At 70.3% G+C, this 55,991-nt stretch carries 50 protein-coding genes, 1 tRNA gene and 1 pseudogene (1 of these 52 running past the window's edge); 16 read left to right on the plus strand and 36 right to left on the minus strand.

Annotated features, from left to right (window positions below):
- On the plus strand, positions 1–278 hold a 278-nt coding region (locus AAHG09_RS24370; RefSeq protein WP_342110100.1), incomplete at its 5' end, for a transposase.
- Here AAHG09_RS24370 and AAHG09_RS24375 read toward each other — a convergent pair.
- From AAHG09_RS24375 to AAHG09_RS24390, 4 genes are all read right to left on the minus strand, one after another.
- Positions 238–1,854 (minus strand): hypothetical protein, encoded by a 1,617-nt coding sequence (locus AAHG09_RS24375; RefSeq protein WP_342110101.1) that lies wholly within the window; start codon positions 1,852–1,854, stop codon positions 238–240. The genes AAHG09_RS24370 and AAHG09_RS24375 overlap by 41 nt on opposite strands.
- 321 nt (positions 1,855–2,175) lie before the next feature.
- A tRNA-Gln gene (locus AAHG09_RS24380) sits at positions 2,176–2,250 on the minus strand.
- Positions 2,251–2,308: 58 nt separating this feature from the next.
- Positions 2,309–3,886, minus strand: coding sequence for an aldehyde dehydrogenase (NADP(+)) (locus AAHG09_RS24385; protein WP_342110191.1), 1,578 nt, complete (start codon positions 3,884–3,886; stop codon positions 2,309–2,311).
- Positions 3,887–3,935: 49 nt separating this feature from the next.
- Positions 3,936–5,606: a thiamine pyrophosphate-binding protein gene (locus AAHG09_RS24390; RefSeq protein WP_342110102.1), complete on the minus strand. Its 1,671-nt coding sequence runs from the start codon at positions 5,604–5,606 to the stop codon at positions 3,936–3,938.
- A 421-nt stretch (positions 5,607–6,027) separates the two neighbouring features.
- Between AAHG09_RS24390 and AAHG09_RS24395 the strand changes: the two genes are divergently transcribed.
- The 5 genes from AAHG09_RS24395 to AAHG09_RS24415 all read left to right on the plus strand — a co-directional run bounded on the left by AAHG09_RS24395 (position 6,028) and on the right by AAHG09_RS24415 (position 10,767).
- Positions 6,028–6,747 (plus strand): ribonuclease activity regulator RraA, encoded by a 720-nt coding sequence (locus AAHG09_RS24395; RefSeq protein ID WP_342110104.1) that lies wholly within the window; start codon positions 6,028–6,030, stop codon positions 6,745–6,747.
- Between the two features lie 85 nt (positions 6,748–6,832).
- Positions 6,833–8,563 carry an L-arabinonate dehydratase gene (gene araD / locus AAHG09_RS24400; protein ID WP_342110105.1) on the plus strand — a complete coding sequence of 577 codons (1,731 nt, stop codon included), beginning with the start codon at positions 6,833–6,835 and terminating at the stop codon, positions 8,561–8,563.
- 289 nt (positions 8,564–8,852) lie between these two features.
- Complete coding sequence (locus AAHG09_RS24405; RefSeq protein WP_342110106.1) at positions 8,853–9,857, plus strand: SMP-30/gluconolactonase/LRE family protein; 1,005 nt, start codon at positions 8,853–8,855, stop codon at positions 9,855–9,857.
- Positions 9,858–10,138: 281 nt separating this feature from the next.
- Positions 10,139–10,426 carry a toxin-antitoxin system TumE family protein gene (locus tag AAHG09_RS24410; RefSeq protein WP_342110107.1) on the plus strand — a complete coding sequence of 96 codons (288 nt, stop codon included), beginning with the start codon at positions 10,139–10,141 and terminating at the stop codon, positions 10,424–10,426.
- A complete protein-coding gene (locus AAHG09_RS24415) occupies positions 10,423–10,767 on the plus strand; it encodes an HVO_A0114 family putative DNA-binding protein (protein WP_342110108.1) in 345 nt (114 codons plus the stop codon). The genes AAHG09_RS24410 and AAHG09_RS24415 overlap by 4 nt, the downstream gene beginning before the upstream one ends.
- 83 nt (positions 10,768–10,850) lie before the next feature.
- Here the strand turns inward: AAHG09_RS24415 and metH are convergent, their stop codons facing one another.
- The 8 genes from metH to AAHG09_RS24455 all read right to left on the minus strand — a co-directional run bounded on the left by metH (position 10,851) and on the right by AAHG09_RS24455 (position 22,554).
- The gene (gene metH, locus AAHG09_RS24420) at positions 10,851–14,603 is read right to left on the minus strand and encodes a methionine synthase (RefSeq protein ID WP_342110109.1); all 3,753 of its coding nucleotides are present in this window, start codon (positions 14,601–14,603) and stop codon (positions 10,851–10,853) included.
- Between the two features lie 171 nt (positions 14,604–14,774).
- Positions 14,775–15,026: a hypothetical protein gene (locus AAHG09_RS24425; RefSeq protein ID WP_342110110.1), complete on the minus strand. Its 252-nt coding sequence runs from the start codon at positions 15,024–15,026 to the stop codon at positions 14,775–14,777.
- A 43-nt stretch (positions 15,027–15,069) separates the two neighbouring features.
- Entirely contained in the window at positions 15,070–15,990 is a 921-nt protein-coding gene (gene metF, locus AAHG09_RS24430; protein WP_342110111.1) for a methylenetetrahydrofolate reductase [NAD(P)H], read from the minus strand.
- 48 nt (positions 15,991–16,038) lie between these two features.
- Positions 16,039–17,049, minus strand: coding sequence for an ArsR/SmtB family transcription factor (locus tag AAHG09_RS24435; RefSeq protein ID WP_342110112.1), 1,011 nt, complete (start codon positions 17,047–17,049; stop codon positions 16,039–16,041).
- A gap of 178 nt (positions 17,050–17,227) precedes the next feature.
- Positions 17,228–18,124, minus strand: coding sequence for a bestrophin family protein (locus AAHG09_RS24440; RefSeq protein ID WP_342110113.1), 897 nt, complete (start codon positions 18,122–18,124; stop codon positions 17,228–17,230).
- A gap of 98 nt (positions 18,125–18,222) precedes the next feature.
- The gene (locus AAHG09_RS24445) at positions 18,223–19,980 is read right to left on the minus strand and encodes a hydrogenase maturation protein (protein WP_342110114.1); all 1,758 of its coding nucleotides are present in this window, start codon (positions 19,978–19,980) and stop codon (positions 18,223–18,225) included.
- A 274-nt stretch (positions 19,981–20,254) separates the two neighbouring features.
- Entirely contained in the window at positions 20,255–21,181 is a 927-nt protein-coding gene (locus AAHG09_RS24450; RefSeq protein ID WP_342110115.1) for an ROK family protein, read from the minus strand.
- Complete coding sequence (locus tag AAHG09_RS24455; protein ID WP_342110116.1) at positions 21,181–22,554, minus strand: dicarboxylate/amino acid:cation symporter; 1,374 nt, start codon at positions 22,552–22,554, stop codon at positions 21,181–21,183. Before AAHG09_RS24455 ends, AAHG09_RS24450 begins: the two co-directional genes overlap by 1 nt.
- Positions 22,555–22,801: 247 nt before the next feature.
- Between AAHG09_RS24455 and AAHG09_RS24460 the strand changes: the two genes are divergently transcribed.
- On the plus strand, positions 22,802–23,230 hold the full coding sequence (locus AAHG09_RS24460) for a L,D-transpeptidase (protein WP_342110117.1): 429 nt from the start codon (positions 22,802–22,804) through the stop codon (positions 23,228–23,230).
- Positions 23,231–23,337: 107 nt separating this feature from the next.
- Here AAHG09_RS24460 and AAHG09_RS24465 read toward each other — a convergent pair whose 3' ends face one another.
- The 3 genes from AAHG09_RS24465 to AAHG09_RS24475 all read right to left on the minus strand — a co-directional run bounded on the left by AAHG09_RS24465 (position 23,338) and on the right by AAHG09_RS24475 (position 26,346).
- Positions 23,338–24,354, minus strand: a complete 1,017-nt coding sequence (locus AAHG09_RS24465) for a CYTH domain-containing protein (RefSeq protein ID WP_342110118.1) — start codon at positions 24,352–24,354, stop codon at positions 23,338–23,340.
- A 319-nt stretch (positions 24,355–24,673) separates the two neighbouring features.
- Entirely contained in the window at positions 24,674–25,084 is a 411-nt protein-coding gene (gene msrB, locus AAHG09_RS24470; protein WP_342110119.1) for a peptide-methionine (R)-S-oxide reductase MsrB, read from the minus strand.
- Between the two features lie 68 nt (positions 25,085–25,152).
- On the minus strand, positions 25,153–26,346 hold the full coding sequence (locus AAHG09_RS24475) for a YihY/virulence factor BrkB family protein (RefSeq protein WP_412760086.1): 1,194 nt from the start codon (positions 26,344–26,346) through the stop codon (positions 25,153–25,155).
- Between the two features lie 127 nt (positions 26,347–26,473).
- On the opposite strand from AAHG09_RS24475, the gene AAHG09_RS24480 reads away from it, so the two are divergent.
- From AAHG09_RS24480 to AAHG09_RS24490, 3 genes are all read left to right on the plus strand, one after another.
- The gene (locus AAHG09_RS24480; RefSeq protein ID WP_342110121.1) at positions 26,474–27,547 is read left to right on the plus strand and encodes a UV damage endonuclease UvsE; all 1,074 of its coding nucleotides are present in this window, start codon (positions 26,474–26,476) and stop codon (positions 27,545–27,547) included.
- Positions 27,548–27,592: 45 nt separating this feature from the next.
- Positions 27,593–28,144 carry an RBBP9/YdeN family alpha/beta hydrolase gene (locus AAHG09_RS24485; protein ID WP_342110122.1) on the plus strand — a complete coding sequence of 184 codons (552 nt, stop codon included), beginning with the start codon at positions 27,593–27,595 and terminating at the stop codon, positions 28,142–28,144.
- Positions 28,145–28,253: 109 nt separating this feature from the next.
- Positions 28,254–28,478: a hypothetical protein gene (locus tag AAHG09_RS24490; protein WP_342110123.1), complete on the plus strand. Its 225-nt coding sequence runs from the start codon at positions 28,254–28,256 to the stop codon at positions 28,476–28,478.
- A 3-nt stretch (positions 28,479–28,481) separates the two neighbouring features.
- Here AAHG09_RS24490 and AAHG09_RS24495 read toward each other — a convergent pair whose 3' ends face one another.
- From AAHG09_RS24495 to AAHG09_RS24530, 8 genes are all read right to left on the minus strand, one after another.
- Positions 28,482–29,507, minus strand: coding sequence for a YcjF family protein (locus tag AAHG09_RS24495; RefSeq protein ID WP_342110124.1), 1,026 nt, complete (start codon positions 29,505–29,507; stop codon positions 28,482–28,484).
- A 31-nt stretch (positions 29,508–29,538) separates the two neighbouring features.
- Positions 29,539–30,984 (minus strand): YcjX family GTP-binding protein, encoded by a 1,446-nt coding sequence (locus AAHG09_RS24500; RefSeq protein WP_342110125.1) that lies wholly within the window; start codon positions 30,982–30,984, stop codon positions 29,539–29,541.
- An 86-nt stretch (positions 30,985–31,070) separates the two neighbouring features.
- Complete coding sequence (locus tag AAHG09_RS24505) at positions 31,071–32,186, minus strand: hypothetical protein (RefSeq protein WP_342110126.1); 1,116 nt, start codon at positions 32,184–32,186, stop codon at positions 31,071–31,073.
- 307 nt (positions 32,187–32,493) lie between these two features.
- Positions 32,494–33,282, minus strand: coding sequence for a histidinol-phosphatase (gene hisN, locus AAHG09_RS24510; RefSeq protein WP_342110127.1), 789 nt, complete (start codon positions 33,280–33,282; stop codon positions 32,494–32,496).
- A gap of 107 nt (positions 33,283–33,389) precedes the next feature.
- Positions 33,390–35,456 carry an AI-2E family transporter gene (locus AAHG09_RS24515; RefSeq protein WP_342110128.1) on the minus strand — a complete coding sequence of 689 codons (2,067 nt, stop codon included), beginning with the start codon at positions 35,454–35,456 and terminating at the stop codon, positions 33,390–33,392.
- A 111-nt stretch (positions 35,457–35,567) separates the two neighbouring features.
- Positions 35,568–37,022: an MmgE/PrpD family protein gene (locus AAHG09_RS24520; RefSeq protein WP_342110129.1), complete on the minus strand. Its 1,455-nt coding sequence runs from the start codon at positions 37,020–37,022 to the stop codon at positions 35,568–35,570.
- 115 nt (positions 37,023–37,137) lie between these two features.
- The gene (pncB, locus tag AAHG09_RS24525; protein ID WP_342110130.1) at positions 37,138–38,430 is read right to left on the minus strand and encodes a nicotinate phosphoribosyltransferase; all 1,293 of its coding nucleotides are present in this window, start codon (positions 38,428–38,430) and stop codon (positions 37,138–37,140) included.
- A 122-nt stretch (positions 38,431–38,552) separates the two neighbouring features.
- A complete protein-coding gene (locus tag AAHG09_RS24530) occupies positions 38,553–39,056 on the minus strand; it encodes a pyridoxamine 5'-phosphate oxidase family protein (protein ID WP_342110131.1) in 504 nt (167 codons plus the stop codon).
- Between the two features lie 177 nt (positions 39,057–39,233).
- On the opposite strand from AAHG09_RS24530, the gene AAHG09_RS24535 reads away from it, so the two are divergent.
- On the plus strand, positions 39,234–39,494 hold the full coding sequence (locus AAHG09_RS24535) for a hypothetical protein (protein WP_342110132.1): 261 nt from the start codon (positions 39,234–39,236) through the stop codon (positions 39,492–39,494).
- Positions 39,495–39,505: 11 nt separating this feature from the next.
- On the opposite strand, the gene AAHG09_RS24540 is transcribed toward AAHG09_RS24535, so the two are convergent.
- Together AAHG09_RS24540 and AAHG09_RS24545 are read right to left on the minus strand one after the other, a co-directional pair.
- Positions 39,506–40,030, minus strand: a complete 525-nt coding sequence (locus AAHG09_RS24540; RefSeq protein ID WP_342110133.1) for a GNAT family N-acetyltransferase — start codon at positions 40,028–40,030, stop codon at positions 39,506–39,508.
- Complete coding sequence (locus tag AAHG09_RS24545) at positions 40,027–40,344, minus strand: type II toxin-antitoxin system TacA family antitoxin (protein WP_342110134.1); 318 nt, start codon at positions 40,342–40,344, stop codon at positions 40,027–40,029. Before AAHG09_RS24545 ends, AAHG09_RS24540 begins: the two co-directional genes overlap by 4 nt.
- A gap of 168 nt (positions 40,345–40,512) precedes the next feature.
- Here AAHG09_RS24545 and apbC point away from each other — a divergent pair, with 168 nt between their 5' ends.
- Together apbC and mobA are read left to right on the plus strand one after the other, a co-directional pair.
- On the plus strand, positions 40,513–41,661 hold the full coding sequence (gene apbC, locus AAHG09_RS24550; protein WP_342110135.1) for an iron-sulfur cluster carrier protein ApbC: 1,149 nt from the start codon (positions 40,513–40,515) through the stop codon (positions 41,659–41,661).
- Complete coding sequence (gene mobA / locus AAHG09_RS24555) at positions 41,658–42,272, plus strand: molybdenum cofactor guanylyltransferase MobA (protein WP_342110136.1); 615 nt, start codon at positions 41,658–41,660, stop codon at positions 42,270–42,272. Before apbC ends, mobA begins: the two co-directional genes overlap by 4 nt.
- Here mobA and AAHG09_RS24560 read toward each other — a convergent pair.
- The 7 genes and pseudogenes from AAHG09_RS24560 to AAHG09_RS24590 all read right to left on the minus strand — a co-directional run bounded on the left by AAHG09_RS24560 (position 42,257) and on the right by AAHG09_RS24590 (position 48,265).
- Positions 42,257–42,580 (minus strand): annotated as a pseudogene (locus tag AAHG09_RS24560) (helix-turn-helix domain-containing protein). The gene mobA and the pseudogene AAHG09_RS24560 overlap by 16 nt on opposite strands.
- A gap of 61 nt (positions 42,581–42,641) precedes the next feature.
- Positions 42,642–43,100 (minus strand): peptidylprolyl isomerase, encoded by a 459-nt coding sequence (locus AAHG09_RS24565; RefSeq protein ID WP_010686120.1) that lies wholly within the window; start codon positions 43,098–43,100, stop codon positions 42,642–42,644.
- Positions 43,101–43,178: 78 nt separating this feature from the next.
- Positions 43,179–43,676, minus strand: a complete 498-nt coding sequence (locus AAHG09_RS24570) for a hypothetical protein (RefSeq protein ID WP_342110137.1) — start codon at positions 43,674–43,676, stop codon at positions 43,179–43,181.
- Positions 43,677–43,683: 7 nt separating this feature from the next.
- The gene (locus AAHG09_RS24575; protein ID WP_342110138.1) at positions 43,684–44,232 is read right to left on the minus strand and encodes a peptidylprolyl isomerase; all 549 of its coding nucleotides are present in this window, start codon (positions 44,230–44,232) and stop codon (positions 43,684–43,686) included.
- A gap of 17 nt (positions 44,233–44,249) precedes the next feature.
- Entirely contained in the window at positions 44,250–44,753 is a 504-nt protein-coding gene (gene coaD / locus AAHG09_RS24580; protein WP_342110139.1) for a pantetheine-phosphate adenylyltransferase, read from the minus strand.
- A 238-nt stretch (positions 44,754–44,991) separates the two neighbouring features.
- Complete coding sequence (gyrA, locus tag AAHG09_RS24585) at positions 44,992–47,739, minus strand: DNA gyrase subunit A (RefSeq protein ID WP_342110140.1); 2,748 nt, start codon at positions 47,737–47,739, stop codon at positions 44,992–44,994.
- Between the two features lie 190 nt (positions 47,740–47,929).
- On the minus strand, positions 47,930–48,265 hold the full coding sequence (locus AAHG09_RS24590) for a hypothetical protein (protein WP_342110141.1): 336 nt from the start codon (positions 48,263–48,265) through the stop codon (positions 47,930–47,932).
- 214 nt (positions 48,266–48,479) lie between these two features.
- Between AAHG09_RS24590 and AAHG09_RS24595 the strand changes: the two genes are divergently transcribed.
- The gene (locus AAHG09_RS24595; RefSeq protein ID WP_342110142.1) at positions 48,480–49,349 is read left to right on the plus strand and encodes a S49 family peptidase; all 870 of its coding nucleotides are present in this window, start codon (positions 48,480–48,482) and stop codon (positions 49,347–49,349) included.
- 175 nt (positions 49,350–49,524) lie between these two features.
- On the opposite strand, the gene AAHG09_RS24600 is transcribed toward AAHG09_RS24595, so the two are convergent.
- Together AAHG09_RS24600 and AAHG09_RS24605 are read right to left on the minus strand one after the other, a co-directional pair.
- The gene (locus AAHG09_RS24600) at positions 49,525–51,243 is read right to left on the minus strand and encodes a methyl-accepting chemotaxis protein (protein ID WP_342110143.1); all 1,719 of its coding nucleotides are present in this window, start codon (positions 51,241–51,243) and stop codon (positions 49,525–49,527) included.
- Positions 51,244–51,339: 96 nt separating this feature from the next.
- Entirely contained in the window at positions 51,340–52,209 is an 870-nt protein-coding gene (locus AAHG09_RS24605) for an NAD(P)-dependent oxidoreductase (protein WP_342110144.1), read from the minus strand.
- Between the two features lie 110 nt (positions 52,210–52,319).
- On the opposite strand from AAHG09_RS24605, the gene AAHG09_RS24610 reads away from it, so the two are divergent.
- Together AAHG09_RS24610 and AAHG09_RS24615 are read left to right on the plus strand one after the other, a co-directional pair.
- A complete protein-coding gene (locus AAHG09_RS24610; protein ID WP_342110145.1) occupies positions 52,320–53,342 on the plus strand; it encodes a P1 family peptidase in 1,023 nt (340 codons plus the stop codon).
- Positions 53,343–53,467: 125 nt separating this feature from the next.
- On the plus strand, positions 53,468–53,734 hold the full coding sequence (locus tag AAHG09_RS24615) for a GCG_CRPN prefix-to-repeats domain-containing protein (protein WP_342110146.1): 267 nt from the start codon (positions 53,468–53,470) through the stop codon (positions 53,732–53,734).
- 127 nt (positions 53,735–53,861) lie between these two features.
- Here AAHG09_RS24615 and AAHG09_RS24620 read toward each other — a convergent pair whose 3' ends face one another.
- Together AAHG09_RS24620 and AAHG09_RS24625 are read right to left on the minus strand one after the other, a co-directional pair.
- Positions 53,862–54,143 (minus strand): hypothetical protein, encoded by a 282-nt coding sequence (locus tag AAHG09_RS24620; protein ID WP_342110147.1) that lies wholly within the window; start codon positions 54,141–54,143, stop codon positions 53,862–53,864.
- On the minus strand, positions 54,140–55,991 hold the 3' portion of the coding sequence (locus tag AAHG09_RS24625; protein WP_342110148.1) for a response regulator. 527 nt of this gene lie beyond the right edge of the window; the window shows 1,852 of its 2,379 coding nt (coding positions 528–2,379); the start codon falls outside the window, past its right edge — the gene reads right to left on this strand; it ends in the stop codon at positions 54,140–54,142. The genes AAHG09_RS24620 and AAHG09_RS24625 overlap by 4 nt, the downstream gene beginning before the upstream one ends.

Here is a 55,991-nt window from a genome sequence, read left to right on the forward strand (position 1 = left end):
CGGGGCAGATCCTGCTGGGGGATCGAGCCTACGACAGCGACGCGCTTCGCACCCGGATGGCGGAGCAGGGGGCGTGGGCGAACGTGAAGCCGATGCCCAACCGCAAGCAGGTACTGGCCTTCAGCCCATTCTTGTACAAGTACCGCAACCTGATTGAGCGCTTCTTCAGCAAGATCAAGCACTTCCGCGCCGTCGCCACCCGCTACGACAAGGATCCCGATAACTTCCTGGCCAGCGTTAAGCTCGCAGCCCTGCGTGTCTGGTTGCGAGCTTTATGAGTCCACGACCTAGGTCGATGTCACCGAGCTCGAGGTAGACCAACTCGGACAGGCGCGCGCAGGTGTAGTAGCCCAGGAGCGGCAGCCAGTAGACGGCTGCGAAGATCTGCTGCCCCCGTGCGACCCGCAGCATCTCCGCTTCCGAGGCCGTCGAGGTCCAGACGGAGTGCGCGAATAGAGCCTTCACCTCGTCGACCTCGAAGGCCGGTCGCTTCTCGCCGTCCCGCTCCGGGTCGATCAGGCGGAAGTCGCCCAGGAGCTCGACCTGCCCAATCGGACGCTGCTTGGCCCGGCAGTACTTCGCAATCGTCGAGAGCTGCGTGATATGTCGGTTCACGGTCGCCGGGCTGAGCCCGACTTTCTCTGCCTGTCCCGCGGCCCGCATCGTTCGGCCGCGCTCGGCAAGGTCCGCGATCGACAGTGCCGCATCACGTGAACTCTTGCCGTAGGACTTCGGCAGGTTCGAGAGGTTCTGGATATAGGCAGCGAGATGGGCATTCCGGATCTGCCGCAGGTCATCGGTGCCGGCGATGTCGCCCAGCATTACCGCGACCGCCCGATGCTGCCGTTGGGTCTTCTCGTCCCAGGTGGCGCCCTTGTGCGTGATGAGCTCTTCGACCATCTCGGTCAGCGAGTTCGTGACCGGACCAGAACCGGCTTCGCTGCCCTCATGCGCATCGTCGAGGCCTCGTTGGTCGAGGGCTGGAGCGCAATCGATGACGGTTGGACCGCGATCCGCTCCGTCAAGCTCCGCAGATCCAGACGATGGCCTTGACGCCTCTTCCGGCGCGGCGGCCTCCGTTTTTGGAGGGTACGACGCAGGAGCTGGCGCCGCAGGTGGATGGTTTCGGTCGGCTATGGGGCCTTGTTCGGGTGCCGGCTGGCCGACGGGCTCGGATTTGAGAGTGGCCGGATCTGTATAACTGGTTTCTGACAGCGGCGGTGTTGTGGAGACCTGGACCTCGAAGTCGCCCCACTCGAAGCTGTCAGCACCGTCGAAGTGGGATGTGGCCCAGCCCAGAGTGTCACGCGGCATCTCACCCCTGGCACGCATCGCCGAGAGGTTGGCCCAGGCCTCCCGTGGATCCGCACGCGCCTCGGCATAGGTTGAGGCGAACTCGCGTGAAACATGGCTGGAGAGCGCTGCGAGGCCACGGAGGCAGCGATTGAGGCCAGCCTCCGTCACAGGCTCGTTCATGCTGGTCAGCATCGTCTGTAGATAAGCGCGCGGTGGCGTGAGCCGACCGGTCTCGTCCGGGCGACCGAGATCGCGCAGGTAACCGTTCTCGATGCGCCGTCGGATGGCTCCACGCTCCGTCAGGCTAAAGCCTTCCCGCTTCAGGTGCGCATCGAGTTCACTGTCGTACCCTGCGTCGAAGCCTTCCTCCGCCGCCAGCGCCTGCAGGCGTCCGAAGATTCGATACTCCCGCTCCCGTTTTTCCATGAGCGAGGACCAGTCGCCGATGAGGGGGGCGCGCGGTGGATTGAGGTCGCGCTGCAAGCGCGCGATCCGCGCGCTTCGCTCCCGATCGACGAACGCGCGGAGGTGGTCGCGAATTTGAGACGCTGTTTGCATGGCGGGGTCATCCCGGACGCGGAGGCTTTCCGCGTTGAGCCCCCAGCCGAGTGTGCGCGGACTTGCTGGGTCGGAGGTGCCCAGGCTCAGAGCGACCGTGATGGACTTCCCCTTAACTGGAGCACCAGAGGGTCGCGTCCGCTCATCGCAACGGAATCGCCTTCGCCACCAGTATACCGCCCCGCGGCGGAACACGTTAGAACAAATCGTCAACGGCCTGCCCCTGTGGACAAGCGCGTGCAACAGCTCTGCGTACAATCGGCATGGCCGCCGAAGCAGCTGAAAGCCGAATGCAATCAGATCAATGACTTAGCGAAGGCTTGGCTGGGGCGCCAGGATTCGAACCTGGGAATGGCGGTACCAAAAACCGCTGCCTTACCACTTGGCGACGCCCCAAGGCAGGCGGTCGCTGTCTAGACGGCGCGGCCCCGCCTGGCAAGCGGCTCGCGGCGCGTCAGCGGCGTTCGGGAACGCCATCGATCCGGCGGGGCAGACCCAGCGGGTTCGCGGCCTGAAGTGCGGGGGGCAGCAGGGCGTCCGGGACGTCCTGATAGCTCACCGGGCGCAGGAACCGGTCGATCGCGAGGCTGCCCACCGAGGTCGTGCGCCCGTCCGAGGTCGCCGGATAGGGGCCGCCATGCACCATCGCGTGCGCGACCTCGACGCCCGTCCCGAACCCGTCCACCAGGATGCGGCCGACCCGCCGTTCGAGGAGCGGCAGCAGGCTATGCGCGTCGGCATGATCCGCCGGGGCGAGGTGGAGCGAGGCGGTGAGCTGGCCCTCCAGATGCGCCAGCACCGCGCGCATCGCCGCCAGATCCGGACACCGCACGACCAGCGCCGCAGCGCCGAACATCTCCTCCTGCAGGGTCGGGTCCGCCAGGAAGGCTGCGGCATCGGTGACGAACAGGGCGGCGCGCCCCTGCGTGGCCGTGCCCTCCGGGCCTTCCGCCAGCAGGGTGACGGCCTCGTGCCCCGCCACCCGTGCGACGCCGTTGCGGTAGGCCCGCTGGATGCCCGGGGTCAGCATGGTGGCGGCCGGGCTCGCCTTCAGGGCCGCGGCGGCGGCCTCCAGGAAGGCGTCGAGGCCGGGTCCGGGCTGGGCCAGGATCAGGCCGGGATTGGTGCAGAACTGGCCCGCGCCGAGCGTCAGCGAGGCCGCGAAGGCCTTGCCGATCGCCGCGCCGCGCTCCGCCAGGGCGCCGGGGAACAGCAGCACCGGATTGATGCTGCTCATCTCGGCATAGACGGGGATCGGGTGCGGGCGCCCGGCCGCGATCGCCATCAGGGCCGTGCCGCCCCGGCGCGAGCCGGTGAAGCCCACCGCGGCGATCCGGGGATCGGCCACCAGCGCCTGCCCGATCGACTGGCCGGCATCGAACAGCAGGGAGAAGACCCCCTCCGGCAGGCCGCTGGACGCCACCGCCTTCCGAACCGCGCGCCCGACCAGCTCCGAGGTGCCGGGATGGGCCGGATGCGCCTTGACGATCACCGGGCAGCCCGCCGCCAGCGCCGAGGCGGTGTCGCCGCCTGCCACCGAGAAGGCCAGTGGGAAGTTCGAGGCCCCGAATACCGCCACCGGCCCGACCGCGATGCGCCGCAGGCGCAGGTCCGGGCGCGGCAGGGGCTTGCGGTCCGGCAGAGCCGGATCGATTCGGGCCTCCACGGCGCTGCCCTCGCGCACCACGCCGGCGAACAGCCGGAGCTGCCCGGCGGTGCGGGCGCGCTCGCCCTCGATCCGCGGACGCGGCAGCCCGGTCTCCGCCATGCAGCGGGTGACGAGTTCGTCGCCGATCTCGAGGATGTTGGCCGCGATGGTCTCGAGGAACCCGGCCCGGGTCTCCGGATCGGTCTCGCGGTAGGCGTCGAAGGCCGCCTCCGCCAGGGCGCAGGCCCGGTCGAGGTCGGCGTGGCTGGCGCCGGGGTATTCGGGTTCCAGAGCCGCGCCGGTGGCCGCCTCCACGGCCCGGAACGAGGCCTCGGTGCCGCGCCGGGCCTCGGCGCCGATCAGGTTCTCGCCGCGCAGGGTCATCGCGTGGTCCATCGGCTGGTCCTCTTCGTCTCGCTGCGGGGCCGGCGGATCAGCGCCGCTGGGCCGTCAGGGCCTTCTCGCGGATCGCCGCCAGGGTCATGGTCGGGGTGAGCGCTTCCGCGTCGACGCGGCAGTGAATCAGCGCCGGCAGGTTTGAGCCGAGGCTGCGCTCGAAGGCGGGGGCGAAGTCCTCGGTGCGTTCGACGGTCTCGCCGTGGCCGCCGCAGGCCCGCGCAAGCGCCGCGAAATCGGGATTGCGCAAGTCGGTGGCCGAGACCCGGCCGGGATACTCGCGCTCCTGGTGCATGCGGATCGTGCCGTACATGCCGTTGTCGAGGACGACGACCACGATGGGCACGTCGTACTGCACCGCCGTGGCGAATTCCTGCACCGTCATCATCACGTCGCCGTCGCCCGCGAGCGCCACGACGATCCGGTCGGGGTGGCTGCGCTTGGCCATCACGGCGGCCGGCAGGCCGTAGCCCATGGAGCCCGAGGTCGGCGCGAGCTGCGTGCCGAAGGCGCGGAACCGGTAGTAGCGGTGGATCCAGGTGGCGAAGTTGCCGGCGCCGTTGCAGATCACCGCGTCCGGCGGCAGCCGCTCCCGCAGCCACGTGATCGCTTCGCCGTACTGGAACGCCCCCGGCTTCGGCTCCGGTGTCTCCGACCACGCGCGGTAGGCGGCGTGGGCCTCGGTGGCGCGGCCCGTCCCGGTCGGCTGGAAGTCCGGCAGGACCGCGCAGAACGCCGCCGGGCTCGCCTGGATCGCCAGGGCGGGCTGGTAGACCCGGCCGAGTTCCGCCGGGTCGGGGTGGACATGGACCAGCGGCAGGCCGGGATCCGGGATGCCGAGCAGGCCGTAGGATTGCGCCGGCATCTCGGACAGGCGCCCGCCCACCATGAGCAGCAGGTCCGAGTCCTTGATGCGAGCGAGGAGGGCCGGGTTCGGGCCGATCCCCAACTCGCCCGCGAAGTTCGGGTGGTCGGCGGGGAAGAGTTGCGCCCGGCGAAACGAGACCGCCACCGGCACGTCGTGGCGCGCTGCCCAGGCGGCGAAACCCGCGCAGGTCTCGGCGCTCCAGCGCGACCCGCCGAGCAGCGCCACCGGGCGCCGGGCCTCCGCCAGCATCGCCCGCAGGCGCTCCGCGTCGGCCTGGGACGGGGCGGGCTCGGCCGGGGCCACGCGGGCGGCGTCGCCGACCGCCGCGACGTCGTCGAGCATGTCCTCCGGCAGGGCGATCACCACCGGGCCCGGCCGGCCCTGCATGGCGACCCGGAAGGCCCGGGCGAGGATCTCCGGGATGCGGGCCGCGTCGTCGATCTCCACCGCCCACTTGGCGACGCCGCCGAACATCTGGCGGTAATCGATCTCCTGGAACGCCTCGCGGTCGCGCATGCCCCGGGCGATCTGCCCGACGAACAGGATCATCGGCGTCGAATCCTGCCGGGCGATGTGGACGCCCGCCGAGGCGTTGGTGGCGCCGGGGCCGCGGGTGACCATGCAGATGCCGGGGCGCCCGGTGAGCTTCCCCGCCGCCTCCGCCATGATGGCGGCGCCCCCCTCCTGGCGGCAGACCAGGACGTCGATGCCGCTGTCGCGCAGGGCGTCGAGCACCGCGAGGTAGCTCTCGCCCGGGACGCAGGTGACGCGCGCGACCCCCTGAGCGAGCAGCTGGTCGACGAGAATCCGCGCGCCGGTGCGTCGGGGCAATTCGCTCAAGCCGTCCTCCCTGGCGATCCCGCCGCACTCGAAGCGCGCGGCGCCCGATCGAGCCCTGTCACCGATGCGGTCTGCGATGCCGGCGGGACCCGAGCCGCGGGCCATGGGCCGCCGATCATCGCCAATCTGTCAGACGGGCGGACGGTGGTCGAGGGCCCCGCGCATCATCCGGGTTGCGTATGCACGCGATCGACACCGGCAGACGCCCCCAGCGGGCACGGACGCTCGGCCGCCGCGTAACGTCCCCGCGTTGCGTGGCCGCCGCCGCACCGCCATCGGATCCCGGTTGCCCCGAGACCCCGCCGCGGAGTTGACAGGACCCGGAACGGCGCCCAACCCGAACCTCAAGATAACAGTCGGCGCTCACGGCGAAGTCTCGGGACCGGACGGGAGCGACACGACCATCGGGGAGGATGAGCGGATGTCCGGGCTGTCGCAGGAGACGCGTGCCAAGCTGAAGACCGTCAGCACGGCGACCCTGATGACCGCGCTCTACAAGCGCGGCTTCCGCAACCAGATGATCCAGGGCGTCCTGCCCCTGAAGGCGGGCGGACCCACCATGGTCGGCGAGGCCTTCACGCTCCGCTACATGCCGGCCCGCGAGGACCTGAACCCGATCACCGTGTTCCGCGACCGGGCCCACCCGCAGCGCAAGGCCGTGGAGGAATGCCCGCCCGGCGCCGTGTTCGTGATCGACAGCCGCAAGGATGCCCGCGCGGCCTCCGCGGGCTCGATCCTGGCGACGCGGCTGATGGTGCGGGGCTGCGCCGGCCTCGTGACCGACGGCGGGTTCCGCGATGCCGACGAGATCGCCGCGCTCGCCATGCCGAGCTACCACGCGCGCCCCTCGGCGCCGACGAACCTCACCATCCATCAGGCGATCGACATCAACGTGCCGATCGGCTGCGGCGATGCCCCGGTCTTCCCCGGCGACGTGATCGTGGGCGACGGCGACGGGGTCGCGGTGATCCCGGCCCACCTCGCCGACGCGGTCGCCGACGAGGCGGTCGAGATGACCGCCTACGAGGATTTCGTCACCGAGGAGGTCCGCAAGGGCCGCTCGATCCTCGGCCTCTACCCGGCCACCGACGAGCAGAGCCTCGCCGATTTCGCCGCGTGGCGGCAGCGGACCGGCCGCTGAGCCGGATCCCGGCCGCGGGCGGCCAGGGCGTGCAGGTCCACGGCCCGTCCCGCCCATCCGAACGCGTGAGACCGGAGACACGACGATGACCGCGCACAAGAAGACCCTCGGCGAGCTGCGCAGCCAGCGCTGGTTCGGCGCCACCGACCTGCGCAGCTTCGGCCACCGCTCGCGCATGCTGCAGATGGGCTACGAGCGCGCCGATTTCAGCGACAAGCCCTTGGTCGGCATCATCAACACGTGGAGCGACATCAACCCCTGCCACCAGCACTTCAAGGCCCGGGTCGAGCACGTGAAGCGCGGCGTCTGGCAGGCGGGGGGCTTCCCGATCGAATTGCCGGCGCTGTCGCTGTCGGAAAACTTCGTGAAGCCGACCACGATGCTCTACCGCAACCTCCTCGCCATGGAGGTGGAGGAACTCCTGCGCCAGCACCCCGTGGACGGGGCCGTGCTGATGGGCGGCTGCGACAAGACCACCCCCGGCACCGTGATGGGCGGCATCTCGATGAACCTGCCGATGATCTTCCTGCCGGCCGGGCCGATGATGCGCGGGCATTTCGGCGGCACGATCCTCGGCTCGGGCTCCGATGTCTGGAAGTACTGGGCCGAGAAGGAGGCCGGCAACATCACCACGCAGGAATGGAACGACATGGAGGCGGGCATCGCCCGCTCGGCCGGCACCTGCATGACCATGGGCACGGCCTCGACCATGACGTCGATCGCGGAGGCGATGGGTCTCTGCCTGCCGGGCGCGGCCTCGATCCCGGCGGCGGATGCCGACCATCCCCGCATGGCCGGCGCCTGCGGCCGGCGGATCGTCGAGATGATCTGGGAGGATCTGAAGCCCTCCGACATCCTCGACCGGCGTTCCGTGGAGAATGCCCTGGTGGTCCACAACGCGCTCGCCGGCTCCACCAACGCGATGATCCACCTCGTCGCCATGGCGGGCCGGGCCGGCATCCCGGTCAAGCTCACCGAATTCGATGACTTCGCTCAGAAGGTACCGGTGATCGCGAACCTGCGGCCCTCCGGTCAGTGGCTGATGGAGGATTTCCACATCGCGGGCGGCATCCGGGCGCTGATGGCGCGGCTCACCCCCCTCCTCCACCTCGATGCCCGTGCGGTCAGCGGCGGCACGATCGGCGACGGGCTCGCCGGTATCCGGGTCTACAACGACGACGTGATCCGCCCCCTGGACCAGCCGATCGTCGCCATGGGCGGCACCGCGATCCTCTACGGCAACCTCGCCCCCGACGGCTGCGTGATCAAGCCGCCGGCCGCCGACCCGCGCCTCCTCCAGCACACCGGACCGGCTCTGGTCTTCGACGACTACGATTCCATGAGCGCGGCCGTGAACGACCTCGATCTCGCCGTGACGCCCGACCACGTGATGATCCTGCGCAATGCCGGTCCGATCGGCGGCCCCGGCATGCCGGAATGGGGCATGCTGCCGATCCCGAAGGTTCTACTCCGTCAGGGCGTGCGCGACATGGTCCGGATCTCGGACGCGCGGATGAGCGGCACGAGCTACGGCGCCTGCATCCTGCACGTGGCGCCGGAATCGGCGGCCGGCGGCCCGCTCGCCGCCGTGCGCAACGGCGATCTCGTCACGGTCGACGTGCCGGGGCGGCGGATCCACCTGCACCTCGACGATGCCGCGATCGCCGAGCGCGTGAAGGCCTTCCGCCCGCCGGACCGAGCCTATCCGCGGGGCTACAACCGCCTGTTCGCCCAGCACGTACGGCAGGCCCACGAGGGCTGCGATTTCGATTTCCTGGAGGGGGCTGGCGGCATTCCCGAACCCGAGATCCACTGACCCATCCTCGGGTCGCCCGGCTCCAGGATTCTCTTAATGCTGCCGGGCGAAGCGATTGGGAACGAAGCGCGGGTCCCCTCTCCCGTGCGGGAGAGGGACAGGGTGAGGGACGAGAACTTTCCGGATGAGGCGCACCGTGAACGCACGTCCACGGAGTGGTCCCTTCTGAAATGTCTCGCCCCTCACCCCAACCCTCTCCCGCACGGGAGAGGGGGCCAGCGCGTCTCTGGCCAACGGGTTCTTCGGTCCGAAACATGTGAGCAACATCAAATTTGAGCAGGGAGGCGACATGACGATCATCGCACGCAGGGGGCTGCTCGCCGGGGCGACCCTTGTCGGCGCCGCCCGGGCCGCCGGGGCCGGCTGGGAACCGTCGCAGCGGATTCCGGACCCCGCCGTCGAGATCCTCGATCCGGCCTTCGCCAAGTACCGCCTCGCCTCCGCGACGGTGGAGCGGGTCGCCACGGGCTTCCGCTGGGCCGAGGGACCGGTCTGGTTCGGCGACAGGGGAGCGCTGCTGTTCAGCGACGTGGTCAACGACCGGATCATGAGGTGGGAGGAGGCCACCGGCGCGCTCTCGGTGTTCCGCAAGCCGTCGAACTACGCCAACGGCAACACCCGCGACCGGCAGGGCCGGCTGATCACCTGCAAGCACAAGACCCGCAGCGTCACCCGCACCGAGCATGACGGCAGCCTCACCACGCTGATGGATCGGTTCGACGGCAAGCCGCTGAACTCGCCGAACGACGTGATCTGCCATTCCGACGGCGCGATCTGGTTCACCGATCCGGCCTTCGGGCCGAACCCGCACGAATCGATGGCCGCACCGGAGCTTCCAGGCAACATCTACCGGATCGATCCGAAGACGGGACAGGCCAGCGTCGCGGTCGAGGGCGTGGCGGGGCCGAACGGGCTCTGCTTCTCGCCGGACGAGTCCAAGCTCTACGTGATCGAGGCGCGGGCGAAGCCGAACCGCCTGATCCGCGTCTACGACGTGGTCGAGACCGGCACCAGGACCGCCAACGGCCGTGTCTTCTTTGACGCCGGCACCGGCACGCCGGACGGATTCCGGGTCGATGTCGACGGCAATCTCTGGTGCGGCTGGGGGATGAGCGAGGCCGAGGACGGGGTGCTGGTTCTCTCGCCGCAGGCCAAGCCGATCGGCCGGATCCGCCTGCCGGAGCGCTGCGCCAACCTGTGCTTCGGCGGCCTCAACCGCAACCTGCTGCTGATGACCGCGGTTCACTCGGTCTATGCGCTCTACGTGAACACGCGGGGCGCGGGGACCTGCTGAACGTGGTTTTGTGATGCAGACCGCGACGCGGTGACTCGTCTGCTGGATCCCGGGTCGTATTCCGCTGTCGCTGCATGCGCCCGGGAAAGGGACGAGCCTTATTTTGCACTGGCCCCTTTCCCGGACGGGTGGAGCGTCAGCGGAACCCAATCCGGGATCCAGCGCATTGATCTGCCGCGCAGGCGCGCCGGAGGAGCCATTCCCGCCCGCCGACGTCGCCTGACTTCATCGCGTGTTGGCTCCCTTGCCAACAGCTGGCTTTGCCGTCATCCTGCCTCACCATGAAGGCCGAGCTGCTGCTCAGGGAGAGGATCGCGATCATCCCTGAGCGGTCGTTTGCCGAACTCGTGGTCTGGAACGTGCCGACACCAGTCCGCCAAAGTGCCCACGGCTTCAAATACCGGCTCGCCCTCGTCGTCGATGGCGTGTGCGTGCTCCGCTACGACAACGAAGCCGGAAAGGGCGACCACAAGCATATCGGAGGATTGGAAATCCCCTATCGCTTCACTAGCCCCGAGACCCTGCTGGCCGATTTCTGGGCCGATGTCGAACCCTGGAGGCGGCCATGAGGACCGTCACGATCGGCGTCTCTTCGATCGAGGAAGCCAGCGCCCGCGCCCTGGCGGCGTTCCGGGGCGAGATGCAGGGCGCATTCATCTCCTTCCCCACCGTCGAGGGCTTGTGGACGGTGCTGACCCCCCGGCGCTGGGCACTGCTTCAGGCTCTTGCCGGCCAGGAACCCATGTCGCTGCGCGCCGTAGCGCGGTTGCTCGACCGGGACGTGAAGAACACGCATGCCGACGTGCACGCGCTCCTGAATGCCGGCATCCTCGATCGCACGGACGATGCGCGGATCGTCTTTCCCTACGATTCCGTGCATGTCGATTTCACGATCGGGAAGGCGGCCTGACGGCGCGCCCTCACCGCTCCGGCCTTCCGACGTCTTTGCGCGCGTGACGACGCGGCGCGGAGCAGGGGCGCGAGCCCCCGCCCCTACTCCGCCGCCTCCGCCAGATACCGCGTCGGATCGTAGTTCAGGATCGGCCCGAGCCAGCGCTCGACCTCGCGGACATCCATCCCCTTGCGGGCGGCGTAATCCTCGACCTGATCCCGCTCCACCTTGGCGACGCCGAAGTAGTGCGCCTCCGGGTGGGCGATGTAGATCCCCGACACGGACGAACCCGGCCACATGGCGTAGGACTCGGTGAGCTTCACGCCGATCCGGCTCTCGGCCTTCAGCAGGTCGAACAGGGTCGTCTTCTCGGTGTGGTCAGGCTGGGACGGGTAGCCCGGGGCCGGGCGGATGCCGTCGTACTTCTCCAGCACCAGCTCCTCGGGGGCGGAGACCTCATCGGCCGCGTAGCCCCAGAACTCCTTGCGCACCCGCTCGTGCATCCGCTCGGCGAAGGCCTCGGCGATGCGGTCGGCCAGCGCCTTCACGAGGATCGCCCGGTAATCGTCGTTCGCCCGCTCGAACCGCTCGGCGATCCGCACCTCCTCCAGGCCGGCCGTGACCACGAAGCCGCCGACATAGTCGGCAATGCCGGTCTCGGAAGGCGCCACGAAGTCCGACAGGCAGGTGTTCGACCGCCCGTCGCGCTTCGAGAGCTGCTGGCGCAGGCCGTGGAAGGTGGCGAGCCGCTCCGACCGGCTCTCGCCGGTGTAGAGCACGATGTCGTCGCCGACGCTGTTGGCCGGCCAGAAGCCGATCACCGCCTTCGGGTTGAACCAGCGCTCCTCCACGATCTGCTTCAGCATCTCCTGCGCGTCCTCGTAGAGGGCGCGGGCGGCCGGGCCCTGCTCGGGATCGTCCAGGATTGCCGGGAAGCGACCCTTGAACTCGTAGGTCTGCAGGAACGGCGTCCAGTCGATGTAGGGCACGAGGTCGGCGACCTCGTAGGAGCCGTAGACCCGTGTGCCGGTGAAGGTCGGCTTCGCCGGCTTGTAGCCCGACCAGTCGATCTTGAAGGCGTTGGTCCGTGCCTTGGCGAGCGGCAGCCGCTGCTTGTCGAGTTCCGAGCGCTTGTGGGCGTCGGCGACCTTGGCGTACTCGGCCCGGACCTTCTCGATCGTGGCGCCGCGGGTCTCCTTCGAGATCAGGCTCGACACCACGCCGACCGCGCGGCTCGCGTCGGTGACGTAGACCGCCTGACCCTTGGCGTAGGCCGGGTGGATCTTCACCGCCGTGTGCACCCGACTCGTGGTGGCGCCGCCGATCAGCAGCGGCACGTCGAACCCCTCGCGCTCCATCTCGCCCGCCACATGGACCATCTCGTCGAGCGACGGGGTGATCAGGCCGGACAGGCCGACGATGTCGACCTGCTCGCGCTTGGCGGTCTCCAGGATCTTGGCGGCCGGCACCATCACGCCGAGATCGATGATCTCGTAGTTGTTGCAGGCCAGCACGACGCCGACGATGTTCTTGCCGATATCGTGGACGTCGCCCTTCACGGTGGCCATCAGCACCTTGCCGGCGGCCTGGCGCTTGCCGTCGCCGCCGTTGGCGCGCTTCTCCTCCTCCATGAAGGGCTCGAGATAGGCGACCGCCTGCTTCATCACGCGGGCCGACTTCACCACCTGGGGCAGGAACATCTTGCCGGAGCCGAACAGGTCGCCGACCACGTTCATGCCGGCCATCAGCGGGCCCTCGATGACGTGGAGCGGACGCTCCACGCCCTGGCGGGCCTCCTCGGTGTCGGCCACGATGTACTCGGTGATGCCGTTGACCAGGGCGTGCTCGATGCGCTTCGCGACCGGGGCCTCGCGCCAGGTCAGGTCGGCGGTCTTGGCCTGGGCCGAGGCGCCGGTCTTGAAGCGCTCGGCCGCCTCCAGCAGGCGCTCCGTGGAATCGTCGCGCCGGTTGAGGACCACGTCCTCACAGAGCTCGCGCAGCTCCGCCGGGATCTCGTCGTAGACGGCGAGCTGGCCGGCATTGACGATGCCCATGTCCATGCCGGCCTTGATGCAGTGGAACAGGAACACCGCGTGCATCGCCTCGCGCACCGGCTCGTTGCCGCGGAACGCGAAGCTGAGGTTCGACACGCCGCCCGAGATATGGGCGTGCGGCAGGGTCTCGCGGATCGTCCGGGTCGCCTCGATGAAGGCCACGCCGTACGGGTTGTGCTCCTCGATGCCGGTGGCGACGGCGAAGATGTTCGGATCGAAGATGATGTCCTCGGGCGGGAAGCCGACCTGCTCGGTCAGGATCCGGTAGGCCTTGGTGCAGATCTCGACCTTGCGCTCGTAGGAATCCGCCTGCCCCTGCTCGTCGAAGGCCATCACCACCACGGCGGCGCCGTAGGAGCGGCAGACCTTGGCGGCCTCGATGAACTTCTCCTCGCCCTCTTTCATGGAGATCGAGTTCACGATCGGCTTGCCCTGGATGCACTTGAGGCCGGCCTCGATCACCTCGAACTTCGAGGAATCGACCATCACGGGCACCCGGGCGATGTCGGGCTCGGCGGCGACGAGGTTCAGGAACTCGACCATCGCCTTCTGCGAATCGAGCAGGCCCTCGTCCATGTTGACGTCGATCACCTGGGCGCCGGCCGCCACCTGATCGCGGGCGACGTCGAGCGCCGCCGCGTAGTCGCCGTTGGTGATGAGCTTGCGGAACTTGGCCGAGCCGGTGACGTTCGTGCGCTCGCCGACGTTCACGAAGGGGATCTCCTTCGTGAGGACGAAGGGCTCGAGGCCCGACAGCCGCATCAGGCGGGGGATCTCGGGGATCGGCCGCGGCGCCTTGCCGGCGACGGCCTCGCTGATCGCGCGGATGTGGTCCGGGGTGGTGCCGCAGCAGCCGCCGACCATGTTGACGAGGCCGGATTCGGCGAACTCGCCGACCAGCTTGCCCATCGCCTCCGGGCTCTCGTCGTAGAGGCCGAACTCGTTCGGCAGGCCGGCATTCGGGTAGGCGCAGACCAGCGTGTCGCAGATCCGCGACAGCTCGGCGATGTGGCCGCGCATCTCGCGGGCGCCGAGCGCGCAGTTGAGGCCGAAGGTCAGCGGTGCGGAATGGCGCAGGGAGTGCCAGAAGGCCGCCGGGGTCTGACCCGACAGGGTGCGGCCCGAGAGATCCGTGATCGTGCCAGAGATCTGGATCGGCAGCCGGATGCCGGTCTCGTCGAAGACCTGCCACGCCGCCGCCACCGCGGCCTTGGCGTTGAGCGTGTCGAAGATCGTCTCGATCAGGATCAGCTCGGCGCCGCCGTCGATCAGGCCGTGGATCTGCTCGACATAGGCCTGCTTGACCTGATCGAAGGTCACGGCCCGGAAGCCCGGGTTGTTCACATCCGGCGAGATCGACAGGGTGCGGTTCGTCGGCCCGATGGCGCCGGCCACGAAGCGGCGGCGGCCGTCCTTCTCCTCGGCGAGCTTGGCGGCCTCCCGGGCGAGCCTTGCGCCCTCGGCGTTCAGCTCGTGGATGATCGACTCCATGCCGTAATCGGCCTGGGCGATGGTGGTGCCCGAGAAGGTGTTGGTCTCGCAGACGTCGGCGCCGGCCAGGAAGTAGTCGAGGTGGATCTGCCGGATCGCGTCGGGCTGGGTCAGGATCAGGAGGTCGTTGTTGCCCTTCTGATCGTGGCCGTGATCCTTGAACCGGTCGCCGCGAAAATCCTCTTCCGAGAACTTCAGCCGCTGGATCACGGTGCCCATCGCCCCGTCGAGGACGAGGATCTTTTCGGCCGCCCGCTGGCGCAGGGCCTTGGCGATCTCGGTGCCGTCGACGGGGGCAAAAGCGGTCATTCGGGTGATCCCATCAGCCACCTCATCCTGAGGTGCCGGAGCGAAGCGGAGGCCTCGAAGGAGGCCCCCAGATGTCGTGTCGATCCCTGGAGCCCTCCTTCGAGGCCGCTCGCGCGGCACCTCAGGATGAGGTGGAGGGTGGGATGTTCGGGTGTATCGGGTCGGTCGCGGTCAGCCCGCCTTTTCCAGTGCTGTGAGCCGCTTCTCGATCGCGGTGAGGCGTTCTTCGACCCTCGCTGCGGCGTAGCGGCCAAGGACCGATTCGCCGTTCACCGCTTCTTGCAGATCGTCGAACCGACGCTCCAACCGATCGAAGCGCGCATCGACAGCTTCGAAACGCCGGCGGACATCAGCAAAGCTCGTCTGCATTTCGGTCCTCATCTCGCGAATGAGCGGAAGAACCTGATCCTGCGGCTCGGCCATCGCGAAAAACCCCTGCCGCGCCCGAACCGGGCGCAGCCTGAATTTAAGCCGCCGCCTTCGCGGCCGCCAGCTTCGGCGCCTGAGCGCGCAGGCCCAGCAGGTGGCAGATCGCGTAGACCAGATCCGAGCGGTTCATCGAGTAGAAGTGGAAGTCGTTCACCCCCTCGTCCACGAGGTCGAGCACCTGCTCGGCCGCCACCGCGGCGGCGACGAGGCGGCGGGTCTCCTTGTCGTCGTCGAGCCCCTCGAACCGGGCCGCCAGCCAGTAGGGCACCGAGGCGCCCGTCCGGCGGGCGAAGTTCGCTGCCTGCTTGAAGTTCTGCACCGGCAGGATGCCCGGGATGATCGGGATCGTGATCCCGGCCGCCCGGACCTTCTCCAGGTAGCGCAGGTAGATCTCGTTCTCGAAGAAGAACTGGGTGATCGCCTGATCGGCTCCGGCATCGACCTTGGCCTTCAGGGCGTCGATGTCGGCGTCGAGCGAGGAGGCCTCGGGGTGCTTCTCGGGATAGGCCGAGACCGAGACCTTGAAGTCGCCGATCCGCTTGATCCCCTCGACCAGCTCGGCGGTCGAGGCGTAGCCCTCCGGGTGCGGCCGGTAGGCGTGGCCGACGCCCTCGGCCGGGTCGCCGCGCAAAGCCACGATGTGGCGCACGCCCGCATCCCAGTAGGACTGGACCACGGCGTCGATCTCCTCGCGGGAGGCGTCCACGCAGGTGAGGTGCGCGGCGGGCTTCAGGCTGGTCTCGCGGACCATCCGGGCCACCGTGTTGTGGGTGCGCTCGCGGGTCGAGCCGCCGGCCCCGTAGGTCACCGAGACGAAGCTCGGCTGCAGGGGCGCGAGGCGCTCGATCGAGGCCCAGAGGATCTTCTCCATCTCGTCGGTCTTCGGCGGGAAGAACTCGATCGAGACGCGGATCGGGTGGTAGCCGTCGCGGCTGGCGCGGTGGGTGGAGCGGCGCATCGGGTCTCGTCCTCTATGTCGGTCGGTTCAGACGATGGGGTTTGTGCCTCAGGCGACGGCGCGCTGGGGCTGTTCGGTTGTGGCGTCGGCCAGCTCATCCTGAGCCAGCCAAAGGGTGACGGTGAGCTGGCCCGACTCGCGGGGTGCCAGATCGCGGGTGGCGATTGTCGCAAGCCCGGCTTCGGCGAGCCAGCCGGAGACCTGATCGGCCGAGAAGCCGAGCCGCCGGTGGGCTTGGGCGGTGCGCAGGAATTCCAGCTCGTGCGGGGCGAAATCCACCACCAGAAGGCGTCCGCCCGGCGCCACCAGCCGCGCGGCACCGCGCAGCGCCCGGGCCGGATCGTCGAGATAGTGCAGCACCTGATGGACCACCACGAGGTCGAAGCTCGCCCGGGCGAAGGGCGGCGCATGGATGTCGCCCTGCCGCAGATCGACCCGCGACAGGCCCTGCCGCTCGAGATTGGCCCGGGCGACCGACAGCATCGCGTGGCTTGAATCAAGGCCCGTGGCGCGTCCGGAGAGGGGCGCCAGAAGGCCCAGTATCCGGCCCGTACCCGTACCGAGATCGATCAGGCTGCCGATCGGGCGGTCGCCCAGCGCAGCGAGCACCGCCGCCTCGACGACCGTCTCGCAGATGTGCAGGGAGCGCAGCTCGTCCCACTTCGGCGCGAGCCGCGCGAAGAAGGTCTGGGCCGTCTCGGCCCGCTGCGCCCGTACGGCGTCGAGCCGGGCGCGATCCTCCGAGAGGGGCGGTGCCGTGCGATCCAAACCCGAGAGCAGCGGGTCGGCGAGGCCGGCGCGTGCCTCGGCCAGCCGGAAGAACGCCCAGGCGCCCTCGCGGTGGCGCTCGACCAGCCCGGCCTCCACCAGCAGCTTGAGATGGCGCGAGATCCGTGGCTGCGACTGGCCGAGGATGTCGGTGAGGTCGGAGACCGACAGCTCCCCTTCGACGAGCAACGCCAGGATGCGCAGGCGCGTCTCCTCGGCGGCCGCGCGCAGGACGCCGAGCGCCTCCGGAAAGGGAACCGATCCCGTCTCTCGCGTGGCTTCGATAGACATAAAGATATCTTTATGTGCGTTTCGAGCCGGGCGCAAGCGTGAAACGTCATGGTTTCAAAAGGCCTGGGCCTTTTGCGGGTCCCGGGCGGAGCCCGGGTGGGTTCGGGCAAAGCCCGATATCGGGGCCCTGCCCCGAAACCCCGCCAAAGGGCTCGCCCTTTGGGAACCCGGACTTGCCCTAGCGCAGCCAGTAGCCGTCCGGGCGCAGAGCCTCCGGCATCGGCTCGCCGAGCGCGTGGTGGACGATCCGGTCGACCGTGCGGACCATGGCGTCGAGGGGCAGGTCGTTCGGCTCGGTGCCGAAGGGTTCCTCCAGTTCGTCGCCGAGGGCGTCGAGGCCGAAGAACGTATAGCCCACGAGCGCCACCACGATCGGCGTGCCCCAGCCCAGGGAGCCGGCCAGCCCCACCGGCAGGAGCAGGCAGTAGAGCCACGCGGTCCGGTAGACGAGCAGCGTGTAGGCGAAGGGCAGCGGCGTGTTGGCGAGGCGCTCGCAGGCCGTATGAACCCCCGACAGGGCCTCGATCCGCGCCTCCAGCAGGCCGAACTGGATATCGGTAAGCCGTCCGGCCCGCATGAGCGCCGCCAGGTCGCGGGTCATGACGGCCAGGATCGCGTCGGTGGCGTTGGGGCCGGACAGGTCCGAGCCGGGGGCCCTCCCGTGCACGGCCGCGGCCTCGTCGAGGGCACGCAGGCGCGCCCGCAACCCGTGCGCGAAGGCCGACAGGCGCCGGAGCTGGGGTGCCGCGTCCGCGTCCGGCAGCAAGGCCGGCAGGGCGCGGGCGAGGTTGCGCACCTCGCCGATCAGGCTGCCCCAGTGCTTCCGGGCCTCCCACCAGCGCTCGTAGCAGGCGTTGTTGCGGAAGCTCAGGAAGATCGAGAGCGCGAGGCCCACCACCGTGAACGGCGTCACCCCCGCGCTGACGGGGAAGAAGGCCGGCCAGCGCGCCTCCGCCCACACCATGGCGCAGGACACCGCGACGATGCCGACAAGCTTCAGGGCCACCCGCGGCAGGATCGAGCCGCGCAGGGTGAACAGCAGGGTCAGCAGGTTGGGCCGGGTGCGGACGATCATGGGGGCATCGGGGCTGGGGCGCGGCCCTCCTGCCCCGCCCGACCCGCGCCCGCAAGGCCGCCGGCCCTACACGTCTGCGACAGCCGCAGACGTACGCGTCAGAAGCCCACCGCCGCACGCGGCTGGCAGGCCTCCGACAGCGGCGGCAGCGCGGCGCCCTCAGCCTCCGCCGTGCTGGCGAGCAGGCGGACGGAGGCCGGGGACCAGCAGGCGGGGCGCTTGAACACGAAGGCGTTGCGCGCCCGGTGGTAGGGGGAATCCGGCTGGAAGAAGTTCCGGTACATCTGGGTCAGCTCGGCGCGCCGGTACTGCGCCAGCGGGCGCTGCGCCTCGTCCGCGTCCCGCGCCGCCTGTTTGCGGGCGGTGATCGCGGCGTGATCCCGCGCCTGCGCGACGGCGCAGGCCTGCACGGCCAGATCGAACCCTTCGGCGGCGATCGCCCGATCGGCGAGGCCGATCTCCGCGGCCCGGCGGGCGCTGATCGGCAGGCAGCCTTCCGTCAGCGCGACGGCGCGCTCCCAGCCGACCCGGCGGGGCAGCAGGTAGGTCCAGTATTCCGAGCCGTAGAGCCAGCCCATGTTGCGGTAATGCGGGTTGAGCACCGTGCCCTCGCGGACCAGCACCAAATCCGCGGCCAGCGGCAGGATCGCCCCGCCGGCGCCGACATTGCGGCCGAGAGCCGCCACCACGACGGTGTCGGTCGCCAGGATGATCGCGCGGATCAGGTCGTCCATGGCCACGATGTTGGCCCAGGATTCCGCGGCGGCATCCGCGCTCGCCTCGATTGCGTTGAGGTGGATGCCGTTCGACCAGAGATCGTCACCGCCGGCCAGCACGATGACCTTGGGTGCACGGGCCCGCGCCTGCTCGAAGGCGGCCTGCAACTGGCGGCACTGGGCCGTGCTCATCGCGCCGTTGTGGAAGTCGAAGCGCAGGTAAATAATGTCGCCCTGGTGCTCGGTGCGCACCTCCTCCACTGGGTTCGGAAAGGCGAGGTCCTTCGCGGGGCCGATCACCGGCAGGTCTGCGGGGAGCGCGTCGCCGAGCACCTGTACGGCGTCGAGCTTGATGCCGCCCTCCTGCTTCGGCTTGAGGCGGCCGATCCAGACCGCGCCGTCCACCGTCGCCCGGCAGATCGCGCCGCTCTCGGATCGGGCGATGACCGCGCCCGGCTCGCCCCGCAGGCGCGGCTCGGCGCAGGCGGCGTGCAGGTAGACCGGCCGGCCGTAGAGCTCATCGAGGACGCCCGGCACCCCGTCGGCCGCGTGGATGCGGGCGAGGATGTCGGCGGTTTCGTGCCGGCTCCAGTCGATGCGGCGGTCCGCCTGCTTCATCGAGGGGCGCAGGCGCCCGAGGGCGGTCGGGGCCAGGTAGTCGAGCGGCCGGGGGCTGTAGCCGTGCCGTTCGAGATTGGCCAGCGCCTCCCACAGGCAGGACACCGCGCCGTCGATCACCTCGCGCCGGTAGATGCTGCTCTTGGGCGCCTGCCGCAACGGGAAGACCCGCGTCGCCCAGATCGGGCCGGCATCCATCTCGGCCTCGGCCTGCAGCAGGGTGACGCCCCAGACGTCCCACCGCTCCTGGATGGCCCAGTCGAGGGCCGAGGGGCCGCGGTCGCCCTCGATTCCGGGATGCACGATCAGCGTGAGGTAGGCGCGCCAGAGCTTTTCCGGGATCGCGCGGGTGAGGAACGGCGCGATCGTCAGGTCCGGCCGGAACGTCGCGAATGCGTCGGCGAGCCGATCCTCGTCGCCGCCGAAAATCTCGACCGCCACCTCGTGGCCGGCGTCGGAGAGCTCGACGAAGAACCTCTGCGTCATGCTGTTGAACGCCGAGGAGACTAGAAGCACACGCATCAGAATATCCGACCTGAATTTGGTTATGGCCAAACCCGTCTCGGACTTCTTCCCAGATATTTATTATGTTATTCGACAGGGAACGTAATTATACTCGCAACAACACGCAAAAGGCATGCCGAATCGATCAAAGGATAAGCGTTAATCTGACCTAAGCTAAGGATCGACTTCGATCAAGCGCTGTGACGGGGCGGATGTCCGACTGCCGGCCCCAACACCAAACTGCGGCCGCGCCGAGACGATCGGAGCACGGGGTTCCGCCGCCGAGGCGGCGTCAGACCGGCTCGGCTTCCCACAGCCACGCCGCCCCGCGCACGCCCGAGGCGTCGCCGTGCAGGCTCGCGTGCACGGGGGTGTCGAAGGCATCGGAGAAGACGTGGGGGGCGATGGCGGCGGGCAGGCCGGCGATCAGTTCCGGGATCCGCGACAGGCCGCCGCCGATCACGATCACGTCCGGATCGAGCAGATTGACCACCTGGGCGGCCGCGCGCCCGAGCCGGTCGAGATGGATGGCGAGCGTCGCCCGGGCCGCGGAGTCGCCGGCGCGGGCGGCGGCCACGATCGCCTCGGCGGACATATCTCCGTCCTGCCGCCGCGCGTGGTCGGCGGCGAGCCCGGGGCCGGACAGCCAGGTCTCGACGCAGCCGTGACGGCCGCAATAGCAGGGGGCGCCGGGCCGCTCGTCGTCCCGGGCTCCGGGAAGCGGGCCGTGGCCCCATTCGCCCGCGATGCCGTTGCGGCCCGTGAGCACCCGCCCGTCGATCGCGATGCCCGATCCGACGCCGGTGCCGAGGATCACCGCCCAGACGACCCGTGCGCCGGCGCCGGCACCGTCGATCGCCTCGGAGACGGCGAGGCAATTGGCGTCGTTCTCGATCCGCAGCGGGCGCTCGAGCCGCCGGGCGAGGTCCGCCCCGAACGGATGTCCGTTGAGCCAGTGGGAATTGGCGTTGCGCACGCGGCCGGTGGCCGGGGACAGGCTCCCCGGCATGCCGATGCCGACGGTGCAGGACGTGCCCGCGGCGGCTTCCAACTCCAGGGCGAGGCACGCCACAGCGTCGATCGTGGCCCGATAGTCGCCGCGCGGGGCCGCCATCCGGGCCTCGGCCAGCGTCGCCCCGGTCCGGTCGAGGACGATCCCGGCGATCTTGGTGCCGCCGAGATCGATGCCGAGGCGCGCCCCGGCCTTGGGGGCCGCCATCACTCGGCGGCGGCGACCTTGCCGTCCGTCCCCATCGGCTGGGGCGTCTCGTCGGTGATGTGGGTGCCGATCGAGACCGGATGGGCCATCACCTCGTTGAGCTTGGCCACATCGAGCTCGCCCTCCCAGCGGCTGACCACCACGCAGGCGACGCCGTTGCCCACGAGGTTGGTGAGCGCGCGGCACTCGGACATGAACTTGTCGATGCCGAGCACGAGGGTCATGGCGGCCACCGGCACCGGGCTGTTGGGGATCGCCGAGAGGGTCGCCGCCAGGGTGATGAAGCCCGCGCCGGTGACGCCCGAGGCGCCCTTCGAGGTCAGCATCGCCACCAGGATGATGGTCGCGTACTGGGTCACCGTCAGGTCCACGCCCACCGCCTGTGCCAGGAACAGCGTGGCCAGCGTCATGTAGATGTTGGTGCCGTCGAGGTTGAACGAGTAGCCCGTGGGCACCACGAGGCCGACCACCGAATCCGAGGCGCCGAGCCGGCGCATCTTGGTCATCAGCTGCGGCAGCACCGTCTCGGAGGAGGAGGTGCCGACCACGATCAGCAACTCGTCCTTGATGTAGGCGAGGAAGCGCAGGATCGAGAAGCCCGCCACCCGGGCGATCGCCCCGAGCACCACCACCACGAACAGGATGGCGGTGACGTAGAAGGTGCCGACCAGCCACGCGAGGTCGTAGACCTTCTGGATGCCGTACTCGCCGATCGTGAACGCCATGGCGCCGAAGGCGCCGATCGGGGCGAGCTTCACCACGATGCCGATGATCCGGAAGAAGATCTGCCCGGCGGTATCGATCGCGTGGTTCACGGACGCGGCCCGGTCGCCGAGCCCGGTCACCACCACGCCGGTGAGGATCGAGATCAGCAGCACCTGCAGCAGGTCGCCGGTGGCGAAGGGATCGAGGAAGCTCTTGGGGATGATCGCCAGGATGTGGGCGACCGTGGAATCGGCCGCCGCCTTGTTGGCGTAGCTCGCGACCTTGCTGGCGTCGAGCTTCGACGGGTCGGCGTTGAAGCCGGCGCCGGGCTTGATCACCTCGCCGACCAGGACGCCGATCAGCAGCGCCACGGTGGAGACGACCTCGAAGTAGACGAGCGCCTTGAGGCCGACCCGGCCGACCTTCTTCAGATCGCCGATCGACGCGATGCCGTGCACGATGGTGCAGAAGATGATCGGCGCGATCATCATCTTGATCAGGCCGATGAAGGCGTCGCCGAGCCACTTCATCGCCTTGCCGGTGGCCGGATCGTACCAGCCCAGCAGGACGCCGAGCGCGATGGCGATCAGCACCTGGATGTAGAGCACCTTGTACCAGGGCTCGCGCGGCGCGGCGGCCGGTCCTGTCGCGTGGATTGCCTGTGCCATGTCCTACCCGTGCGACTGCCGCGCACCCTCCCGATGTGCCGGCACGCTAGCGACTATCGACCGGCGCCTCAACGGCAGGTCGGTAATCTCCCGGGAACCAACCGTGACAAAAACCTGTCGATTCCCGCACCGAAGTACTTCTCGCGTCCGATAATCGCGCTCATCCCAAGAAGCGCGGCTATTTTGTGGCTGCCGCCGGATTTCGCCGTCCGCCTAACGGTTTTCAGAGGCATTCCGGATGTTTTGCGTGGCTGCACGTCATTGGGCTCTGACCGCGTTGCTCGGCGGTCTTCTGGGCTGCGGCCTGTCGGCCCCGGCCGCCGCCGGGGTCGTCGCGCAGATCGATCAGGGGCGCCAGCGGATGCGCGTCTTCGTCGACGGCTTTCCGGCCTATGACTGGCCCGTCTCCACCGCCCGGCGCGGCTACGTCACGCCGAACGGCCGGTTCCGGGTCGGGCTGATGGCGCCGATGTGGCGCTCGCACAAGTATCACGGCTCGCCGATGCCGCATGCGATGTTCTTCCGCGGCGGCTACGCGATCCACGGCACCTACGCCACGGGGTCCCTCGGGCGCCGGGCGAGCCACGGCTGCATCCGCCTGTCGCCGGGCCACGCCGCCGCCCTGTTCAGCCTCGCCCGCAGCCGCGGTGGCGCGGCGGTGGTGATCCGCAACTGACGACGCTCGGTGAGGAAGCCTGAACGAGACCTCCGTCCGCACGAAAAGGGCCGCGGTGCGCCATGCGCCGCGGCCCGTGACTCGCGCCGATGGGGTCGGCGCGACCCTCAGGTCTGCTGCTGGCTGCGGCGGGGGCGTACGGTCCAGCGCTCGAACATCGAGCCCGGATCCTCGCCCTTCCCGTCCTTGCCCTCGGCCCCGTGCTCCGGCTGCTGATGGATCGCCGCGCCGAGCGCCTGCGACAGGCTCTCGATCACGTCGTCGATGCGCGTGTCGCCGTGCAGGGAATCCGCGGCGGTAGCCTGCGGCGCCGGGGTTTCGTAATGGACGGGTTCCAGCGCGGGCGGCGGGGTCGAGGGGGCCTCCGGCTCGACATGAGGCTCCGGAGCCGGTTCGGGCGCCGGCTCGGGCGCCGCCGCCGCGACCGGCGCAGCTTCGACGGGCTCAGGCTCCGGCGCGGGCGGCGGAGCGGCGACGGGGGCGGCCGGGACGGGGGCCGCCTGCGGCGCCGGGGGCGGCGCCACGATGCGGCGCATCGCGCCGAGCGCGCCCTCGTCCGACTCGGAGGACCGGGGGCTGCTGCCGTAGCGACCGAAGCCGAACCGGGGTTCGATCAGGTCGAGCACGGCGTCGAGCGCCGCGTTGTTCAGGGGCACTTCCTCCTGGGCCGGGACGCCCTGGATCGCCAGGGATTGCCGCTCGAAGGCCGGCTCGGCACTGACCTCCCGCCCGAACCAGCTCGGCGCCTGGAAGCCCGTCGCCTCGCCGTCGTTGTCGAAGGCGACGCTGATCAGATCCAGGCTGCCGGGGGTGACGTAGCGGTCAATGGCGATCTCGCGCCCGCTGATCGTCATCGTGGTCCGGTCGTAGGCGGCCTTGCCGGGGCAGACGTCGAGCAGCGCGTCGCCATGGGCACGCGGCACATCGGTGCGCTCCTCGACCGGGACGCCGTCGGGACCCTTGTTGAGCAGCACCAGCTGGCACTGCTGCCCGTCGACCCGCACGAAGGAGGACCGGCCGCCCTGCGGCGCGAAGTGCCCCTCGGTGATGCGGGCGCCGCCGCGCTCCTTGCGGATCAGACGGACCAGGGATGGGGCGACAAGAAATCGGCGAACGGTGCTCATGAACTCAATACCCCTCCCGCTTGGTCGGCGGCACGCCGATCCGGCGGACACCCTTCGGGTCGCCGGCCCGGACACGCGGAGGCAAGTGGAACGGCGGCGTGCGGCGTATAAGCTACGCTGCACGCCGTATTGGCCCGTACCCGACCGCTTCCGTCGCCATACTCCGGGCGGCGACAACATGAGAGAATAAAGCGCTAAGCAAAAACGTGCCGAAATCAAGACCGAACCGGGGCTAGAACTCGGTCGCCGCCCGTCCTGTCCCCGCTATCCCGACTTTGCGCCCAGCTTTCGCAACCCAGGTTAAAGGAACCCCGTAACCTCAGTCCGCCGGCTCGAAATTCATCGCCGCGCCGTTCATGCAGTAGCGCAGGCCGGTTGGGGCGGGGCCGTCGTCGAAGACGTGGCCGAGATGGCCCTGGCAGCGGGCGCAATGCACCTCGGTGCGGACCATCCAGTGGCTGCGGTCCACGGTGGTCGCCACGGCGCCCTCGATCGGCTCGAAGAAGCTCGGCCAGCCGGTGCCGGACTCGAACTTGGTGCCCTGCTCGAACAGCGGCTGTCCGCAGCCCGCGCAGGTGAAGGTGCCGGGACGCTTCTCGGCGAGCAGGCAGCTCGTGCCGGCCCGCTCGGTGCCGTGCTCGCGCAGGACCCGGTACTGCTCCGGGGTGAGGGTCTCGCGCCACTCGGCGTCGCTGCGGGCGTCGGGGCTGGTGGTCGGCGTATCCGCCATAATGATCTCCCTTGTCGCAGCACCATATAGGCGCGCGCCGGGGTATTCGGCAGTGCTGCCCCTGACAGTCAGGCTGCCGCACCCACGGTGTCGGCCATCCGGGCTCGCCGATGCCCGATCGGCAGGGGTGCCCCCGTGGTGGTGTCGCGCCCGGTCTGATGCTCCAGCTCGGCGTTGATCTCGCCGCCGAGCAGCACGATCGTGGAGGAGATCCAGATCCAGGTCATGAAGCCGATGACGGCGCCGAGCGAGCCGTAGGTCTCGTTGTAGGTGCCGAAATTGGCGACGTACCAGGAGAACAGCAGCGAGGCGATGAGCCAGAGCAGGCCCGCCACGACGCTGCCGACCCCGACCCAGCGCCAGCGGGCATGCTCCCGGCTCGGGCCGAACCGGTAGAGCACCGAGAGGCCGCCGAGCAGCACGATCAGGATCGCCGGCCACCGCAGGGCCGCGAGCAGCCACGCGGTCGAGCCGAGGCCGAAGAAGTTCAGCATCACCGGCACCACCACGATCACGTTGAGCGCGATGATGATGAACAGGAGGGCCCCGATCGTGAAGGTGAGCGAGCGGAGGTTCAGCCAGAAGAAGTTGCGCTTCTCCTCCTCCTCGTAGACCACGTTCAGGGCGTCGAACATCGCCTTCATGGCGGCATTGGCGCTCCAGATCGACAGCAGAAGGCTGGAGAAGAACGTGATGCTGAGCGAGCCGCTGCCCTTGGCGGCGATGCGCTTGACCTGATCGCCGATCAGCTCGACCGCCCCCGAGGGCAGCATGGCGTGCAACTGCGCCAGATGCTCGTTGATGACGTTCACGTCCGCGAACAGGCCGTAGCAGGTCACCAGCGCGGCGATCGCCGGGAACAGCGACAGCAGGGTGTAGAAGGTCACGCCCGCGGCGACCGCCAGGACCCGATCCTTGTTGAATTCCAGGTAGACCCGGACCACGATGTCCTTCCAGCCGGCCCGCGTCATCTCGGCGGGCGTCTCGGCGGTACGGCCGCGCTCGGGCTGGGTCGCCACGGTGAGCTGCGCCGCGCGGCCGGTGATCGAGCGCGCGCCGGGCGATACGCCCTTTCGCGCCTTCTCGACGGCGCGTTCCGCGCCCGGGGACGCGGGTTCGTCCAGCGGCTCGGCAGCCGCCTGAGGTGCTGGCTCACCCCGCCGGGCCGCAGCCAGGGTGACCAGCGCCGACCCGAGCATCAGGATCCACAGGATCGAGCCTGTTTCAGACTGTCCGATCGAACGCGAGGGCGGCGGGGTCATGGGTCTAGACGGGCCGTGCGCGCGGAACTGCCGCGCTCACCGGGCCAAACGTCGGCGGGACGCTGCCGTTCCGCCAATCTTCGCCCTTCGGCCGGGACGCAAACGCTTTCCGCGCGTTGTGCGTCTTATGGTCGATCAGCCCCGCCTCGGTTTCTGTTGCAAGTTTATCCTGGACGAGCCCCCCGGCACGCATGCCACGCTGAAGGCGGAGCGGGAGGCGACGCTCCACATGAACCTGACCAGCGTGACGATGGCGTATCTCGCCAAGCTGGATCCTGAGGCCCGGCGGGCGAAGCTCTCCGGCCTCGTGGCGCACAATCTCGACGCGCTGGCCCGGCAGATCGCCTGGGTCGGCGCCCGCCCGCCCCTGGAGCGGCTGCTGCGCATGGCGAGCAACGTCCTGCCGGGCTACACCCACCCGATCGCGCAGCCGATCTACGCCGAGCCCGAGATAGCGGCCCTGGTCGAGCGCGGCCTCGCGGAGGCCGGCGCTTTGGCGCGTCGTCTCGGGGTTCGGCTGAGCTTCCACCCCGGCCCGTTCTGCCTGCTGGCGAGCCGGAACCCGGCGGCCATCGCCAACGGCTTGTCGGAACTCGACTATCACGCCGAAATCTTCGACCGCATGGGCTACGGCGGCGGCTGGCATCCGCACGGTGCCCACATCAACATCCATGTCGGCGCGGGCGATCCCGGCGTCGAGGGCTTCCGCGAGACCCTGCCCAAGGCGAGCCAAGTGGCGCGCGATCTCATCACGGTGGAGAACGACGAGAACGTCTTCGGCCTCGATGCCGTGCTGCAACTCGCCGACATCGTGCCGATCGTGCTCGATCTGCACCACCACTGGGTCCAGAGCGGCGGCGAATATCTCGAACCCGACGAGCCCCGCATCGCCCTGGTGAAGGATTCCTGGCGCGGGGTCCGGCCGATCGCCCATATCAGCGTGTCGCGGGAGGCCGTGATCCCGGATTCCGATCCGGAGGTCCTGCCCGACTTCCCGGCCCTGCGCGAGGCCGGCCACGCGGTCCGTGACCTCGCCGCCCATTCCGATCTGATGTGGAACCGGGCGGTGAACGACCTCGTGGCCCGCCACCTGGTCTGGGCGGATTTCGAGATCGAGGCCAAGGCGAAGAACCGCGCTTCGATGCAGATCGCCGCCCACATCACCGAGCTGGAACGGGCCGCCCCGATCGCCGCCGAATGAGGCCCGGTCTCGACGCCTCGTGCGGACCGCATTAGGCAATCCGGCATGAAGACCGCCGATTGCGACATCCTCATCGTCCCGGGCCTCGGGGGCTCGGAGGAGGACCATTGGCAGGCCCGCTGGGCGGGTCGGCTCGCCACGGCGCGCGTGGTCGCGCAGGACGATTGGCACGCGCCGACGCCCGAGGCGTGGTGCGGGCGGATCGCCGAGGCGGTGGCGGCCGCGACCCGGCCGGTGATCCTGATCGCCCACAGCCTCGGGGTGGTGGCGAGCGTCGAGGCGGTGCCGCTCTTCCCCGCGGGCGTGGTGCGCGGTGCGCTGCTGGTCTCCCTGCCCGACGTGGAGGAAAATTCCGACGTGCCCGCGGCGGCGCGCGCCTTCGCGCCGGTGCCGCGGGACCCCCTGCCCTTCCCGTCTCTGCTCGTCGCCAGCCGGACCGATCCTTATTGTGCCTACGACCGGGCCGACGACTTCGCCCATGCCTGGGGCTCGCTGACGGTGGATGCGGGCGAGTCGGGCCACATCAACGTGGCGAGCGGGCACGGGCCGTGGCCCGAGGGGCTGATGCGGCTCGCGGGGTTTTTGAAGGGCCTTTAGGCAGCCCGGGGGGAGGCGTCACGGGCCGCGTTAACGCGCCGTTTACCACCGCCCCGTTCAGTGGTGTCGCGGGCGGTCCTTTGGCCCGAGGCCGCCCCGGGAGAGAATCGTGACGCGCAAAGAGCTTCTGGAACGACTCGACGCGGTCCAGGCCGCCCTCGGGCCGCGTGCCCAGGCAAACTTCAACAGCTCGCTGTTCAACGACGTGGCGCTGCTCAAGCGCATCGAGGCGTTCGAGGCGAAGGTCGGCGAGGTTGAGAAGCCCAAGGTCGCCGACTATACCGGCAACATGTTCTCCCGCATCGCCAACCGCCGCGCCGCGGGCGCCAAGTAGCCTCTATTTCGATTCGGTCTCGGCCGCGCGCAGCAGCTCCCCGGCGACGTCGGCGAGCCGCGGCGGCGCTTCCCGCACGAAGGGGAGCGGCCGGCAGACGTTGAGGGCCGCGAGCCCGAACCGGGCGGTCATCAGCCCGTTGAGGACGCCCTCCCCCAGCTTGGCGGAGATCCGGGCCGCGATCCCGAGGCCCAGCACCTGCTGCATCACGCTCTCGCCGACCGCCATCCCACCGGTGACCGTGAGATGCGCGACCGCCGCCCGCGCCAGCCGCAGAAAGCCGAGGAAGCCGGGCCGCCCGCCATAGATCGCCGCGATCCGGCGGAGCAGCCGCACGGCGGCGAAGACCACGAAAGCCACGTCCACGATCGCCCGCGGGCTCAGGGCCGTCACCGCCGAGACCTGCTTGGCCGAGGCCGCGATGGCGTTGCGGGCCTGCCGGTCGAGGCCCGACAGCAATTCGTGCTCGGCGAGCCCGATCCGGTCGTCCACGTCGAGGATCGCGTCGGCGGCGGCATCGATCCGGGCGCGGCCCGCCGACAGGCTGTCGCGATCGGCGTAGAAGGCCGAGAGCGCCTGGACCACCGCCTGCGCTCCGGTGTGGTCGCGGGTGCTCAGGGCATCGACCGCGGATTGGCGCAGGCGCTCGATCTTGCGCTCGCGCCGTAGGCCGGCAAGCTCCCGCACGACGATCGCCAGCAGCGCCAGGGCGGCGAGGCCCAGCAGCGCGAGCGCCACCCAGCCGAGCCAGGGCGCGGCCTGGAACAGGTCGGTGATCATCCGCTCGACCGAGAGCCCGATCCCGAGCGAGACCAGGCCGCCCACCGCCGACAGGAACAGCGCCCCCCAGGGCGAGCGGCGCTTGGGCGCCACCGGCACGGCGACGCCGTCGGCCGCATCGACGATCTCGAAGGGTTCCTCGACGATCCGGGTCTGCGGCCCGGGGGAAAGCGGCGTGGTGGTCACGCGCGCGTCCGATGGCGGCTCCGGGGTGATCCGGAAGGCGCGGGGTTTCTGGCCCGAGGTCATGGGTGGGGGCTCCGCAGACTCACAGACATCGTCACGCCAGCTTGTCGCCGATCAGGAACTGCATCGCCCGGTCCAGCCGGATCTGCGGTAGGTGCCCGGGGCGGCCGAGGCCGTCGGAGCGGACCAGCGGCGGGCGGAAGCGCGGGAAGCGGAGCGAGCCCGGCGCCACCGCCCCCTCCAGCACCGCCTCGGCCCGGGCGGGCAATTCACCCGGGAAGACCGCGGCCTCGCTGTCGCCGTCGAACACCTCGTCGCCCACCACCTCGCCGGCCTCCGGCGTGCCGGCGACCGCCCGCAGGGTCTCCGAGCCGTCGTGGACGGTGGTCTCCCGGGTGGCCCGCACGGAGGCCAGCGCCACCGTGCCGACCCGGGCGCCCGCGGCCTCGGTCCGCCGCATGGCGCGCGACACGAGGAGCCGCAGCAGGGCGTCGAGCCGGTCGTGGCTCGTCTGGTGGAGGTGGTCGGCCTTGGTGGCGGCGAACAGCACCCGGTCGGCCCGGGGGGCGAACAGGCGCGACAGCACCGTGTTGCGGCCGATGTTGAGGCTCAGGAGCACCGCGTCCAGCGCCTCCTCCAGCTCGGCCAGCGCGGTCGGGCCGGCATCGACCGCCGAGAGCACGTCGACCAGCACGATCTGCCGGTCGACCCGCTGGAAATGGTCGCGGAAGAACGGCGTCACGACCTTGCTCTTGTAGGCCTCGAACCGCCGCTCCATCAGCCCGGCGAGGCTGTCGGAGGCGATGCTCTCGGGGAGCCGGTCGAGGGGCGCGAAGGTCAGGGCCGGCGAACCCGCGAGGTCGCCGGGCATCAGAAACCGCCCCGGCGGCGTGGTCGCCACCGATTCCGGCCCGGCCCGCAGGCCCGCGAGATAGGCCTTGAACGCGTTGCTCGCCCGCTCGGCCGCGATCTCGTCGAGGGGGCCGTTCGGGTCGAACCCCTTCAGCGCCTCGAGCCAGGGGGCCGCCACCGCGGCGCGGCCGGGCCGGCGGGTGCCGTTGATCGTGGCCCGCGACCACGCCGTGTAGCTCATCTCGATCAACGCGAGGTCGAGGAGCCATTCGCCGGGGTAATCGACCACGTCGAGCATCAGAGTCGCCGGGCCGGTGCGCCAGCCGGCGGCGCGCTCGTAGGCGATCTCCAGGCGGAACTGGCTGATCCGGTCCGTGGAGCGCGGCCAGCGCCTTGCCTCGGTCAGCGTCCCGAAATGCTCCTCGAAGGGGAAGCGCGGCACATCGTCGTCCGGCTGCGGCACCAGCTTGGCGCGGCGCAGGCGGCCCTCCTGCGCGGGCGCGAAGGCCGGCAGGGCGTGGGTCTCCACGAGGTGGTGGATCAGCGCCGTCGTGAACACGGTCTTGCCCGAGCGCGCGAGCCCGGTGACCCCGAGCCGGAGCGTCGGCTGGATCAGCAGGTCGTGCGAGGCTTCGGCGAAGGCTTTGACGGCCGAGCCGGCGCGTGCGGCAAGGTCGGTCAGGGGCACGGGCGGGCTCGTCGTGAGGGGGACAGGCGGGGTAGAGGTGGCGCGGCAGAGGTGGCGCGCCTTGGGTCGAACCGCAAGGCTTGCCGTTACGGCGGCGTGCCGCCGGCGGCCGGCGTGAGCGGGCGCAGACGGGCGATCGCCCCGGCGACGAGGTCGGGGCCGGCCCGCAGCGTGCCGAGTTCCACCGCCGACATCGCCAGCATCACCGGCGCGAGGTTGGCGCGCGGCGCGCCGTCCGGCCCGAACAGCTCGAGGTCGTCGCCGGGCTTCAGGCCGACGCTGCCGCTGATCCGGGCGGCATAGGCCTGGATCCGGGTCTCGTCGCCGGTGCAGAGCGGGGCCGGCAGGCGCAGGTCGAGGACCGGCAGGCCGGCCGCGATGGCGGGCAGGAGCGCGGATTCGGCGACCATCCGGTCGGCGCTCGGCACCCGGCCGGCCGTCGTCCGGTCGAGGAGCGCCGACGGATCGGCGAGGCTCCGGGCCGGGCGCGCCGCGGGGGTGATGTCGGATGCGATGTCGGGCACGGATCGAAGCGCTGCGACGTGCGGCACGGCCGGGCGCCGGGCGGGCCGGCCGGCCATCCGCGCGAGGGGTGACCAGGGCTGCACCCGCAGGGCGGACCGGCCCCGGGGGGCCCCGCCGGGGCGGTGCTTGGCGAGGAAGCGGGCGCGCAGCGTCCGGCCGAGACCCTTCGGCGCCAGCGCGGTCGAGACCGGGGGCGCCTTCACGCCCCGGCCCGTCGGCGCGGACACCACCCGGCACTCGGCCGGCGCCCAGCGGCGCACGATGGCGAGGGCCGTGTGCCGATTGTAATCGCGGTAGTAGCGCCGCAGCAGGCTCGCCGCGGCATCCGCCCCGTCATCCAGGGTGGCGAAGGCGGTGTGGCCCTCCGCATCGGCCCCGATCTCGCCGGGCCAGCGGGCCGACTTGATGCACCAGCCGTTGTTCAGCCGCACGCAGCGGGCGACGTAGGGCGGATCCTGCGCCAGCGAGGCCGTGAGGGCGAGGGCGCGGGGCGTGAGCTGCGCGCCGGTCTGGGCGTGCCAGTTGGAGACGGAGCGGGTTGCGGGGTCGAAGCGGGGGGGCGGGTCGGCGGGGGTGGTGGTTGCCGGTGCAGCCGGGGGCGCGCGCAGGAGGGCCTCCACGCGCTCTGTGGTGAGAGGCATCAGGCTGGTCAGCAGGACGAGCGTGTTCAACAGCACGCGGATCGGCCTCGAAGGTCGTCTGCGAGCGCGCCGCTCTCCCTCCCCCCTCTGCGGGGGAGGGTGGCCCGCGAAGCGGGTCGGGTCGGGACGAAGTCCCGCAAGGGGGGGGCGACGGCGCAGAATAATGCTCTGCCCTGTGTGAAGGCTGTGCCCGTTCCTGAACCCGGGCTCCCCTCTCCCGACCCCTGCTGACGCAGGGGCCACCCTCCCCCGCAGAGGGGGGAGGGAGAGCGCGTGGCATCTGCCTGCGCGTTCGATCCTTCCGCCGCCTTGCCGGCGCGCGAACGGATTTGCCGCCCCACCCTCACGGGTTCAACACCTTGAGCGCCGCCGCGTGCAGCCGCGGGTCGCCCGCCGCCACGACGCGCCCGCCGCCGGCCGCCGAGCCGCCGTCCCAGGCGGTGACCCGGCCCCCGGCGCCCTCGATGATCGGGATCAGCGCCACGATGTCGTAGGGCTTCAGACCCGCCTCCACCACAAGATCGATCTGCCCCGCCGCCAGCATGCAATAGGCGTAGCAATCGGCGCCATAGCGGGACATCCGCACCTGTCCCTCCAGGGTCCGGAAGCGCTCGGCCTCCTCCTCCGCCTTGAACAGGCGCGGGTCGGTGGTGGCCAGGATCGCCTGCCCGAGATCGGCGCACCGGCGGGTGAGCAGGGTGCGCTCGCCCGCGGGGCCGCGCAGGCGGGCGCTCTTCCCGTCGCCGGTGAAGCGCTCGCCGAGGTAGGGCTGGTGCATCATCCCGCGCACCGGCACGCCGTTGCGGGTCAGCCCGATCAGGGTCCCCCAGGTCGGCAGGCCCGCGATGAAGGACCGGGTGCCGTCGATCGGATCGAGCACCCAGACGCATTCGGCATCGGTGCGCTCCGAACCGAACTCCTCGCCCAGGATGCCGTGGCCCGGAAAGGTCTGGCCGATCATTTTGCGCAGCACCACCTCGGCGGCCCGGTCGGCCTCGGTGACGGGGTCGAACGGCGCACCGCCGCGGGCCTTGTCGTCGAGCCCGAACTGGGCGCGGAAGAACGGCAGGATCGCCTTGCCGGACGCGTCCGCCAGATCGTCCAGGAAACGCCCGAGTTCGACAACGCTCATCGGATCAATGCCCCGTCCCTCTGCGGCCGGCCCGTTCGTCCGGCCGGCGTAGGACGAAACCGGTGCGTGCCCCCGGCCGTCAAGTCCCCCGAGCCGCACGGGCGGGTTCATGCGCCGGCCGCTGCGGGCGCGCGCGTAGCGGCGTCATCGGCCTCCGGGGCGCTGACCGCGCCGGAGGCCCCGGTCGCCGGCGCCTGCGCGGCGGCCAGGACGGCCTCCACGACGGCCCGCAGCGACTTCGCCTGGGCGTCGGCACCGGCCGACCGCTCCGCGCCGGACGGGGCCCGGTCGTCCTCCTGGGCGAGCCAGAGGCCGAGCAGCACCGGCACGCCGGGCATCCGCGCCTTCAGGCGCCGAATCAGACGGCGCAGATGGGTCGGCTCGCCGTCGAGCGCCAGGGAGATGACGCAGGTCATTTGGGCCGGGCCGGGCTCGAACCGCCCGATCCGCGCCGCCGACGCCTCGGCGAAGGGCACCGTGCGGGCTCCGATCCCGCGCTTCTCGAGGATCTGGGCCAGGATGGCGGCGGCGGCCTCGTCGAGGAAGCCGCGGCCGGAGACGCAGAGCACCGCGCCCTGCCGGGTCCAGGCCGCCGCTAGGCCGTCGGGCGCCGGGCCCATCGGCAGCGGGCTGCAGGCGCCCTCACCGTCGTCCCCCTGCCCCGCCGCCACCGTGATGGTGTCGCTGCGGTCGGCGAGATCCGCGATCAGCTCGCCCAACGCGGTGCGCATCGCCGCCTTCTGCCGGGCGGTGAGCACGCCCCGCGCGGCGTCTTGGGCGGCGAGTTCGAGCGCCTTGAGCACCACCTCGTCGTAGTAGGACGAGAGCGCGCATTGCTGCAGGATCAGCTCGGCATGGCCCAGCACCTCCTCGGAATCGCCCGCGAGGATCCGCTGGTAGAAGTTCTGCACCGGCGTCAGCGCCGGGCGGTCTCCGAACAGCACGTCGAGGAATTCGAGGTGCTCCACGTAGCGGCCGAGCACGACGAGGCAGACGGTGAGCGGCGTCGAGAGCAGCAGGCCCACGGGGCCCCACAGCCAGGTCCAGAACAGGGCCGAGACCAGTACCGCGAAGGGCGAGAGCCCGGTGGACTGGCCGTAGAAGATCGGCTCGAACACCTGGCCGGTGAGGGGCTCCAGCACGACGAACAGGATCGCCACCGCGATCATCATGTTCCAGCCGGGATCGACCGCGGCGGCGAGCGCCATCGGCAGGATCGCCGACAGGACGGCGCCGAGATATGGCACGAAGCGCATCAGGGCCGAGAAAATCGCCCAGAGCACCGGGTTCGGCACGCCGATCACGTAGAGGCCGATGCCGACCACGACGCCGAAGGCGGCATTGAGCGCGAGCTGCACCACGAAGTAGCGACTGAGCCGGCGCGCCGCATCGTCCATCGCCACGGTGGTGCGGTGCAGGTCGCTCGATCCCGCGAGCCGGATCATGCGGTCGCGCAGATCCTCCCGCTGCATCAGCACGAACAGCAGCACCACGAACACGATGCCCACGGTGGCGAGCGGATGCATCACCGGCGCCAGCACGGTGGTGAGCATCTCCAGCGCACCAGGCGGCGTCGAGGCGACCTCGACCACGATGGGCTTCTGCGATGGCGCTGCCTGTTCCGGTGCCGGTTGCTGCGGGGCGGCCTGCCCCTCAGCGCCGGCCGCCTCCTTACCCGCCTCCTTACCCGCCTCCTTGCCCGCCTCCTTGCCACCGTTGTGGAGCGCCCGGCCGATATTGGCCACGTACGCGGTGACGTGCCCGGCGGGGGAGTCGCGCAGGCCCTCGATCTTGCGCTCGATCGTGGTCCGGTAGCGCGGGACGTCGCCCGCGAGGTCGGCCGCCTGGATGCCGATCAGGGTGGCCAGGGACGCCACGATGCCGAGCGTCAGCAGGACGCTCACGCCCACCGCCACAAGTCGTGGCAGCCGCAGCCGCCGCAGGCGGTTCACCAGCGGCGTCAGCACGAAGGACAGGAGCAGCGCGATCGCGATCGGAATGAAGATATCGCGCCCGAAATACAGCGCCGCGATGATGGTGGCGCCCACCACCACCGGCGAGGCCATGGCGGCCCGCGGCGTCTCGGCTGCGACGACGCGCGTCGGGCGCGGCGGGATCAGGGCCGCGCCCTGCCGCGCCGCCGGTTCACCCCCGACCGGGGTTCTCGTTGCCATGCCGCGATCCGCGCCCCGAACGCCACCTGCCGGCGCCCGCCGGGGTCGGACGAGGCGCCTGCACGGGGAACGGCATGGGAGGGGAAAACGATCCCGCGCGATGCGGCTTGGCTATGCCCCCTGCACGCCGGCCCGCATCACCTCGCCCGCATCCTTCAACTCCGGCAGCGACCAGCACAGCTGCATCACCCGCTTGGCCTGCGCGTCCGGCAGCACGCCCGCGGCGAGGTCGGCGAACTTCGCCTCCAACTGCTTGTCGGACATCGGCTTCTCGACGCTGCCGATGGCGTGCTCGATGTGGCGGTGGAAGGTCCGGCCGTCGTTCAGCGTCACGGTCATGTCGACCTGTGCGGGGTCGATGCCCGGGGTGACCACCGGCATCACCTTCTGGCGCAGCGCCACCACGCGCGGGTCGTTCACCGCCCGGTCGCTGAACTGCTTCTCGCCGCCCGCCCCTTCGACGAAGGCCACCGCGGCGGCGTGGTAGATGCTGAACTTGCCCTCCAGCCCGGTCTTGGGCGCGGTCTTGCCGGTCAGTTCCAGCACCAGCGGATGAACCTTGAGGTCGACGCGCTTGATGTCCTCCGGCTTGACGTGATCCTCGTCGCGGATCTGGATCGCGGCGTCGATCGTCGGATGCATGACGATCCCGCAGGCGAAGGGCTTGTAGGTGTTGAGCTGTGCCTCGTAGCGGGTGCCGAGGCCGTCGGTGATCTGCGACCAGTCCTGCTTGGTGGAGATCGTGTTGGCCCAGCCGCGCTTGGCCTCGATCATCCCGTCCGACGAGGTGAAGCCCTTGGCGGCCAGGATCGCGGCGAATAGGCCGTTGGCGGCGGCCCGGCCCGGGTTGAAACTCTTGTTCATCGAGCCGAACGATTCCCGCAGGCCCACCGGCTGGGAGGCCGCGAGGCCGAGCGCGTAGACCATCTGCTGCTCGGTGAGCCCCATCAGCTTGCCCGCTGCGGCGGCCGATCCGAACACGCCCGCGGTGCCGGTGATGTGCCAGCCGGCATCATAGTGGTTCGGATAGACCGCGTTGCCGATCCGGCATTCGGTCTCGATCCCCACCACCAGGGCGTCGAGGAAATCCTTGCCGGAGATCGGCTTCATCCCGGCATAGGCCAAGATCGCCGAGGCCACCGGGCCCGCCGGGTGGATGATCGTCTTCAGGTGGGTGTCGTCGAAATCGAAGATGTGGCTCGACACGCCGTTGATGAAGGCGGCGTTCATGATGTCGAACCGCTCGGTCCGGCCGAACAGCCCGGCCTGCGGCGGCCCCGAGAAGGGCTGCAGGGCCGAGACCGCCACGTCCACGGTCTCGTGATGCGAGCCGCCGATCGCCACGCCGACCCAGTTCAGGAAGCTGCGCACGCCCTCGCGGCGGACCGCCTCCGGCAGGGCGTCGTAGGAGGATCCCAGGATCCACTGCGCCAGGATCTTGGTGACCGGCGGCGGGGGCGCCTTGGCGGCGGGCTTGGCGGCTTCGGCGGCGTGTCCGGCCTGCAGGGCGGGCGTCGTCAAGGCGAGCCCAGCGGCCCCGATCAGCGAGCGGCGATTCATCGACATGGCGTTCTCCCGGACCGGGCCGCGCGTGGGCGGCTCCGATTGCCGAACATGATAATGTATTCAATCGGCAGCCGTCAGCCCGCGTGTTTCACCGCAGCGGGTCTGACACCGACCTTCACACCACCACGGGTAGCGCCTCCTGGTCGCCCACGGCGAACACCCGCCGATAACGGGCGACCTCCTCGGCCGGCCCCTGCGCCTTGGTGGGATTGTCGGAGAGCTTCACGGTCGGCCGCCCGTTCGCCTCCGTGACCTTGCAGACGATCGAGACCGGATCGAGCTTGCCGCCCGGCATGAGGCCGCGGAAGTCGTTGGTGAGCAGCGTGCCCCAGCCGTAGCCGATGCGCATCCGCCCGTGGAATCGGGCGTGGATGCGCTCGATCTCGTCGATATCGAGCCCGTCGGAGAAGATCGCGAGCTTGTCCCGCGGGTCGCGCCCGCGCTCCTGCCAGAACCGGATCGCCTCCTCGCCGCCCTCGATCGGGTCCTTCGAGTCGATGCGGATGCCGGTCCAGTCGCTGACCCAGGCTGGGGCCTTCGCCAGGAAGCCGGTGGTGCCATAGGTGTCGGGCAGGATCACCAGCAGGTTGCCGCCGTAATCCTCCTGCCAGTCGGACAGCACCGCATAGGGTGCCTCGGCCAGCGCGGCATCGTCCTCGGCGAGCGCCGCGTAGACCATCGGCAATTCGTGGGCGTTGGTGCCCACGGGCTCGACCTCCTGCCGGGCGGCGATCAGGCAGTTCGAGGTGCCGAGGAACGCCCCGTCCAGCCCCTCGGCCATCGCCTGCACGCACCAATCCTGCCAGAGGAAACCGTGGCGACGCCGGGTGCCGAAATCCGCCACCGACAGGTCGGGCAGCTTCTGCAGCCGCTGGATCTTCTCCCAGACCCGGGTCATGGCCCGGGCGTAGAGCACCTGGAGCTCGAGCTTGCCCATGCCGCGCAGCACGGCCCGCGCCCGCAGCTCGTTGAGGATGGCGAGCGCCGGTACCTCCCACATCGTGGTCTCGACCCAGGGGCCGTGGAAGGTCAGCTCGTACTGACCGTCATGGACGGCGAGCTCGTATTCGGGGAGCCGGAAGTTCTCGAACCAGCTCACGAATTCCGGCCCGAGGATCCGCCCCTGGCCGCGGAAGACGTTGCCGCGCAGCCACGTGACCTCGCCCTTGCTGAGGCGCAGCGTCCGGGCATGGTCGAGCTGCTCGCGCAGGAGTTCGGCATCGACCTCGTCGGCGATCCGGATCCGGTGCGTCCGGTTGGTGATGCCGAAGGTGGCGCGGATGTCCGGGTGCCGGCGCAAGATCGATTGCGCCATCAGGAGCTTGTAGAAATCCGTGTCGAGCAGCGACCGCACGACCGGATCGATGCGGAAGCTGTGATCGTAGACCCGCTTGGCCAGATCGAGCATGCTTGAGGGCCCCTGCCGCGCCTTGGTGACGCAGAGCGCATGCCGGGCCCGGCCCCGTCAAGGAGACGGGCGGCCCCCGATGGAGACCGCCCGCGGAAACGCCGGGACCTGAAACCGGAGGCTCAGCCCAGATCGACCTTCTTGGTCTCGGTCTTCGGGCTCTCGCCGGTGAGCGAGGCCTTCACGTAGCCGTAGAGGTGCAGCATCGTGCTGTTCGGGCTGTCCCAGTACTCGCCCTTTTCCGGATGGACGCGGATCAGCGCGACCTCGGGATCGTTCTTGCCGTTGGGGAACCAGGTCTTCAGGCTCTCATTCCACTTGGCGTCGATGATCGACTGGTCGCGGACGATCTCGGCCTTGCCGGCCACCGAAACGTAGGTCTGGCTCGACGGGTCGGAATAGGCGAGGTTGATCTGGTTGTCCTTGCTGATCTCGGCCGTCTTGGGCGAGTGCAGCTTGGTGAAGAACCACAGGTCGCCGTTCTCGTCGGCGTCGTTGTTCCACATCGGGCGGCTGTTGAGCGTCCCGTCGGAATCGACGGTGGTCATCATGGCGATCTTCACGTCCTTGATGAGCTCGAACAGCTTCTTCGCGCCCTCGTGGTCGCGGTGGTTGCCCTGATGCATGAATCTGGTCTCCTGATCGTCGGTCCCGGCGGTGAGTCCCGCGGGGCGCGGATGCGCCCCGGAGGGCTCCCCGCCGGAAGGGTGCCCCGACAACGGATCAATCCCCCGTTGGTTCAGCTTGCGCGTGCAGAGACGGAGGTTCGTGTGACGCAGTCGTGGGCGAGGCGCCGTGCAGGGATGCTGCTGGCCTTGGGTGCGCTCACCCTCTCGATCCTGTCGGCGAGAGCCGAGGTCCGGTTCGGCCCCGGCGTGCGCATCGGCGGCCACGACTTTTCCGATCGGCGCACCGGCAGCGTCCATATCGAGCGCGTCGAGCGGCTGCGCGGTCCCCTCGGCTGCCGGCACGTCCGCCACGGCATGTACCGGCGCGGCGACGGGACCGTCGTGCGCGGGCCGATGGAGGAATGCAATCTGATCGCGAAGCCGCCTGCGCAGTAGCAATCGGTCCGCTAAGAACCTGTCCGTGCGAACAGCGCCTCGATCTCAGCCATCGGCTTGAACAGCCGATTCGACAGATCGGGCAAGCGCATGAACTCGTGCCGCTCGTAGAACCGGACTGCGGCGGCGTCCTTCGCATCGACGATCACCGCCAGAGAGGCCGTCTCACTTCTGAGGCAACGCCGCAGCGCGTCGAGGAGGAGCAACGTACCGAAACCCTCACCGCGCCGCCCTTCATCGACCGCCAACCGACCGAGCAGCGTTGCGGGCAGCACGGGATAGCGCGGCAGCTTCTTGACGAGGGCTGCCGGCAGATCGGCCGCCTGGATTGCAGTGTTCGAGAGCGTGTAGAAGCCGATCACCGCAGGCGACGGTGGCTTTAACAAAACGTAAGGCGCCGCCACATGGCGGCGCGCGTCCTGTCCGGCCTGCACACGGAGGTAGCGGTCCAGCGCCTCGACGCCGCAGGAGAAGCAGGATCGCTCGTGCTGCGCCGGGTCGAGGACGGTGATGACCGGCTTCGCCGTGCCGCTCACGGCCCGCTGTCACCCATCCGCGTCTTGAAAGCGGCGACCCGCTCCCGCATTCGCCGGCTCGGTTCGCGGGGCTGGAGCAAGGCTTCTACGAAGGCACGAGAATCCCGCGCACTCAGCTCGATCATCGCGTGTTCGGCGATCGTGCGCTTGGCGGCATCCTGAACGCTGGTCAGGACAAAATCGGTAAGACTGCGCCCTTCGAGCGCGGCGGCGCGCGTGATCAGCGCCTTCTGTTCGGCCGTGATGCGAGTCTCAAGCCGTTCGCCGCGGCGTCTGGGCGTCCGCCCACCATCCGATCGTTCCGCGTTCGCCATTGGCGCTCCCATCGTGAAGCCGAATGTACGGCCATCGGCCGGCCATTTCCAGCGGCTGTCGCCTCGTTTGCCAACCGCCTCCGACGTGAGTTGCGGTTCGGGTCTGGTGTTCTGGGCAGGCTTGGTTACATGCACGGGTATACCTGCTTGCCCCGGTGGAGAACGATTTTGGCGATCACCCGCGACGATGTGCTGAAGGCGCTGGCCGACGTCACCGTCGATGCCGCCGGCACCACCCTGCCCGGCTCGGGGCGGCTCTCTCAGGTCGTCGTCGACCCGAACAACCGGGTGATGTTCTCGATCCTGGTCGATCCCAGCGAGGCCGAGCGGTTCGAGCCGGTGCGGCGCCAGGCCGAGGGCCGTGTCCTCCAGATGTCGGGCGTCTCGGGTGTGTTCGCGAGCCTCACCTCCGAGCGGAACCAGAGCCATCCAGCCCAGAGCAGCGCCGCCCCCCGGCCCGTGAGCCCGCCGCCGGTCGCCCCGCCCCGACCCGGCGCGCCGCCGAACCAGGGTCCGCAGATCGCCGGCGTGCGCCACATCGTGGCGGTCGCCTCCGGCAAGGGCGGCGTCGGCAAGTCGACCACCGCCTGCAACCTCGCGCTCGCCCTCCAGGCGCAGGGGCTGAAGGTCGGCCTCCTCGACGCCGACATCTACGGCCCGTCCGTACCGAAGCTGTTCGGCCTCTCGGGCAAGCCCAACGTCGTCGACAACAAGGCCATGGAGCCGATGGTCGGCTACGGTCTCAAGGTGATGTCGATCGGCTTCCTGATCGAGCCCGAGACGGCGATGATCTGGCGCGGCCCGATGGTGCAATCGGCCATCACCCAGATGCTGCGCGACGTGCTCTGGGGCGAACTCGACGTGCTGCTGGTCGACATGCCGCCCGGCACCGGCGACGCGCAGCTCACCATGGCGCAGGCGACGCCGCTCTCCGGCGCCGTGATCGTCTCGACCCCGCAGGACCTCGCGCTGATCGACGCGCGACGCGGCGTGACCATGTTCAAGAAGGTCGCGGTGCCGATCCTCGGCGTGATCGAGAACATGGCGACCTTCGTCTGCCCGAATTGCGGCCACGCCTCGCACATCTTCGGCCATGGCGGCGCGCGGAACGAGGCGCAGCGCCTCGGCGTGCCGTTCCTCGGCGAGGTGCCGCTGAACATGACGATCCGCGAGACCTCGGATTCCGGCCGGCCGGTGGTCGCGACCGATCCGGACGGGCCGCACGCCAAGGTCTACCGCGACATCGCCGCCCAGCTCTGGGCGAACCTGTCGGGCGCGCCGGCCGGGCGGACGGCGCCGAAGATCGTGTTCGAGTGAGCCTGCCGTCGCCCGTCCTCGGCCTGATCCTGGCCGGCGGGCAGGCGCGGCGGATGGGCGGGGGCGACAAGCCGCTGTTGAGGCTTGGCGGTCGGACCCTAATGGAGCGGGTGGTCGAACGGCTCGGGCCGCAATGCGGGGCGGGACTGGCGCTCAGCGCCAACGGCGACCCGGCGCGGTTCGCCGGATTTCCGGGGCCGATCCTGCCGGATCCGCTGCCGGGTCAGCCGGGACCGCTCGCCGGTATCCTGGCTGGGCTGGAGTATGCCGCGGCTCACGGCGTCGCGCGGGTCGTCAGCGTGTCGGGCGATGCCCCCTTCCTGCCTGCTGATCTGGTGGCGCGGCTCCTTGCTGTCGCGTCGGAGACCGGCATTGCCCTCGCGGCCTCGGGGGAGCGGCAGCACTTCACGATCGCGCTCTGGCCGACGGCCCTGCGCGATGCGCTTCGGGATCATCTCGAACGCGGCGAGCGGCGCGTCGGCGCCTTCATCGCCCGCCACGGGGCCGCGGTGGCGTCCTGGCCGGTGGAGCCGATGGATCCGTTCCTCAACATCAACACGCCGGAGGATCTGGCGGCGGCGAACGTGCTCGGGTCTCAGATCAGGATCTGAAGTCCGTGCTTCCGGACGATCGTCAGGAGCTTGAGCGCCATGCCGCTGGGCTACTTTGCGCCCGTCTCCCACTTCTCGATCGTGCTCTCGCTGGTGTTGAGGGACCGGGCGAAAACCGGCTGGCTGATATTGAGGCTTTCGCGAAGCTGCTTGATCTGGGCCGGCTCGATCGCGGGTGGCGCCTTGAGGCACGCGTCGTTGGACCAGCGCATCGTAGCTCGATCGGTGATTACGGCTTCGTGGAGGGCCGCAGCGGTCGCGTGAATCGACGCGAAGGCGTCACTCTTGAATGCCTGCTTCATCGCCATCGCAGATCTCTGGATAGCCGAAGACCCGCGCGCCTCGCGAGGCGCGCGGGCAAACGGACGATCAGGCCGCCGCGACGGTCGCCTTCACGATCTTGTCCGGGGAGCGTGGCGGCTCGCCCTTGTTGATCGTGTCGACGACATCCATGCCTTCCACGACCTTGCCCCACACCGTGTACTGCTTGTCGAGGAAGCGGGCGTCGTCGAAGCAGATGAAGAACTGCGAGTTCGCCGAGTGCGGGAAGTTGGTCCGCGCCATCGAGCAGGTGCCGCGCACGTGCGGCTCGGCGTTGAACTCGGCCTTCAGGTCCGGCAGGTCGGAGCCGCCCGAGCCGGTGCCGGTCGGGTCGCCGGTCTGGGCCATGAACCCGTCGATCACCCGGTGGAACGGCACGCCGTCGTAGAAGCCCTGCGCGGCCAGCGTCTTGATGCGCTCCACGTGGCCCGGGGCGAGGTCGGGGCGCAGCGCGATCACGACGCGGCCCTTGGTGGTCTCCAGCACGATGGTTTCGTTGTCGGCCATGTGTTTAGTCCTTCCAGTTGGGGGGAAAATAGGGGCGCGCGCCGGATCCGGCCAGCGCCCGAACGGGGTCGCCGGCGCTCAGGCCGGCGGGCGGTAGACGAAGCGCAGCGCCACCGGGCGGCCCGCGATCGCCCGGCCGAGGCCCGTCGTGATGTGGGCCGGGGTGCAGCGTGCCAGGGCATCGAGCGTGCCACGCACGAGGGTCCCGCGCCGGTCGCCCGCGACGCCCGCCGCGTAGGTGATGCGCGGCGGGCCGATCAGGCTGCCGTCGCGCCGGAGGGCGAAGCGCGTGGTGATCTCGATGGCGTCGGCCCCTGCGTTCGGGCGGCCGAGCCCCGCCGGCACCTGCCAGCAGGCGGCGAGCGCCGGGTAGAGCTCGGCCAGGGTGTCGGCCGGCCGCGTCGCCATGCGGGACACCGGCACCGCGATCGTGGCCCGCAGGGTCTGCGGCAGGCTCAGCGGGTAACCGCCGCCGGGCTCGAAGGCGTAGCCGTAGAAGGGGCTCCCCTCGTAGGGCGCGGCGGTGGCCGGGCCCATGACCACGAGAAGGATCGCGACGGCGCGCCAGCCCGGCATGCGGCCGCTACTTGGCCTTCTCGGCCAGCGTCATGCTGACGATCTTGTCCGGGTCCTGAACGCTGCCGCCCGGCGCGCCGGGGGCGGCCTTCTTGATCTTGTCCAGCACGTCGAGCCCGTCGGTGACGTTGCCCACGATCGTGTATTGGCCGTTCAGGTTCGGCGCATCGGCGAGGCAGATGAAGAACTGGGAGTTGGCCGAGTTCGGATCCTGCGAGCGGGCCATGCCGACCGTCCCGCGGCGAAACTGGGCCGACTGCGAGAACTCGGCCGGGATGTTCGGCAGGCTGGAACCGCCGGTGCCATTGCCCTTCGGGTCGCCGGTCTGCGCCATGAAGCCGTCGATGACCCGGTGGAATTTCAGCCCGTTGTAGAAGCCCTGGGAGACCAGCGTCCTGATCTGCTTGACGTGCTTGGGCGCCAGGTCCGGCCGCAGCTCGATGGTGATCCGGCCATCCTTGGTCTGGAGATAGACCGTGTTGGCGTCGGCGGCCTGGGCCGCATTGACGGTGCCGAGCGTGAGGGCGAGCGCGAGGAGGGCGTGGCGTCGGTTCATCGGAGTCCTTTCAGGTATCAGCTGTTGGCGGCGAAGCGCTGCCGGAGGCGCGCGGCGACGGCGGCCGGCACGAAGGGCGAGACATCCCCGCCCATGCCGGCGATCTGGCGCACCAGCGTCGCGGTGATCGGGCGCGCCTGGATCGAGGCGGGCAGGAACACGGTCTGCACCTCCGGCGCCATGGCGCCGTTCATGCCGGCGAGCTGCATCTCGTAGTCGAGATCGGTGCCGTCGCGCAGGCCGCGGATGAAGATCGCGGCGCCGCAGCGCCGGGCGGCCGAGACCGCGAGGTCGTCGAAGGTGACGATCTCCAGGGACGCCCCCTCCTCAGCCGCCACCGGCCCGCAGGTCTCGGTGAGGAGCGCCGCCCGCTCCTCGGCGGAGAACAGCGGCGCCTTGCCGGGATGGACGCCGATGGCGATCACGAGGCAGTCCACCAGCCGGCAGGCTTGGCGGACCACGTCGAGATGGCCGTTCGTGACCGGATCGAACGAGCCGGCGTAGAGGGCAGTGCGGGTCATCGCGACCCGACCTAGAGCATTTTCGCGCCGGACGGAACCTGGGACGGAAGCGGGGTCATGGTGAGCCGCTGGCGCGGCGGTCTGTGCGCTGGGTCCCGGATCAGGTTCCGCTGCCGCTCCACCTGTCCGGGAAAGGGAGCGGTTCAGAATGAAACGCGACCCTTTTCCCGGGCGCATGAAGCGAAAGCGGAATGCGACCCGGGACCCAGCGCAGGAGACGCCGCGCAGCGGCGCCGCCTTACGCCTCCTCGCCGCCCTCCGGGCCGCCTTCCACGCCACCCTCGGCGGCGGCCTCGTCCTCGCCCTCGATATGCTCCACCGAGACGACCTTCTCGTCCTTGGCGGTGTTGAACACCGTCACGCCCTGCGAGGCGCGGCCGACGATGCGGATGTCGTCCACCGGCACCCGGATCAGCTGGCCGCCGTCGGTGACCAGCATGATCTGGTCCGAGGCCTCGACCGGGAAGGAGGCCACGAGGCTGCCGTTGCGGGCGTTGACCCGCATCGCCGTGATGCCCTTTCCGCCGCGTCCCGAGGTCCGGTACTCGAAGGACGAGGAGCGCTTGCCGTAGCCCCGCTCCGACAGGGTCAGCACGTATTGCTCAGCCGCCCCCATCTCGTTGTAGCGGTCGAGCGAGATCGCCGCCGCCTCGGCGCCGTCCTCGGCCTCCACCTCGGCGCCCTCCTCGGCCTCGCCGGTCACGGCGCGGCGCATCTTCAGGTAGCCGGCGCGCTCCTCCGCGGTGGCGTCGAAGGCATTGAGGATGGTCATCGAGATGACCTTGTCGTCCTTGCCGAGCAGGATGCCGCGCACGCCGGTCGAGTCGCGGCCCTTGAAGACGCGCACGTCCTCGACGGGGAAGCGGATGCACTGGCCGAGTGCCGTGGTCAGCAGCACGTTCTGGTCCGGCCGGCAGATCTCGACATGGACGATGTGGTCGCCCGGATCGAGCTTCATGGCGATCTTGCCGTTGCGGTTCACCGTGGTGAAGTCCGACAGCTTGTTGCGCCGGACATTGCCGGAGGCGGTCGCGAACATCACGTCGAGCGTTTCCCAGGAGGCTTCGTCCTCCGGCAGCGGCATGATCGTGGTGATGCGCTCGGAGGTGTCCTGCAATTGCAGGATGTTGACCAGCGCCTTGCCGCGGGCGTTCGGGGCGGCCATCGGCAGGCGCCAGACCTTCTCCTTGTAGGCCTGGCCCTGGCTGGAGAAGAACAGCACCGGCGTGTGGGTGTTGGCCACGAACAGGCGGGTGACGAAATCCTCGTCGCGGGTCGCCATGCCGGAGCGGCCCTTGCCGCCGCGGCGCTGGGCCCGGTAGGTCGAGAGCGGCACGCGCTTCACGTAGCCGGCATGCGACACGGTCACCACCATGTCCTCGCGGGCGATCAGGTCCTCGTCCTCGACGCTGCCGTCGAAGTCGACGATCTCGGTCCGGCGCGGGGTGGCGAATTGCTCGCGGACCTCGATCAGCTCCTGCTTCACGATGGTCTGGATGCGCACCCGCGAGCGCAGGATGTCGAGATAGTCGGCGATCTCGTCGGCGAGCGTCTTCAACTCGTCGCCCACCTCGTCGCGGCCCAGAGCCGTGAGGCGCTGCAGGCGCAGGTCGAGGATGGCGCGGGCCTGGGTCTCGGACAGGCGGTAGGTGCCGTCCTCGGCGACCCGGTGGCGCGGGTCGTCCACCAGGGCGATCAGCGGCGCGATGTCGTGGGCCGGCCAGTCGCGGGCCATCAGGGCCTCGCGGGCCGTATTCGGATCCGGCGAGGTGCGGATCAGGCGGATCACCTCGTCGATGTTGGCGACCGCGATGGCGAGGCCGCACAAGACGTGCGCCCGCTCGCGGGCCTTGCCGAGGAGGAACTTGGTCCGGCGGGAGACGACCTCCTCGCGGAAATCGACGAAGGCCTCGAGCAGGTCCTTCAGGTTCATCAGCTCGGGGCGGCCGCCGTTCAGCGCCACCATGTTGCAGCCGAAGGAGCTCTGCAGCGGCGTGAACCGGTACAGCTGGTTCAGCACCACGTCGGCCATGGCGTCGCGCTTGATCTCGACGACGATGCGCATGCCCGTCCGGTCGGATTCGTCGCGCAGGTCCGAGATGCCCTCGACGCGCTTCTCCTTCACCAGCTCGGCGATCTTCTCGACCAGCGTCGCCTTGTTCACCTGATAGGGGATCTCGGTGAAGATCAGCGCCTCGCGCTCCTTGCGCAGCTCCTCGACATGCGACTTCGCGCGCATGATCACCGAGCCGCGCCCCGTCGCGTAGGCCTGCCGGGTGCCGGCCCGGCCGAGGATCATGCCGCCGGTCGGAAAATCCGGGCCGGGCACGATCTCGGTCAGCTGTTCGATGGTCAGCCCCGGCTCGTCGATCAGCGCCACGCAGGCGTCGATCAGCTCGCCGAGATTGTGCGGCGGGATATTCGTGGCCATGCCGACCGCGATGCCGCCGGCACCGTTGACCAGCAGGTTCGGGAAGCGGGCCGGCAGGACGGTCGGCTCCTCGCGCGATTCGTCGTAGTTCGGCTGGAAGTCGACGGTGTTCTTGTCGATGTCGGTGAGCAGCGCGGTCGCGGGCTTGGCGAGGCGCGATTCGGTGTACCGCATGGCGGCCGGCGGATCGCCATCCACCGAGCCGAAATTGCCCTGCCCGTCGATGAGCATCAGGCGCATGGAGAAGTCCTGCGCCATCCGCACGAGGGCGTCGTAGATCGATTGGTCGCCGTGCGGGTGGTAGAGACCGATCACGTCGCCGACGATGCGCGCCGACTTGACGTATTTCCGCTCGGGCAGATGCCCGGATTCGAAGGCGGAGTAGAGGATGCGCCGGTGCACCGGCTTGAGCCCGTCGCGCGCGTCGGGAAGCGCCCGGCTCACGATCACGCTCATCGCGTAATCGAGGTAGGAGCGGCGCATCTCGTCGGTGATGGAGACGGGGCGGATGTCGCTGGCGGGCGGGGCTGCGCCAGTCGGATCGTTCTCGGCCAAGTCGGTTTCCGTTCTGATGCCCGGAGAGGCGATGCTCTCGGCCGCTCCCGGGTGGCGCACGACGCGCCGGAACGGCCTCTCGGAAGAGCAGTGATATCAGACGGTTAAATAAGGTTTTCCGAGGCCGTTCGCAAGCGCGCCGGCAGGCCCGCGGCCCGGCCGGAAAAGGCCGGGCCGCGGGTCGCTCGGCTCAGTAGAACGTCAGGTGACGGTGGCCCAGCGCGCGGCCGCGGACAGCGTGGTGCCGGTAGCCGTGATGGCGGTATCCATAGTGGCGGCGGTGCCCGTAGTGCCGATGCCAATGGTGGCGCCGGTGCCAGTGGTGACGGCGGTGATGCCAGTGGCGCCGCCAGTGATGGTGCCGGTGCCAGTGGCGCCGGTAGTGCCAGCGCGCGAGCTGCACAACCGGGGCGGGCGCTGCGGCCTCGGCGGTCGCCGGGACCGGAAGGGGCGCCGCGCGGGCGGGCGCGCCCGCCAGACCGCCGATCAGCGCGGCCAGGAGGACCAGGATAGGCCAGGGTCGCATCGTCTCTCTCCCGTGTTGGTGCCCGGATGAGCCTGCGGATCCGGGTCGGCGCGACGCGCGCCACCGCGAAGAACGGCCAAGGTCGGCGAACGGTTCGATCCACGGGACTGCGCAGACGCACCACCCTTGCTTGGGGTTAAGGAACGCCCAGTTTCCGGTAGACCGATCCGGGCCGTTCCCGCCCCGATTCCCAGCCGAGCCGCGTAAGATCCCCATGGCGTTTGCGTTGTCCGAGTCCCTCCGCGCCCTCCTGCCGCGCCGCTTCCGGGACCGCCGTCCGCGGGTCGCCGTGGTCCGGCTCTCAGGGACCATCGGGGCGGTCTCGCCGCTCCGCCCAGGTCTCTCGATCGGCGGCGTGGCGGGCAGCCTGGAGCGGGCCTTCGGGATGCCGGGGGTCAAGGCGGTGGCCCTCGTGATCAACTCGCCGGGGGGCTCGCCCGCGCAGTCGCACCTGATCCACCGCCGGATCCGGGCGCTGGCCGAGGAGAAGGGTCTGCCGGTGATCGCCTTCGTGGAGGATGTCGCGGCCTCGGGCGGCTACATGATCGCCTGCGCGGCCGACGAGATCGTCGCCGATCCGACCTCGATCGTCGGCTCGATCGGCGTGGTCTCGGCGGGGTTCGGCTTCCACGGCCTCTTGGAGAAGCTCGGCGTCGAGCGGCGGGTGCACACCCAGGGCGAGGCGAAGTCGATGCTCGACCCGTTCCGCCCGGAGGACCCGGCCGACGTGGAGCGGCTCAAGCGCATCCAGGCCGACGTGCAGGACCTGTTCACAAGCTTGGTGACGGCGCGGCGCCCGACCCTGTCGCAGGGCGAGAACCTGTTCACCGGCGCGGTCTGGACCGGCCGGCAGGCGCTGCCGCTCGGCCTCGTCGATGCGCTGGGCGACGTCCGCACGGTGATGCGGGCCCGGTTCGGCGAGAAGGTCGATCTCCGGCTCGTCGCCGAGGCCCGGGGCGGGTTCCTGTCCCGCCTGCTGCGCCGGGGCGGCGCGCCGGGCGGGATCGGTGCTGGGGCCGACCTTGCCGAGGGCGCGATGGCGGCGTTCGCGGAGCGCGCGGCCTTCGCCCGGTTCGGGCTCTGAACCGCGGGCGGGGGCTTTTTCGAAGGGTGCGATGGACCGCTCTGCGTGTGCGCCCCCAACCCTTACGTCCGGTCGCCGCTATGGAATGGTCCAGCTCAGCGCGTCCCCCCTCTCCCGCAAAGGGGGGGGGAGATCCGCGAATTAGCTTGCGCCTGCCCTCAATCGACGTTGCGCCTCAGGCCGCGACCTGCGCCAGGAAGCGCTCGATCTCGCCCTCCAGCTCGGCCGCGACCGTATCCACGGTCTGAGCCGCCTCGGTGACGGTGGCGGCCATCCGGGCGGAGCGCCGGGCGGCACCCGCCACCGTGGAGAGGCCGCTGGCGATCGCCTCCGTGGCGCCGGCCGTCTCGGCGACGTTGCGGGAGATCTCGGCGGTGGCCGCGCTCTGGGCGCTCACCGAGGCCGCGATGCCGCCCGTGGTCATGCTGACCGCGCGCATCCGCTCGCCCATCCGGCCGATCGCCGCCACGGTGGCCGCGGTGGAATTCTGGACGCCGGCGATCTGGCCCGAGATCTCCTGGGTGGCCTTGGCGGTCTGCTCGGCGAGCGCCTTGACCTCGGACGCCACCACCGCGAAGCCCCGGCCGGCCGTTCCCGCGCGGGCCGCTTCGATCGTGGCGTTGAGCGCCAGCAGGTTGGTCTGCTCGGCGATCTGGCGGATCAGGCCGACCACGGCGCCGATCCGGCCGGTGGCCTCGGCGAGGCCGCCGATCTCGGCGTTCATCGCGTCCGAATCGGCGCTCGCGGTGGCCACCAGCGCCTCGGCCTGGTTCAACTGCCCGCCAATCTCGCTGATCGAGGCCGAGAGTTCCTCGGCCGCGCTCGCCACGGTCTGGACGCTGGCCGAGGTCTCGTGCGAGCCCCGCTCGGTCTCGGCCACCGCGCCCTCGGCCTCGGCGGAGCTGGCCGCCATCTCGCCGGCCCGGTCGCGCATCGAGCCGGTGCTGGCGGTGAGCGCTCCCTTCAGCACGACCACCTGACCGCGGAACGCCTCGATGGCGCGGTCCAGCGTGGCGCGCCGCCGCGCCTCGTCGGCGGCACCGGCGCTCTGCAGGCCTTCGAGTTCCCGCGTCCGCAGGCCGGTCCCGCGCAGCACCTCCACCGACCGAGCCACCGCGCCGATCTCGTCGCCGCGCCCGGCATGGGGGATCGGCGATTCCAGATCGCCGGCCGCCAACCCTTCGATCCGGGTCGCGATCGCCGCGAAGGGGCGGAACAGGCGGGCCGCCGCGAAGCCCACCAGGGCGCAGGCCAGCGCCGCGATGACCAGGGCCGCGATGCCGAGGCTCGTCATGGTCTGCGCGTGGGCGTCGAAATACATCTCGATCGGCAGGCCGACGAACAGGATGCCGTTCACCGTGCCGGCCGTGTCGAAGGTCGGCTGATAGACCGTGTAGTATCGGCGGCCGAACAGCATGGCCGGCCCCTCGTAGGTCTTGCCGGCGCGCACGGCGGCCTGGGCCGGGCTGTCGGGGGCGAGCGCGGTGCCGACCGCGCGGGCGCCGTCCTCCCGGCGCACCGTCGTCTGGCGGCGCACGAAGCTGTCGGTCGCGGGTTCGAAGCTGAAGACCGTCGCCGTGCCGCCGGTATACGCGACGGCTTTGTCCACCACGGTCGTATCCGCGAAGCCCGAGAGGCTCGGCGTGGCGACCTTGGTGACCCGGGTGTCGGCGAGTTCCGTGGTCGCGCCCGGCAGCCGCTCGGCCAGGACCAGGGCGAGCGTCCGCAGGTTGCGCTCGCCGTTGGCGCGCTGGCGATCTTCCATCTGCGACCACGTCTGCCGCGAGACGGTGATCGAGATGGCGCCCGCGGTGAGGGACACCGCGAGCATCGCCAAGAGGATTACCTTCGTGGACAGGGACATCGCGCGTAGCGAGACGAGTCGGCGAAGCATGTGCTGGTATCCGCGCTTAAAGACGCGCGGACACTGTAACGTTTAATTGAATGGAGTCTTAAATTTCGTATTCTGGGTGAAACATCGTTCCCCGGTTCAACCCTGCCCTGCACGGCGTGCGGAAACCCGGGCGAGTGCGGCGAGGTCCTTCTCGCCGTCTCCGTGGCTGATCGCCTCGATCAGGCCGTCGCGCAGGACGCTGGCGAAGGGCATCGGGACGCCTGCGCCCTCGGCGGCCTGGAGGGCGAGCCGCACATCCTTGGCGCCGAGCTTGAGGACGAAGCCCGGCGGCTCGTAGCGGTTCTGGGCGATCGAGGCGCCGTAGCCCTTGTAGACCGGCGAGGCGAACAGGGTGTTGGTCATCAGGTCGAGGAAATCGGCGCCCGGCACCCCGTGGCCCTCGGTCAGGCTGCAGGCCTCCGCCATGGCCTCGATGGCCGAGATCAGCATGAAGTTGCCGGCGAGCTTGACGGCGTTCGCCCGCACCGGGTCCTCGCCGAACCGCCAAGTCTTGGCGCCCATGGCGTCGAGCAGCGGGCCGGCGCGGTCGATCTGGTCGGCCGCGCCGGCCGCCACGATGTTGAGCTTGCCCGCCTCGGCCACGTCGGGCCGGCCGAAGACCGGCGCCGAAATGTAGGGGACACCAGCCCGGTCGTGCACCGCGGCGAGCTGCTTGGCGAGCGCCACCGAGATCGTGCTCATGCCGATATGCACGCCCGGGCGCTCCGGCCGGTCGAGCAGGCCGCCGGCCACGATCACGGCTTCGAGGGCCGCGTCGTCGGCCAGCATGGTGATGACGGCCTCGCCCGCAAACGCCTCCGCGGCGCTCCCCACGGGGGTCACGCCCGCGATGCCCTTCGCGGCCTCCAACGAGCGGTTCCAGGCGCGGACCGTGTGACCAGCCCGCGCGAGGCTGGCGGCCATGGCCCGGCCCATCCGCCCCATTCCGATGAATCCGACGTCCATGGCGTGCTCCTCGATCCGGTCTGCCGCCCGCCCGACCGGAGAACCCGGTCGGGCGGTGCGTGGCGCCTGTAGGGATTTGCGACGATCGCCCGGCGTGGCAAGCTCCGCCGATGCTGCGGAATTGCATCACGGATATTCCCGGGCTGCGGGTCGGCCACGCGCGCGACCTGCGGATCGCCAGCGGCGTCACCGCGATCCTGTTCGATGACCCTGCGGTCGCCTCCGTGGACGTGCGGGGCGGCGGGCCGGGGACCCGGGAGACCGACCTGCTCGATCCGGAACGCACCGTGGAGCGGATCGACGCCCTGGTGCTGTCAGGGGGCTCGGCCTTCGGGCTCGACGCGGCGGCCGGCGTGACGGCGTGGCTCGCCGAGGCCGGGCGCGGCTTCCCCGTCGGCGGGATGCGGGTGCCGATCGTGCCCGGGGCGATCCTGTTCGATCTGCTCAACGGCGGCGACAAGGATTGGGGCCGCTACCCGCCCTATCGCGAACTGGGTTTTGAGGCCGCAGCGGCGGCGGCCACGGATTTCGAGCTGGGTTCCGTGGGGGCCGGGACCGGCGCGCGCACCGGGCGCCTGAAGGGCGGGATCGGCTCGGCCTCCGCGCTGGTGGCGGGCGCGGGGTTCCGGGTCGGGGCGCTGGTGGCGGTGAACGCCTTCGGCAACGCGACGATCGGCGACGGGCCGCATTTCTGGGCCGCGCCCTTCGAGGAAGGGAACGAGTTCGGCGGCCTGGGCTCACCGGCCCGGATCCCGGCCGACGCCCTCGCCTTCCCGGCCCGGGCGCTACCGGGCGCCGCCACGACGCTCGCCGTGGTGGCGACCGATGCGGCGCTGACCAAGGCCCAGTGCCGCCGCCTCGCGGTGGCGGCCCAGGACGGCCTCGCCCGCGCCCTCGTGCCGGCCCATACGCCCCTCGACGGCGATCTGGTCTTCGCCGCGGCCACCGGCGCGGTGCCGCTGCCCGATCCGGTGGTGGCGATGGCGCGCCTGGGCGATGCCGCCGCGCGGGTGCTGGCGCGGGCCGTGGCGCGGGGGGTGTTCTCGGCCCGGAGCCTGCCGGGCCACGTCGCTGCGCCGCCCCTGGCCTGGACGGGCCTGCCGCCGGCCTGGATCGACCGGTTCGGCCCCTGATCGGCAGACGGGGCGGTCGCTTGCGGAACGATGTGGGGAGACGGGTGTTTCCGGCCGCGGCCGAAGGCCGTGGCGCGGCTTGGTCAGCGCCGGGTCGCGACCTGGTTCAAACCGGAGGAACCCTCATGAGACTCACCGGCCTGATCATCACGGCGTCGATCGCGCTGTTTGCCGGCGGAGCCCAGGCGATGCCCGTGACGCCGCTCTCCGGCGGAGAGGCCGCGGTCGTGCTCGTCCGCGGCGGTTGCGGCTTCGGGGCGCATCGCGGTCCGTATGGTGGCTGCCGCCTGAATCGCGGGCCGCGCGGTGCGATCCGCCGCGCGATGACCGGAGCGCCCCGTGGCTGCCCGCCCAGCCTCTATCGCGGCCCACGCGGCTTCTGCCATCGCTGAGTGACGATCCTGGCGCCGCCCACGGCGGCGTCAGGCCGCCAACGCGCGATCGCGCCGGCATCACCCTGTCGCTGCCCGCAGGCTCACGGCAAACGGATCGCCGCGCTCTGTCCGCGAAAGCGAAGGCTCACACCTCGCCGCGCGCATCCGCGATCAGCTGCGCCAGCCCGGCATCGACCTCCTCGGCCAGCATCGTCCGCTCCACGTCGGTGAGATCCTTGGCCCAGGCGCCGCTGCCGAACCCGTCCGTGCAGCGGGCCCGCTCGGAGGCGATGTAGGCCTCGGTCTCTTCAGGGCGCGTCTTCATGGCGTGGACCATGCCGAACCACGCCGCGCGCTCGACGACCGCCAGACGCGCCCGCAGGCGGATCGCCACCGCCTTGTCGGGATCGATCGTATCGTCGCTCATGGCCTGTCCCCCGTCTCTTGCTCGGCGAGCCGCGCGATCAGGCCCTGGAGTTGTCCCGGCACCGGCTCGCTCGCCGAACGCGCGTAGAGCACCCGCAGTTGCCGGCCGATCTCCGCGAGGCTCATCGAGCCCTTGGCGATCACCCGGTCGGCCTGACGGGTCAGGCTCTCCTTCTCGGCGTGGGTGATCTCCTTGGCGGTGAGCACCACCACCGGCACGTCGCCGTCGGGCCGCGCACGCAGGGCCCGCAGGAAGCCAAACCCGTCCATCTCGGGCATCATCAGATCGAGGAGGATCAGGCTCGGCCGCGCTTCGTTCACCCGCTCCAGGGCGATCCGGCCGTTCTCGGCCTCGTCGACGATCCAGCCCTCGCGGCCGAGCGAGCGGCGCAGGCGCTCGCGGGCATCCGCGTCGTCATCCACCACGAGGATACGGGCCTCGTTCGGCGCCGCAGGCCGGTAGCGCTCCATCATGCCCTTGAGCCGGTCCCAGTCGATCGGCTTCACGAAATAGTCGGTGGCGCCGAGCGCCTGGCCGAGGCCCTGCTCGGCCACCACCGAGGTCATGATCACCGGCGTCCCGGCGAGGTCGGGGTCGTTGCGCACCGCGTGCAGCACCGCCCAACCGTCCATGCGCGGCATCTCGACGTCGAGCAGGATCGCCCGGGGCTTGAGCGCCCGGGCGAGCGTCAGCCCGGCGCGGCCGTCGTTGGCGCTGCGGACGTGGAACCCCTCGCGCTCCAAAAAGCGCTGGAGCAATTCCCGGGCGGCCGGATCGTCATCGACCAGCAGCACCGTCTCGTGCTCCTCGTGCGGCTCCACGGCGTGGGCCTCGGCCTCGGCGGGGGGCGTGTCCTCGGGGACGAGCGTCGCCGGCAGGCGGATCGTGAAGGTCGAGCCCGTCCCCGGCGTGCTGGTGACGCCGATATCGCCGCCCATCGTCCGGCAGAAGGCGCGGGTGATGGCGAGCCCCAGGCCCGTGCCGCCGAACTGGCGGGTGGTCGAGTCGTCCGCCTGCACGAAGCGCTCGAACAGCCGCCCGATCTGCTCCGCGCTCATGCCGATGCCGGTGTCGGCGATGGCGAAGGACAGCCAGTCGGCCCCCTCCTCCCGGTGGCGGCGCGCCGTGAGGGTGATGGTGCCCTGTTCGGTGAACTTGGCGGCGTTGCCGATCAGGTTCAGCAGGCACTGGCGGATCTTGGTCTGGTCCTGATGCATCGACCCGAGATCCGCCCCGTCCGCGTCGAGGACGAAGCGGTTGCCCTTCTTCTCCACCAGGGAGCCGGTGGCGTCGGACACGTCCTGCAGCAGGTCGGGGACGGCAAAGGTCTCCGCCGAGGCGGTCATGCGGCCGGCCTCGATCTTCGAGATGTCGAGCACGTCGTTGATCAGGGACAGGAGGTGGCGGGCCGCCGCCTCGATCTTGCGCAGGTCCGGCAGGAGGGCGGCCTGGCCGATATCCTCCAGCTCCTCGCCGAGCATCTCGGAATAGCCGATCACCGCCGAGAGAGGCGTGCGCAGCTCGTGGCTCATGTTGGCGATGAACTGGCTCTTGGCGCGGTTGGCCGCCTCGGCGGCCTGGCGCGCCCGGTCCACCGCCTCCTCGGCCTCCTTGCGCTCGGTGACGTCGACGCAGGTGCCGACCCATTCCCGCAGGGAGCCGTCCTCGGCCAGCACCGGCACGCCGCGCACCTCCATGGCGCGCCAGGCGCCGTCGCGGCGGCGCAGGCGATACTCGATCTCGTAGGTCTTGCGCGCCTCCACGCAGGCCGCCCAGGCATCGGCGGCCTGCGCCCGATCGTCGGGATGGACCGCGTCGAGCCAACCCCAGCCCTGGTAGGCCTCCTCG

Origin of the sequence: Methylobacterium guangdongense, assembly GCF_038442355.1 — a bacterium.
Classification (GTDB): Bacteria; Pseudomonadota; Alphaproteobacteria; order Rhizobiales; family Beijerinckiaceae; genus Methylobacterium; species Methylobacterium guangdongense.

Coding starts and splice junctions, on each gene's coding strand:
- AAHG09_RS24375 (WP_342110101.1), bottom strand. CDS start 1,854: ATGCAAACAGCGTCTCAAATTCGCGACCACCTCCGCGCGTTCGTCGAT.
- AAHG09_RS24385 (WP_342110191.1), bottom strand. CDS start 3,886: ATGACCCTGCGCGGCGAGAACCTGATCGGCGCCGAGGCCCGGCGCGGC.
- AAHG09_RS24395 (WP_342110104.1), top strand. CDS start 6,028: ATGTCCGGGCTGTCGCAGGAGACGCGTGCCAAGCTGAAGACCGTCAGC.
- araD (WP_342110105.1), top strand. CDS start 6,833: ATGACCGCGCACAAGAAGACCCTCGGCGAGCTGCGCAGCCAGCGCTGG.
- AAHG09_RS24405 (WP_342110106.1), top strand. CDS start 8,853: ATGACGATCATCGCACGCAGGGGGCTGCTCGCCGGGGCGACCCTTGTC.
- AAHG09_RS24410 (WP_342110107.1), top strand. CDS start 10,139: ATGAAGGCCGAGCTGCTGCTCAGGGAGAGGATCGCGATCATCCCTGAG.
- AAHG09_RS24415 (WP_342110108.1), top strand. CDS start 10,423: ATGAGGACCGTCACGATCGGCGTCTCTTCGATCGAGGAAGCCAGCGCC.
- metH (WP_342110109.1), bottom strand. CDS start 14,603: ATGACCGCTTTTGCCCCCGTCGACGGCACCGAGATCGCCAAGGCCCTG.
- AAHG09_RS24425 (WP_342110110.1), bottom strand. CDS start 15,026: ATGGCCGAGCCGCAGGATCAGGTTCTTCCGCTCATTCGCGAGATGAGG.
- metF (WP_342110111.1), bottom strand. CDS start 15,990: ATGCGCCGCTCCACCCACCGCGCCAGCCGCGACGGCTACCACCCGATC.
- AAHG09_RS24435 (WP_342110112.1), bottom strand. CDS start 17,049: ATGTCTATCGAAGCCACGCGAGAGACGGGATCGGTTCCCTTTCCGGAG.
- AAHG09_RS24440 (WP_342110113.1), bottom strand. CDS start 18,124: ATGATCGTCCGCACCCGGCCCAACCTGCTGACCCTGCTGTTCACCCTG.
- AAHG09_RS24445 (WP_342110114.1), bottom strand. CDS start 19,980: ATGCGTGTGCTTCTAGTCTCCTCGGCGTTCAACAGCATGACGCAGAGG.
- AAHG09_RS24450 (WP_342110115.1), bottom strand. CDS start 21,181: ATGGCGGCCCCCAAGGCCGGGGCGCGCCTCGGCATCGATCTCGGCGGC.
- AAHG09_RS24455 (WP_342110116.1), bottom strand. CDS start 22,554: ATGGCACAGGCAATCCACGCGACAGGACCGGCCGCCGCGCCGCGCGAG.
- AAHG09_RS24465 (WP_342110118.1), bottom strand. CDS start 24,354: ATGAGCACCGTTCGCCGATTTCTTGTCGCCCCATCCCTGGTCCGTCTG.
- msrB (WP_342110119.1), bottom strand. CDS start 25,084: ATGGCGGATACGCCGACCACCAGCCCCGACGCCCGCAGCGACGCCGAG.
- AAHG09_RS24475 (WP_412760086.1), bottom strand. CDS start 26,346: ATGACCCCGCCGCCCTCGCGTTCGATCGGACAGTCTGAAACAGGCTCG.
- AAHG09_RS24480 (WP_342110121.1), top strand. CDS start 26,474: ATGGTCGATCAGCCCCGCCTCGGTTTCTGTTGCAAGTTTATCCTGGAC.
- AAHG09_RS24485 (WP_342110122.1), top strand. CDS start 27,593: ATGAAGACCGCCGATTGCGACATCCTCATCGTCCCGGGCCTCGGGGGC.
- AAHG09_RS24495 (WP_342110124.1), bottom strand. CDS start 29,507: ATGACCTCGGGCCAGAAACCCCGCGCCTTCCGGATCACCCCGGAGCCG.
- hisN (WP_342110127.1), bottom strand. CDS start 33,282: ATGAGCGTTGTCGAACTCGGGCGTTTCCTGGACGATCTGGCGGACGCG.
- AAHG09_RS24515 (WP_342110128.1), bottom strand. CDS start 35,456: ATGGCAACGAGAACCCCGGTCGGGGGTGAACCGGCGGCGCGGCAGGGC.
- AAHG09_RS24520 (WP_342110129.1), bottom strand. CDS start 37,022: ATGTCGATGAATCGCCGCTCGCTGATCGGGGCCGCTGGGCTCGCCTTG.
- pncB (WP_342110130.1), bottom strand. CDS start 38,430: ATGCTCGATCTGGCCAAGCGGGTCTACGATCACAGCTTCCGCATCGAT.
- AAHG09_RS24530 (WP_342110131.1), bottom strand. CDS start 39,056: ATGCATCAGGGCAACCACCGCGACCACGAGGGCGCGAAGAAGCTGTTC.
- AAHG09_RS24535 (WP_342110132.1), top strand. CDS start 39,234: ATGCTGCTGGCCTTGGGTGCGCTCACCCTCTCGATCCTGTCGGCGAGA.
- AAHG09_RS24545 (WP_342110134.1), bottom strand. CDS start 40,344: ATGGCGAACGCGGAACGATCGGATGGTGGGCGGACGCCCAGACGCCGC.
- AAHG09_RS24565 (WP_010686120.1), bottom strand. CDS start 43,100: ATGGCCGACAACGAAACCATCGTGCTGGAGACCACCAAGGGCCGCGTC.
- AAHG09_RS24570 (WP_342110137.1), bottom strand. CDS start 43,676: ATGCCGGGCTGGCGCGCCGTCGCGATCCTTCTCGTGGTCATGGGCCCG.
- AAHG09_RS24575 (WP_342110138.1), bottom strand. CDS start 44,232: ATGAACCGACGCCACGCCCTCCTCGCGCTCGCCCTCACGCTCGGCACC.
- coaD (WP_342110139.1), bottom strand. CDS start 44,753: ATGACCCGCACTGCCCTCTACGCCGGCTCGTTCGATCCGGTCACGAAC.
- AAHG09_RS24590 (WP_342110141.1), bottom strand. CDS start 48,265: ATGCGACCCTGGCCTATCCTGGTCCTCCTGGCCGCGCTGATCGGCGGT.
- AAHG09_RS24595 (WP_342110142.1), top strand. CDS start 48,480: ATGGCGTTTGCGTTGTCCGAGTCCCTCCGCGCCCTCCTGCCGCGCCGC.
- AAHG09_RS24600 (WP_342110143.1), bottom strand. CDS start 51,243: ATGCTTCGCCGACTCGTCTCGCTACGCGCGATGTCCCTGTCCACGAAG.
- AAHG09_RS24605 (WP_342110144.1), bottom strand. CDS start 52,209: ATGGACGTCGGATTCATCGGAATGGGGCGGATGGGCCGGGCCATGGCC.
- AAHG09_RS24610 (WP_342110145.1), top strand. CDS start 52,320: ATGCTGCGGAATTGCATCACGGATATTCCCGGGCTGCGGGTCGGCCAC.
- AAHG09_RS24615 (WP_342110146.1), top strand. CDS start 53,468: ATGAGACTCACCGGCCTGATCATCACGGCGTCGATCGCGCTGTTTGCC.
- AAHG09_RS24620 (WP_342110147.1), bottom strand. CDS start 54,143: ATGAGCGACGATACGATCGATCCCGACAAGGCGGTGGCGATCCGCCTG.